Source organism: Nostoc sp., from assembly GCF_036916985.1.
Classification (GTDB): domain Bacteria; phylum Cyanobacteriota; class Cyanobacteriia; order Cyanobacteriales; family Nostocaceae; genus Nostoc.
On sequence record NZ_JBALFD010000022.1, the window covers coordinates 173,015 to 230,685 of the forward strand.

Consider the following 57,671-nt stretch of genomic DNA (forward strand, 5'->3'; position numbering starts at 1 on the left):
TCATCTTTGCTAAAGGTGCGGCAGCGGTAGTGTTCTTGAGCCCAGTCAAGAATGCGTTGCCAAGTCAGAAAAGGCCGTGATGCCTCAGAAAAGGAGGATGGAGATTGCATAGGTAACAAAGAGCGTTCGGCTGAAGACAAAGACGTAAATAAAAGGGTGCAAGGAGTGTCTTTGTGTTGACGAGGCAGGCTTAACGCCTAACAGCGCCAGCCAATCCAAAGAATAGAAAGCAAATTACTCTCTACTCTTTTGTTATACTTCCTACTGTACAATGATGGTAGTAAAGTTTACTTACTATTCATCGATTATTCATTAAATTTTATCCTCTTCTCATTTTTCTTCATCTAAATTAAATTTATACCGCAAGACAGATGACAGAAATGTGACAAATATATTTTACATATTTATTTAAGTAATATTACGTGCTTTATAGATTACCAGTTAGCAAATACACGTCAATAAAACAGCTATTATACAGTTATTTGATAAAATCAATAAGCATTGATACTTACAAAGCAGAAAATGAGTACATAAAAGATGAAAAAATTCCTCTACATAAAGGTAGAGATGAGAATAGAGTTTTATACACTTCAAGTGTGTCCTTGCGACTATCAAAATCTCAGAATCGAAAAGCGATGGAGCTTGCTAATGCGATCGCCTCTGATTTATCAAGGATTTATGAGGACGTTTTTAGCATCCAAGTAGTTCCGCCTGGTTGGATACATTTTGAATTAACTCACTCAACTTTGGCGACTTGGTTACAAAGTCTCGTAGTGGGGAGTTTGGGGGAAGCAATGGAGCAGGGGAGCAGGGAGCAGGGAGCAGGGGGAGAAATCAATTCAAAATTCAAAATTCAAAATTCAAAATTAAAGAACTTCTGCCGACGCTCGCGGACTCGCTACCGCTACGCTATCCTGCCTCCTCTTTCCCAATCCCTAATCCCCAATTCACTGTTTGCTGTTCAATATGCCCATGCACGCTGTTGTTCGCTAGTGCTTCTGGCTCACCGAGAGGGATTGATTAAACTTAGAGAACCAGTTCCAAATACTAGTCCAGATTTTTGGGATGTTATCTCTCCTAACCCCATACCTTGGCTTAATTGTGACGGAACATTACGGCTAAATCACCCAGATGAGCGTCGTCTAATTGACGAATTAATACAAGTAGTAGACAACATAGAGTGCCCTGATGTTGGCGGTTCTGTGAAATGGGAAAAAGTAGCGCTGAATTTGAGCCAAGCTTTTGAAAAGTTTTGGTCTAATTGCCGGATTTGGGGTGAGGTGAAAATTACGTCACCAGAGCTAACCCAAGCCAGACTCGGATTGCTCATGGCTACTCAGTCAGTATTAAGATATGTTCTAGAGGAAAACCTGGGGATTGTTGCGCCCTTGGAGTTATAAATCGGTAATGCTGCTTAGGTAAAAATAAAAACTTTAATATAGCTATTGACTCAATGCACCACCTCGGCTACATTAGCAGGAGTGTGAGGAGCGAACCAGCTAGGGCACCGAGACGAAACACGGCCAGTCGTCGGTGTCCTTTCTGATTTATATGGATTAGGTTAAAAAAAGTACCTTCACTACAGCAAAAACTTTTCAATTGCTACTGCTGCCCCATCTTCTTCTACGCTAGGAGCTACCCACTGTGCGATCGCTTGCACTGCTGCCGGTGCGTTACCCATAGCAATACCAAGTCCAACATATTCCAGCATTTCCACATCATTGAAGTTATCGCCAATGGCCATAACGTTGGCTAACTCTAATCCCAACAACTCTTCGGCTAGGTAACGTACAGCAGTTCCCTTGTTTACAGAAGCGTTAGTTGCTTCAAAAAAGGTAGCTACAGATGTTGTCAAGTAAAGTTCAGCAGGTGTGTACTGACGGCGTAAATTTCCTAATAGCTTGTCGATTAGGTCAGTGTCATCGGATAAAGCAAGAATTTTTGTCGGTTCATTCGTTAAGGCTTGGCGTAAATCACCTACGGGAATTGGGATCACACCAGAACGTTCTGCATAAATTTGGGTTTCTTTGGTTAATTCACGGACGTATAGCTGATCGTTGATATAAAAGTGGACAGATAGGAGCGATCGCAACTCAGGTTGTTCAAAATAGTCGATTAGCTGGTGGGCGATTTCCCTGGAAACAGCCCAATGGCGATGAATTTTTTGAGCGATCGGGTCTTGAATCCAGGCTCCTTGATAGGCCATTAATGGTAAGGTAGAGCCGATGTCTTGGTGAAAACGCAAGGCTGAACGATACATTCTACCTGTGGCGATCGCCACTTGAATTCCTCGTGCTTGCGCTGCCACAATAGCTTGCTTTACACTTGCACTGATAGTGTTAGAGTGCCCTGCGATCGTGCCATCTATATCCAAAACTAGTAGTTTAATGTCTTTTGCAGCAGCCTGGTGATCGGTAGATGCCAAATGAGTGGCAGATGCTTTCTGCATAATTTCCTAGATTTTAAGTTCCAGTAAGAGGTTAACAGGGTCTAACGACCAGTGGGGAGTAATAACAAAAATTGGGTTCTCTACTCAACCTAATTTTTATAACATAAGGATGCTGAATCACAAGATTTTAGATTACTATATAGGACTCATATTTGATTTTTGAACAAAACTCAGTACACCTTTATTCCTTCTTCCCAGTCCCCAGTCCCTTACCTCTACGAGTAATTCAGAAATCAAATCAGATTGCTATAGTATTTTTTAAATATTGTTCAAAATTGCTCAAAATTCTGGATACTAATCATAACAAAAAACCCCAATTATCGAAAAAATCGGGGTTTTTAATTTAAATTAGAGAGCCTGACGGATAGATAGGATGGAAAAAACTGCTTATTCAAGAAAGTCTATGAATTTTAACCTTTGATCCAACTTTTTTTGCGTTGTGACAATAGACAAAGCCCAGCAATTAAACCAACTCCTAGTGTGGCAGAAGGTTCAGGTATTGATTTAACATCATCGTAGTCATAAGTTACTTTGATATTTGCTTTGGCAAGTGTTTGAACATAAGATGCTATGTTGCCCGAACCTGAAACTACTGAGTTGGCTGTAGCTGAGAACAAAAAGTCTATGTTGCTATTACCAATGAAAGACTGCAATAATTGGGTATCAGTGAAAGACTGAGTACCAGATTTTGTGGCAGTTAGTCCAGAAACAGTCTTTCCAGATGTACCACCAAAATCAATGGTGTTGTCAAATTGACCAACTTCGTAACTGAAGCTATTTTGTGGATTGAGCGCAAATAGAGACTGATTATTTAATTTTAAGGCGAGTTGACTGGCAAGATTTACTGTCACCGGACTTGAAGTATTACCTGTGTTTTCAAAACCTGCATTTCCAAGTATATCGCCAGTAAATCCTATCGTTACACCCTTGAGAGTGCCTAAAGACGAGTTAAACTGTTGGATGCTCAAAGGTGCATCAACAATATTTGTCAATTTATAATCAAGGGAACTAGTGTACGAGAGAGAGGCTGCATTAGCTACTCCAGAAGTTGCAGCTATTCCTGCCAAAGTTGTCGCAGCTGCCAGAGTGTTCAATAATTTTGTTTTCATGATGAAAGATTTTTTCTAAAACGAATCATTACAGGATTACTTACTTTCTAACTCTGAAACTTTACTTCTAGGCTTGATAAATACACGTAACTTTATGTAAAGCTTTTATATTCAAGTCCCTTCGGAAAGTATAGTTCATGAACGGTAGATATAAAGTTTTATTAAAGAAGAGAGGCTTTGATAGTGGTAGTCTTATATCGAAATACGAAGTTAGTGTTTGTGGTTCCTGAGAAGTAAGCTAGGTCTATCTAATTAAACATAAAGCGCTCAGGGGTATAGATCGCCGATTCCTGCTGAAAAGTTGAGGAATTGGTTACTATGTTGATACTCACGTACTTAATTAGGGTAGTATCCCTAGTAAAAGTTGCTTCTACTGGGCTTCCGTACTAAAACTGGATATACTTATGATTTTTAATATATAAAATTACACACAGAGTTATTTATAAAGTAATTTGTGCTGAATAAAGTACGCTATTATCGCCAAAGCCAAGCTGAACTAGCATCTAAAATTGCTAACGATGTGACAAAGCTTCTGGCTAAAATAGGGCTATGTCTGAAACTTTCACTTCTGTAACAACAACACGCCCCACGTTCATCCTCGTCGATGGACACTCGCTGGCCTATCGTTCATACTTTGCTTTCGCCAAAGGGCGAGATGGAGGACTGCGTACTAAAGCAGGTATTCCCACCAGTATATGTTTTGGTTTTGTGAAGTGCCTGCTGGAGGTCATGGCAACACAACAGCCTCAAGCAATGGCGATCGCTTTTGATTTGGCTGAGGCAACTTTTCGCCACGAAGCTGACGAGACTTATAAAGCCGATCGCCCGGAAACGCCAGAAGACTTCATTCCCGACTTAGAAAACCTCCATGAGTTGCTGAATGGCTTCAATCTCCCCTTTTTCACCGCCCCAGGTTTTGAGGCTGATGATATTTTGGGAACCTTAGCACAGCGAGTAACTGCGGCGGGCTATAGGGTGAAGATTCTCACTGGCGATCGCGATTTATTTCAACTGATCGATTCTGACAAAGAAATCACTGTTCTAAATTTTAGTCCAGATGCCCTAAAGCGCTCTACAAATAGCATCACGGAATTTGAAGCAGAACAAGTCAAAGAGAAGATGGGCGTTTTACCTTCACAAATTATTGATTTCAAGACTCTTTGTGGTGATAAATCAGATAATATTCCTGGTGTTAAAGGAATTGGTGAAAAAACAGCAGTGCAACTGCTGAATACATACGGTTCACTTGAAAATGTTTATGCTGCGTTAGATGAAATTAAAGGTGCAACTCAGAAAAAACTGGCCGCAGGTAAAGAAGATGCCGAGAAGTCTCGCTACTTGGCAACTATAGTTTTAGATGTTCCTATAGAATTTAATTTAGAAGATTGCCAATTAAAAGGGTTTGATACAAGCGTCTTATCACCAATTTTAGAAAAATTAGAATTCAAGTCTTTTCTAGGTAGGATAAACGACCTTCAGCAGCGTTTTGGTGGCAAAGTTGAAGAAAAACAAGAAGTAAAAATAGACGTAAGTAATACTAACTCTGCTAACTCAGAATTCAGCACTGATGAAGATAATGATTTGTGGTTTTTCAGTGCTAGTGACACGGCAGCAGTCCCACAACAATCTACTTCCCCGATTACACCGCGCATCATCAATACTGAAACCAAATTAACTGAGTTAGTGAAACTTTTGCAAAAATTCACTAATCCAGAAACACCCGTTGCTTGGGATACTGAAACTACCGCTTTAGAACCAAGAGATGCTGATTTAGTAGGAATTGGTTGCTGTTGGGGAACACAACCAGATGAAGTAGCCTATATTCCTGTGGGGCACAAAACTGGGGAAAATTTGCCTAAAGATTTGGTGTTAGAAGCATTACGCCCAATTCTCGAAAGTGCCGATTATCCCAAAGCTTTACAAAATGCCAAATTTGACCGCTTAGTTCTCAGGTGTCAAGGAATTAATTTGACGGGTGTAGTGTTTGATCCCATGCTGGCAAGTTACATTCTAAATCCCGATTCAAGTCATAATTTGATGGATTTGTCGCAGCGATATTTGGGATTGACGGCTAAAAGTTATTTAGATTTAGTTCCTAAAGGCAAAACCATCGCTGATATAGATATTCCCGCCGTAGCTGACTACTGTGGGATGGATGCTTATTCTACCTTTGGTTTAGTGGCGAAATTGCGTGAGGAGCTGGAAAATTATCCAGCTTTGTCTAAGCTGTTAGCAGAAGTCGAACAGCCACTAGAAGCAGTTTTAGCCGAAATGGAATACACAGGCGTTCGGATTAATTCAGCTTATTTACAAGAACTTTCGCAGCATTTAGAAACAGAGTTAGCCAGGTTAAAAGAGGAAGCAACTGAAATAGCTGGGGAAAATTTTAACTTGGGTTCTCCTAAACAATTGAGTCAAATCTTATTTGAAAAATTGGGCTTAAGTACTAGACATTCTCGTAAAATTCAAACAGGATTCTCTACAGACGCAGCAACTCTGGAAAGACTTCAAGAAGATGATAACACTGGGTTTGTTGAGGCGATTATTGAGTATCGCACCCTATCTAAATTAAAGTCTACTTATGTTGATGCATTACCTGCATTGGTGCGTCCAGATACCCAGCGAGTGCATACTGATTTTAATCAAGCAACAACATCAACGGGTAGGTTATCTTCTTCTAATCCGAATTTGCAAAATATCCCCATTCGTACAGCTTTTAGTCGCCAAATTCGCAAGGCATTTTTGCCTGAAGCTGGTTGGTTAATGGTGGCTGCTGATTACTCACAAATTGAATTGCGAATTTTGGCTCATTTGAGTCAAGAGCCGATATTAGTGCAAGCATATCAGCAAAATGAAGATGTTCACACTGTTACCGCGCGGTTAGTATTTGAAAAAGAAAATATCACCTCAGAAGAACGAGGGATGGCAAAAACTATCAATTTTGGCGTGATTTATGGAATGGGTTCTCTCAGGTTTTCGCGCTCAACTGGGATAGATAAGACTATTGCCAATGAGTTCATTAAGCGGTTTAATGAACGATATCCGAAAGTTTTTGCATATTTGGAGCGAGTGAAAAAAGAAGCGATCGCTCTTGGTTATGTAGAAACTATTTTCGGTCGCCGTCGTTATTTTGACTTTACTAATAACAGTTTACGCAAATTAAAAGGCAGCAACCCAGAAGATATCGATTTGAGTAAATTGAAGAATTTGGGTGCTTACGATGCAGGTTTATTACGCTCTGCGGCTAATGCACCAATTCAAGGTTCTAATGCTGATATTATCAAAATTGCAATGGTGAGATTGCATGAGGTTTTGAAAAACTATCAGGCGCGTTTGTTATTGCAAGTTCACGATGAATTAGTATTTGAAATTCCCCCTGATGAGTGGGGAGAATTACAAGTGCAAATTAAGTCGGTGATGGAAAACGCAGTTCAGTTGAGTGTACCATTGCTGGTGGAGGCGCGTGTTGGTGAAAATTGGATGGAGACGAAGTAAGTTTGATTGGGTATTAGGACAATTACATTGAGATGGGCGTACATTTGTTTTAGCAGTTACAACAGACCTAATCGATATCAATCTTATACCATTCCAGGACTTACGCAAAATCATGAAAAAACGAACCGCAAAGGACGCAAAGGACGCAAAGAAACAAGAGTTTCAGAGAGTTTTTGCGGGGAGCATCCCAATTTTTCAAAAATTCACGGGACTGACGCACAAACCCTTTATAACTGTCTTCTCTTTGCGTTCTTTGCGTTCTTTGCGGTTCGTTTCTCCATTTTCTTGTTCCTATCCTAATCCAGCACAACAGGAAATTTAAAAATCTGGGATGCTCCCGTTTTTGCGTAAGTCCTACATTCTTACCTCAGAAGGAATTTTAATATGTATCGTCGTTGGCTCTTATCTGCTTTAGCAATTTTGTTGAGTATAGTTTTAGTTGCTTGCACCACTGCAAATACTCAGCAACCACAAACCAAAGTGGAAAATAGCACTGAGGCGACTAATACGAACTCTCAACAATTATCAAAAGGCTCGGCAAAAAGAGTTGTTGCTCTTTCTTCTCTTTCTGCTGATATTATCTCTCGACTCGAACCAACAAAAATTGTTGGAATTACTGGTAGTAGATTATTTAAGAATGACTCAAGATTCAAGAATATTCCCCGCGTTAGTGAAGGTCAAAGTCCGCCAAATTTAGAGAAAGTGGTAGCACTCAAACCAGATTTAGTTATTGGTGCGGAAGGTTTTTCTAACATTCCAATTCAAAAACTTCAGCAGCTAGGAATTGCGACTTTGCTCACTAAGGTGAATAGCTGGGAATCTCTAGAAGAACTTACTAAAAAACTGGCTGGGTTAATTAATGCCGATCCTCAGCCTTTGTTAAACCGTTATAAAACTTTTTTGCCAGATAAGCCAACTCAGAGTCCTTCTACTCTAGCGCTGGTTAGTCGTCAACCAATTTTAGCGCCAAATAAAAACAGTTGGGCAGGGGATTTGTTGGCGAAGTTTCAGGCGAAAAATATAGCCGCAGATTTACAAGGCAAAAGCCCAGTTGGCGGCTATGTGACGCTTTCGGCTGAGAAAGTTTTAGAAGCAAATCCAGAGGTGATAATTTTAGTTAATCCTCCACAAGGAAATTCGGAAGCAGCGCTTTTAGATTCTTTGAAAAAGGAAGCTTTTTGGCAGCAACTACAAGCAACTAAAAATAACCGAGTTTATGTGTTTGATTATTTTGGTCTGGTGAATCCAGGTAGTATAGATGCAATTGAAAAGGCTTGTCAGCAGCTTAAGCAAGCGTTGTTTGCATAACAGGGTACTTAGTACAGCTTTGCATAAGTTCGTAACTTTATTTAAACGCAGAGGAACACAGAGGTAAACGCATAGGCACTTCGCCTTCCCGCAGGGTAGGTACGCAGAGTTTTGCCAAAGTTAATTCGCTATGAATTAATGAAATGTTGTACTAGCTATTTACAGTGTTGTTGAAGAAGAGATACAGCTAATTCAAAACTATTAGGTTGAGTTTGCACTGCATAGGCTTCTCTTTCTAAATCTTGCCGTTTGACATCAGTATAGCGTCTAAAAAATGGTCGAGCGTAATTGATTGGTTGAATTTTTAAACCTAAAGTTTTTATTTTTCCTTTTCCGGCGCATACCTGTGCTGCATGAACAGTTTCATGGATTAGTGTTTGAGTCCCAATATGTAACTCAAATACTACGGGATTAATCCAGATTTTTTTGTCAGCTTCTCTTAGTAACCCATAAGCTCCTCGCTTTGGTGGCAGTGCAATGATTACCTGAAACCCTTTCTTTTCTAATTGATTTTTTAAATCTACAAATTTTGACTCTAGATTGGGTATTTGAGAAAGCAGTAGTAAGGAATTTAATATGAAAATTTTGCTCACTGCTTTTTTTAATTACTTCAAAACATTTCTATTCAATTCTAATGGCATGATGAAAGGAGAAATGCTTTCGTAAGCTTTAGCTGCTTGCAATACCAGTAAATCTCTATATTTTGCAGCAACAATTTGTATCCCAACAGGTAAACCATTTGTAGTGAAGCCACAAGGTACAGATGCAGCAGGTTGTTGTGTGAGATTAAAAGGATAGGTAAAAGGTGCCCAATCGCGTTGCGGATTGTCAATAGATGATTGGGGTCTGTTTTGTCCAACCGGAAAAGCAACTGTAGCTAAGGTGGGAGTAATCAGTAAATCATAGTTTTCATGAAAGCGTTGCATTTGTCGTCCCAATGCTTCACGAGCATCTTGGGCGCTAAGATATTCTGCTACTGTGATGCGATCGCCTTCTTTGCCAATTGAGAGCAAACCTTCTTCAATGACAGCTTGTTGTTCTGGACTAAAGCCGCGCACTAACTTGGCTGCACCAGTTTGCCAGAAGGTTTGAAAAATACTGCGGGGATTTGCAAAACCAGGATCGACTTCTTCAACAACAGCACCAAGTTTGGCAAAAATATCAACTGCGGCTTTAACTAAGGCAGCTACTTCTGGATCGACATCAGCGTAGCCAAAGTTAGGACTGTAAGCAATCCGCAGTCCCGCAACACCTTGATCTAAATCAACAGTGTAGTCCTGTTTGTCATTTGATAAAGCATACCAATCCCGCACATCAGGATGGGCAATAACATTCATCATGACTGCGGCATCAGTGACAGTGCGAACTAGAACGCCAATATGAAACAAATTTCCTGTATGGGCTGATGGATAGCCAGCAACACGCCCAAAAGTGGGTTTTAAACCAAAGACTCCGGTTAAGGCTGCTGGCGATCTTGACGAGCCGCCGCCATCTGTACCGAGATGGAGTGTTCCCATTCCCAATGCAGCAGCAACAGCTGCCCCACCACTACTACCTCCAGGAGTCAAATCTGTATTCCAAGGATTGCGAGTAATCCCAGTCAGGGGGCTGTCGGTTACACCCTTCCAACCAAACTCTGAGGTTGTGGTTTTTCCTAGTAGTACTGCTCCTTGTTCGCGCAAACGAGCCACCGCAGGGGCATCTTCTGACCAAGGTTGATTGGAAGTAATCGCTTTACTGCCTCGTCGGGTTGGCAAACCCTTAGTTAAGAGTAAATCTTTGACGGTAAAGGGTATACCATCCACCAAGCCAAGGGGATTTCCATTCAGCCAACGCACTTCGGAAGCCTCTGCTTCAGCAAGAGCAGTTTTTTCATCAACGATCGCAAATGCATTAACTTGGCTATTGTAAGTATTAATCCGCTCTAGGGCAGCTTTGGTTACTTCTGTTGGTGACAACTGGCGATCGCGATATAGCGACAAAAGCTTAGAAGCGGAGAAATCAGCAATCTCTGACATATTTAGGATTGAAAAATGATGTTGTGATCAATTCTTGGTTAAATAAATCCGGCATAACTATCAACTTACCGTAGTTTGTCTCACAACTCAATCTTCAAATCAGTGGTGGATGATAAGGGACTTTCAAATAAAAAATACCCTATCGTTTTGACGGCAGGGGGCAGGGAGCAGGGAGCAGGGGGAAAGAAAATCGTTTTGATTTGGTTAAACTGGATAATTTATTTCTTGGAAGTTCCTAAGCGATCGCTAAAGCTATTCCCAGTCTGATACTGGGAATGAGACAAAAATCTTAATCTTTTGCAGAACTAATTGGTTTTTGACCAAAGGGGATATTCTTTTTAACTTCAGGAGAAGCACCTCCAAGGCTGCGGAAATACAGTCCTCCAATGGTGAGTAAAAACGTCACATATCCCACTGCTTGCACAAGATAGAGATTGTCTCTATAGCCAAATAAAGATTTGAGAATAATGCCAGGAAACTGTTCGTCAGGCAAGATTGTCGAAGTATTGGAAACGATTGGCCCCAAAATACAGGAGTGGACTTTTGTAAAACGTTCGTAATAAAAACAAAGGTTTTCTGTGGCACGACTGCTCAAGGCAAGGTTCGCTACAGCTTCGTCAAAGTGTTTCAAGGCTGAGACTACCAACCCAGCGACAATCAACACTAATAAAACGCCCATTACCTGAAAAAACTGGCGGATGTTAATTTTGACACCCCATTTAAATAGCAGCACTCCAATGGCAGATGCCGCTACTAAACCACCAATAGCGCCCAAGGCTGGCATTAATCCCTGTTGAAAATTAGCGGCAACAAACAGAACAGTTTCAAAGCCTTCGCGAACAACGGCAATTAAAATTAAGGTAAAAACACCCCAGCCAGCATTTGAGTTTTGTGTCAGCGCTTCTGTTACTGCTCCCTCAACTGTCGCTTTCATAAATCTGGCTTGTTTAGTCATCCAGATTAGCATCCAACTGAGCATTGCGATCGCTAATACACTAAACACACCTTCTAGTGCTGGCTCAACTACAGTGGTGTATTGAGGATTCGCGGCTCCCAGTATTTGAATTAACCAACTGAATAGCACACCTATTAAGGCACTGACGACAATACCAACGCCGACACCAGCATATACCCAAGAGTTGAGTCGGGATTGTTTCGCTTTTTTCAGCAAAGCTAGCACAATGCCAACAACAAGGGCAGCTTCCACCCCTTCTCGGAGTGTTATGACAAAAGTAGGTAGAGCAGTACTAAAATTCATCTTTTATCCTTTGTTTTTTGCCCTTTGTCATTAGTCAGTTGTCCTTAGTCTTTTGGATTTGTTTTTGACTAATGACCAATGACCAATGACTAATGACTAATGACTAATGACTATTAACTAAAATCACGTAGCATCTTTTTCAGTTCGAGATTATGCATCTCTTCTTGTCCAATCATACCGCGAGCGAATTCTTCCAGGTAAATGCTGGCATTGGTGACAGTCTCGAGCAATTTTTTATACAGTTCCAATGCCTTTTTTTCATGGGATAAGCTTTCTTCCAAGATATCCTTGACTTTATGCTGATAGGTTTCTTCCATTGGGGCGATTTTCAGGGAGGGATGCCCATCTAAACCGGTGAGAATTTCTCCCACTTGTTCGGCATGAAGTAAAGACTCACTTGCTTGTGCTTTGAAAAAAGCCACGATTGGAATGCGGTTAGGGCCAGTCACCATTAAAGAATAATGTGTATAGCGCACTACTCCTGCTAGTTCAAATTCCATGATGGCGTTCAGCAGGTCAATGGTCTTTTTATAGTCAAGTTCTTGCATCAGTTGTTAGTTCAAGTAATGAAGGGAGTGTAATTAGTTAGGAGTTAGGAGTTAGGAGTTGGAAGTTAGGAGTTAGTAGTTTGGGATTCATAACTCATAATTCATAACTCTTAATTCATAACTTTTCACTCTTAACTCCTAACTATTTTAAACTCCTGAACCTATACTTACCATTAAATTAAAGTGTTATCCCTGTGCTTGGGTATTAGATTTATCAACCACTTTTTGAGAGTTTTCCTCAATGGTTTTCACCAGTTTGGTAACATCATTAGGAATTTTAACTGCTTTTGCTGGTGGGATGGCGGCAGGCCAAACTTTTATTAGTTCAGCAAAACTAGTATCGATCGCTTTGTGTGCTTCGGGATCTGCTTGAGCTACTTGACTAGAAATTCCTTTGTATAATTCATTGGCATAAAATACAAAACCACGAGAGTCTTGATACTCAATTGGCGCTGTGATTTTACCATTTGCGATCGCAGCGCGATATTCTGAGTTGGCTGAATCTAGTAGTTCGTTAATTACCTGTAGTGTAAATCCTGGTTTTGAGCGTTGGGCTTCTGCCAAAGCTGCGATCGCTCCGTCAACTGCTTGTACTGAAGAGGTAAAATTAGTTTTAACTTTGCTATCTTTGGGACTAGATTTTACTAAATCTTGCAAACTCACCAATGTTGTCTTAAATTCTTTGACTTTGCGCTCATTAAGTTGATCTTCTACATCAACATAAATTTCTTCAACTGGATGTCCAATATGAGGTTCTGCTTGTTTTGGCTGATTCTGTTCTAGCAGTTCTCGTGCTACCAAAAGATGCCCTTTCATTAAGCCTAATTTCGACATATAGTCAACATCTTTTGCCTCACCTGTGAGTACCACTTCTTGAACACCAATCTGGTCTTTAATTTGGTCGAACTGCTCTTGAGTAATTACTTTTTTAGTAACTAAATCTTCTGGGCTACCATAAGGACGATTTGCCTGAATTTTGTTTGATAAAGCCGGAATACCTAGTTTGCCTTCAAGCTTATCCAATTCTGACAATATAGCAGTGTTAATGTTAATTTTCTCTTTACTACTGTGACCACTATGACTGTTATTGCTTACTGCCTCTGTAGCCGCAGGACTAACAACTGGTGCTGATGGATTTTCTGCGGTTGGCGTACTACTACAGGAACTCAAGGTAACTATTAAAGTTGCTGCTGCTGCTAAATAGATATAACGAAGTTTGATCATCTTTGCTCCTCGCACAACTAAAAAAGGTATTAATTGAAACATTTCAAACTATTACTAAAAAGTAGTTTGTTTGACAGATTGTCATAGATTTTACTGTTGCATATAATGATATTTTTTATCAACTAGTTACCTAAAATTTTTATGAATTAATTACAAGTTACTAAATAATCTTGTCAAGAATGTTTAACAGGATTTTGAGAGTTATTTTCAGTAAGTACTTCAAATTGACCCATGCAGCCGTTTTCTGCGATCGCATCCTGATGGGGATGGAACATATATTTACCTGGATAGCGGAAAGCAAATTCTAAAATGTGCCTTTCTGCGACACCCATCGTAATCACATCTGCTTTCTCGCTAGGAGTCATAGTCATGCCATAGCGATAGACATCAAAGAAGTTGGCGTGAAGATGAAAGGTAACAGCCGGATCGTATTCAATGATGTTGAGAACATACAGCCGAATCAACTGATCTTTGTAAATGCCAATGGGATGATGCATGTAATAGTGGGGCAGACCGTTGAAGGCGTAATAATCATTATGGCTATCATCATTCACGTCATATCCACCCATCACTAATACGATTTCATCAGCTGGGGGACGGGGAGTCGGTGGATCGATGATAAACATTCCGTACAGTCCCTTGGCAATATGACGGGTGACTGGTTCAATATGGCAGTGGTATAAATGAACCCCATAAGGTTCAGCATCAAATTCGTAGATTGTCGCACTACCATTGCTAATTGGCCGAACACCATCCATTTCCGCCGGATGAACGCCATGAAAATGCAAAGAGTGAGAATGTCCCGCGTTGTTGAGAAATAGTACCCGGATGCGATCGCCTTGTTTTGCCCGTAGCGTTGGCCCTGGTATGCGACCGTTTAAATCCCAGATGTTATAAGAGACAGCACTATTGAGTTTTATGATGGAAGTACCAGCAGTTAATTGAAATTCCCGGATAGTCCGCCCATTTTCTTGCTTCACCGTCCCATAATCAAAATCCCTCAACATCTTCATCGGATTAGTAGCGTCATCTGGTGCTTCTATATTGAGTGGTGGCACTTTGACGGTTGACTTACTTTGTAGATTTAGCATCTGCCAAAGTCCAGCTGCGCCAGTCACTCCAGCACCCGCTAGACCCAGCTGCAATAATTGACGGCGGCTCCAAGGTTTGCCGTTACCCAGAGCGAAGTTGTTGGGCATGACATTGTAGTTACGGTTAGCGCTAAAAAAGAATTGCAAAAGATTTGCAATTGTTTTTAAATATTAAAGGAATTAATAATTATTGTCAATAATTTTATAGTGCTTCCCAATTGCTAGTGTAAGTTATTAAATTTAGAGCAAGCGAGAATCATTCCCTAGAAACTCTAGTAAAATTCTCTTAAGTATTTATACGCTTATTTGTGTATAAATTATATTGACAATAAGCTAACTGTTTGATGCCGATTCCTGATATGCTTATTGCTTGAGTAGTACTTAGAATACAAACAATGTGTATAGTAGCACCTTAGAAGATATGGACGCAAGCAAGAAACTGTCGCTAGTCTGTAGCGTATTTAATTAGCTTAGAGATAACATAAATTGCGTTTCTTCAAGTCATTTTCGATGCTTGGCAACATGAGCATTTTTAATTTTTATCTGTTACCTTCGTGTTATTAGCATTGAAAATGCCGTTACTCTAAACCATGTGTCATTCTTTTGTTATTTGTATGGATTTTGTGTGTAGAATTCTGCATCGTGATGAGCCGATGTTCAAAGAATAGTATAGTATTCACTAAAGCCAAATTACACAATACATTTAATACACACTTGTCAAATACAAAGTTGATCGTATATCTTTTTCCAATCAAGGGGTGTCATACCCTTTGATTGATGGATTAGCCAAATTTATTATAGGATGTCAAAAATGACTACTTTTTCTCATATTTCAATATTGCAGAAGACCGCAGGTATTACCTTATCCAAGCCTGTGCAGGTAACGCTCTATATGCTGCTATCTTCTTTAGTTATCTGGACTGTGTTGTTCTCCACCTATCCTGCGGTTCATAACACAGCACACTCAACACGTCACCATACATTAGGCGTTGCATGTCACTAAATTAGTATAATCGCAAGATTTTTTAGGTGCATGAAGCTTTGCTAGGTAACATAATAAAGTTACAACGCTAAAATAACGCGGATTGTGCGTCATTGTTTTTGATTGGAAATGACTTTTAGGTTTTGTAGAGATGCTTTTTTCCATCTCTACATCACCTTAAATTAATTTGAGATGATGTCTGATTTATGATTAATTATTACACTTATTTTTTTTTACTTAGTAATAATAATCTGAAATAAATTTCATCTACTGCTATTAATATTTCAGTCGCATAAAGTACGTGAGCTTAATATTTACCATAAGTTATTATGAAAAAATATCGACTTTTTGGAGTTATCAGCGCTGTTTGTATCACTTTGTCAATTCTTTATTCTTTTGTGGGAAATTCTCAAATTCCTACATCCAGAGTGCTACTTTCGACCAACCCGCCTTTAGAACGTATTCTGCCTTTTGAAGCAGAGGCAGAAAAACCACAATCTCCTGTTAAGCTGACGCTACAAGCTGTTGATGCTGCGGGTAAATCTTTAACAAATGCCAAAATTAGTTTACAAATTCTGACACCGCCGCCTAATCCTTGGTTAACAACAGATTTTCCCATTGTCGAGGGAACAAAATTGTTACAAATGAATGCTAATGCACTTGATGGTAAGCTAGAAATTCAGCAGATGTTACCCATACGTGGTAATTATCAACTGTTAGTTAAAGTGTCACCTTTGGTAGCAAATACTTTTGCTGCTTATGAACAAACTTTAAATCTGCATGTCCGAGAAAATCCAGTTAAATATAAATATTTTGTTGTGATCGCAGCTATATTACTGTCACTGGGATTGTTGGGTGGTTGGGTTATTGGCGGACAAGAAGAACTCCAACAAGGAGAAATTGCACCCCAGTCAGTCCGGCTTTTATTAAGTGCATTGACTGTAGTGGCTATAGTAACCCTATTATTTATCAATATTAGTGCAGAAGTTGCTGAAGCTCATGGCAGTGAACATCACCCAAGTAGCACCGAAGTAATCGCACCATCATCTCAAAAATCTCAGGGATTAGAAATTAACCTTGAAGGAGATAAAAATGCAACTGTCGGAAAACTTGCAAATTTAGCGCTACAGGTGAAAGATACCGCAAGCGGACAACCAATCATAGATGTAGCATTACAGGTGAAAGCGATCGCCACAGAACATAATTTAACAGTCTTTGATTACAAAGGTATTCCCGACGATCAAGGTAAGTTAATATGGCAAGAACAATTTTTTGATGGTTCACCCCACAAAATCGAGGTGGAAGTAACTCCTATAACAGGATTTAACCGTCAATTTACACCAGTGAAGGTAGCGCAAGAAGTCGAAGTTGAAGCGATCGCACCACCAATTTATATCCGATTGATTGGTTTATTCTACTTTACAGCCTTTGTCGGCATTGGTATGGCGATTGGACTGCTAATACAAAATCGACGAAAACCACAAACAAGAGCAAATTAGTTGTATTCACTGCTTGACTGTATTAATCGGTCAAAATAGTGTGGTTTTTTGACCACACTGTTTTTTTGTATTTAGCAATTTTAACCACTTTCGTATGTTTTAAGCTCGTTTCTGCGATCGCTAAAGCAGATGGCGGGTGTATACTATATTTCCTCATGCAGGCAAGATATACGTGAGGGATTACCAACGAATAATATTACCACTACGGAGTGGACATCTTGTCCGGCCTTGGTTATTATGGGCGGCGAGACGCTCATCCCACAATAAAAATTGGATGTTTATAATTTTACCTCTCATTTCTTTAATTGCTATTTTTTTGTTAATTAATAAAAATTCTCGTGATTGGCGAAAATCGCTGATAGTAGCCTTTACTTACTGGGGAGTTTTGCTCACTGTCATCACAGAAATTTTGAGTTTCCTTAAATTAATTACTTTTGGTGGGATATTAGTAACTTGGGGATTAATATGTATAATATTGATTTCTATATATTTGCGGTTAAATTCTCAAAAAACTGAGATTTTAGAGCCAAATAACTCTTTTCAAGTAAATGAAAATCTTAAAATCCCATCAGTTATAAAATTTTTGTTATCTGGCGTGGGTTTTGTTGTAGCGACAATTGGATTAATTGCAATTATCGCACCACCCAATAACTGGGATTCTATGGACTATCACATGAGTCGTGTTGCTCATTGGATAGAAAATCATAGTGTTGCTCATTATCCAACAAGTTATACTCCACAGCTATATCAAAACCCTTGGTCAGAATTTGTAATTTTGCATTTTCAAATTCTCACTGGTGGTGACTACTTTGCTAACTTAGTTCAATGGTTTAGTATGATTGGCAGTATTATTGGAGTGTCATTAATTGCCAAAAAACTCGGAGCAGATTTACAAGGTCAGGTTTTCTCTGCGGTTGTAACTGCAACAATTCCTATGGGAATATTGCAAGCGTCTGGTACTCAAAATGATTATGTAATTGCCTATTGGGTAGTTTGTCTTGCTTACTATTTGCTATCAACTATTGAAGCTAAAAACAGCAATGTGTGGATAAATTCATTCAATATTGGTAGTAGCATCGGATTAGCTATTTTGAGTAAGGCAACTGCTTATTTTTATGTCTTTCCCTTCTTAGTTTGGTTTGGTTTATACCAAATTAAACGTTTGCGTTGGCAAGTATGGAAGCCTGCTTTGATGGTAGCAAGTATATCTTTATTACTTAATATTAGTCACTATTTACGCAATTATCATTTATTTGGTTCACCCCTTGGTGAACCAGGTGAATATAAAAATGAATTACACGGTATTAATATACTTTTTTCTAATGTTATCAGAAATCTGGCTTTGCATATAGGCACACCGATTGGTTTATGGAATGGAATAGCAAATAAACTAATTAAAATCATACATACATTAATCAGTGTAGATATTAACGACCCCCGAATAACTTTTTCCAAAACATTCTTTGTACCAGGAGGTTGGTCAACAATTGGGATATATGGTAATGAAAACGATGCTGGTAATTTTGTACATTTAGCATTGTTAATTACATGTATAATTATTTTAATTACCCGAAAATCTATTCGTAAAGACAGTTATCTAGTTGCTTATTTTATTGCTACCATATCTACATTTTTTATATTTTGCTACTTGGTCAAATGGCAAGCTTGGAATAGTCGTCTTCATTTAACTTTCTTCGTATTAATTTCTCCATTTTTAGGTATTATTTTATCTAAGCTAAAAAAGCAAAAGATAGCAATTTTACTAGTAACATTTTTGCTAATATCATCTTTGCCTTGGCTATTTTTTAATCGATATAGACCTATCATTAATAGCAACAATATATTCCAAACCACCAGAACTGAGCAGTACTTCAGTAATAGACCATACCTCAAAGGTACTTACACAGGAGCCGTTGAGTTTTTAAATTCAAAAAAATGCTCTAATATTGGGCTATTAATGGGAAATGACCCTTGGGAATACCCTTTGTGGGTACTTTTACAGCAAAATAATCAAGAAGTAGTTAAAATTCAACACGTTAATGTCACTAATATTTCGGCAAGTTTAGAAAAACAGGATTCCTATAAAGATTTTCAGCCTTGTGGGATTATTGCAATGGAAACTAAAAAAAGTAAACAAAATAAATCTCTAGAGGTTAATTTTAAAGGTAAAACTTATACTCGGTCTTGGGATTCTCCAGAACTTGGTGTATTTATTAAACAGAATTCAGGAGTCAGGAGTCAGAATTCAGAATCTGACTTTTCACGGCATCTAGAAAACCTCACTTCTATTTCTCTCTCCTAAAAGGAGAGAGACTTTGAATTTTCCCCTTCCCGCGACGAGTTGGGGGTTAGGGGGTTAGGTTTTTGGTGGACTTTTCCACATAACGTGAAAAGTCAGAATTCAGAATGAATTATGTGCAACTGGCGGATAGCGCAGCGTAAAGCCTTCTCTACGAGAGGCTGCGCCAACGCTTAAAGCGAGTATTTTCTAGTCGCATCTTGATTCTGACTTCTGAATTCTTCTTCAATAAGTAAAATTTTATTTCCCAGATTATAAAATTAAGATTTGCTGAGAAATTAATCAAATAATGCTGACAAAAACTGTTGTTGAAAAAATTCTAGAACGTGCCTTGATGGGGTATGACTTATCTCCCGAAGAGGGAGTAGTGTTATTACAACAAACTGACCCAGAGGCGATCGCAGCAATACGTACTACATCCGACACACTCCGCCATACTCAAGCAGGCGATACTGTCACCTACATAATTAATCGTAATATCAACTTTACTAATATTTGTGAGCAGCACTGTAGTTTTTGTGCTTTCCGTCGAGATGATGGTGATGTCAGTGCATACTGGTTAGATTCAGCGCAAATTTTGGAAAAAGCGACAGATGCAGTGCTACGCGGTGCGACGGAAATCTGTATGCAGGGTGGGTTAAATCCACAAGCGCAAATCAATGGTAAATCTTTGCCCTACTATCTCAAGGTAGTGGAAACCATCAAACAGGAATTTCCCCAGATACATCTGCACGCTTTCTCTCCCCAAGAAGTGCAATTTATCGCCAGACTAGACGGACTCGAATACGCTGATGTGATTATTGCTTTGCGCGATGCCGGAGTTAATTCAATGCCGGGAACAGCAGCAGAAGTATTAGACGATGAGGTTAGGCGGATACTGTGTCCAGAGAAGATTGATACAGCCACTTGGCTAGAAATTGTCAGCACTGCTCACAAATTAGGACTGCATACCACTAGTACTATGTTATCTGGGCATATTGAAACCCACGAACAGCAAATCGGGCATTTAGAAAAATTGCGATCGCTCCAAAAAACCGCCATCAATCAGGGATATCCAGCAAGGATCACAGAGTTTATTCTATTACCCTTCGTTGGACAAGAAGCGCCCAAATCCTTACGTCGGCGTGTCGGACGCGATCAACCAGTTTTAACCGATGCATTGCTATTAGGGGCTGTAGCACGAATTTACTTAGGTAATTGGATTCCCAACCATCAACAGAGTTGGGTAAAACTAGGGCTTGCAGGTGCGACAGAAGCCTTAGTTTGGGGTTGCAACGATATCGGCGGCACATTGATGGAAGAACATATCACCACAATGGCGGGTGCTTTGGGTGGTACATGCATGGAAGTGGAAAGTTTGGAAACTGCGATCGCTTCTTTAGGACGACCTTATCAACAACGAGATACCCTGTATCAAAAAATTAGGAATTAGGAAAAAATTTCTCTTCAATCTCCTTACTCTGTGTTCTCTGCGCCTCTGTGGTTAAATAAATTACTTTTAAACCGCAGAGTCACAGAGATATCAGAGAGAAAAAATAGATTTTACGAGTCAGCTTCAGGGATTTCCAACTAAAAAAATATTCCATCGTTGTGTGTGCAGAGGAGGCAGAGGAAGCAGAGGAGAAAGAATCTGCCACTATGAAAATGGGATAATTTATTTTCTGGAAGTCCCTCAATACTTTTCGGTTAAGACAAGAGACACGATGAATCGCCATCCTTGCAATAATCAGTCTTTTGTAGAGACGGCGATTTATCGCGTCTTTATAATCTATAATTTTCTCAAAAAATCTTAACCAAACCGTATTGGAGTAAGCTTGATTGGCATCACATATTTTTATTATTAATATGAACATTAATAAAATCAGATTAAGCTCAAATTAAGAATATGTGATAAAAAATTTAATCTTAACCTTGTAGGTAAGATAATCCTTGCTCAGTGTTAGCAAGCTCTAATAATTTAAAGGTAATGAAATTTAAGTATGCTCCGACAAATTTCTAACTTATGGTTGCGTCATATACATCCTCGTTTGGCTCCCTTAATTGCCACAATTGGTATTGTTGGACTTGCTAGTTGTCTGCTCATCCTTTTTGTTTTAGCAAAACTGGCTGAAGAGGTTTTGGAGCGAGAAGCGTTTGCATTTGATACTAATTTTCTGTTATGGCTACATCAATTCGCCAATCCAAATTTAGATAATTTAATGCTGTTTATTACAAATCTTGGCAATCCTAGTACAGTGGTTATAATTGCAAGCATTAATGTCTTGTTACTTTGGTGGCGACGTTACCAAGAAGAAGCGAAAGTTTTTGTACTTGCCTGTTTGGGAGGGTTAATTTTAAATACAGGGCTAAAGTTGTTTTTTTCTAAACATCGCCCAGAACTATGGCATCAGTTGATTTCTGAAAAATCCTTTAGTTTTCCTAGCGGTCATGCACTAGGTTCTATGGTACTTTATGGTTTTATTGCTCACGAATTGGCAAATCACTATCCTCATTTTGCCAAAGTTATTTATAGTTTGACAGTTATTCTAATTGCTGCTATTGGTATCAGCCGCTTATATTTAGGAGTTCATTGGCCCACAGACATAATTGCAGGTTATGGAGTCGGTTTTTTATGGCTGATGATATGTATTACGATACTTAAATTGCAAAGATTGAGGTAGAAAAAGTTACTTAATTAAATCCGATCAACTTCTAATTCCATAAGTTCGCAAAGAAGACAGCGCGATGATAATTGTCCAATTAGATTTTTTAATAATTTGACTTTTTTGCCCAAGATGCTTGTAAATGAGCGCTTTTTATGCAATAAAACAGCCCTCTGCTTAGTCCCATATTCCCCACTCCTCACTGAATTGATCCCCAAGTTACCAATCCAAGATAGGATGGACGTTGATTTACGTATTCTTTTACTTAATGCATATGAAACGCTATTGGTCGCGTTTGCTTGCGCTGGTTTTGGTTGTATCTATCGGCTTAATGGGTTGTTCTGGTAGTCCAGATAGTTTGACTGGGGATTATCGTCAAGACACCTTGGCTGTGGTGAATATTATGAGACAAGCTTTGGATCTTTCACAAGATTCGCCAGATAAAGCAGCAGTTCAAGCAGAAGCGCGTCAAAAAATTAATGACTTTTCCGCTCGCTACCAGCGGGTCAACTCTGTTTCTGGTCTTGGTTCCTTTACAACCATACGAACAGCCCTCAATTCCCTAGCTGGACACTACAGTTCTTACCCAAATCGTCCTGTACCCGAAAAACTCAAAAATCGTCTAGAGAAGGAGTTACAGCAGGTAGAGACGGCGCTGAAACGTGGTGGTTAGCTATTAACTATTGCTTATTCCATCATCAATAGTCAGGAGTCAAAAATTTTGACTCTTGGCTATTTTGTCGAATTTATATAAACCTGAGCTTTAAATTTTTAACTATATTAACGTGAGTCTCTGTTGGAGGCGCACGTTAATATAAGCCAATGGATTGGTATCAAAGTATATTGCCAGATTTAATTCACTGCGAATTAATGAAATACTGTATTTATGTAAAAAATATTACTATTTTTTTTAGATTTTCACTAACTAAGTAGAAGCAGAATCTACCTAATAATAGACTAAACTTGCCTTGTATTCAGGTATTCTATACCGCCATTTATACGTTTATGTGTTTATAAAAGAATACGGCAACAGAAATATGTTCTTGGGAGTCTTAAAAAAATAGGTTTCAGAACCCTTGCGAGTTAAGTGTGTAATTATATACACATTTTCAATAGTTTTCTGATTTGGGATTGATTTGAAGTTTGAATTTGTTCATCTACTGGTAGGTATGTCTAACCGTCCCTTGAACTTTATAAGATCAACATTATTTTGGCGGCGCTTATTCGCTGTTGTTTTCACTAGTAGTTCGTTACTCCCCAACTTTGAGAGCGAACCAGCAAGGGCGCAAGTGAGTCAGTATTGTCAGTTATCATCAGCGGTGGCGCAAGAAAAAGAAAGCTTACGTTTGTCAGCCCTTAAAGGCAATGAAAATGCTCAAACGCGCTACCAAAATATGCTAAAAGAGCAGGCACAGGAATTACAGGAGTGCCGGACTCGGACTTGGCCGCAAGTTCAAGCTATTTGGTTGCGCTTGTATCCTTGTGACATTCAGCCAGGAACAATCGATCAGATTATGGATCGGATTGTTAATCGTGGCTATAATCAAGTTTATTTAGAAGTCTTTTACGACGGACAGGTATTATTACCAGCAAGAACTAATCCGACAGTTTGGCCTGCCGTGATTCGCACCCCTGGGGCAGAAAACACTGATATACTCGCCACAGCAATTAAAAAAGGTAGGCAACGTGGTTTGAAGGTCTACGCCTGGATGTTTACCACAAATTTCGGCTATACTTACGCCCAGCGTCCAGATAGAGAAAGTGCGATCGCTCGTAATGGCAAAGGTCAAACGAGTTTATATGTCGTAGATAACGGCTCTCAAGTATTTATCGATCCCTACAACCTGCAAGCAAAACGCGACTACTATCAATTGGTACAAGAAATTTTGCGTCGTCGTCCAGATGGCTTGTTATTAGACTACGTGCGTTATCCCCGACAAGCTGGAAGTGATTCCATCGCCACTAAAGTTTCAGATTTATGGCTATTTACTCCCGCAACCCAAGAAGCTTTATTTAAACGGGCACAAAATTACAAAGGATTGGACTTAATTCGCCGCTTTTTGAGCAAGGGATTTGTCACTGGTGGAGATATAGCGGAAATCGATAAACTTTATCCCCAGGAAGGAGAACCCCTTTGGCAAGGACGCCCTCTCCCACCAGCAGAAAAATCAATCCTGCCTGCAACCGATAGACAGCCGCTTTTACAATGGGAGTTGTGGCAGCTTGCCGTTGCCCACGCCATGCAAGGAATTCTAGATTTTGTCACCATTGCTAGTTACCCAGCAAAGCAACAAGGTATTTCCACAGGAGTGGTGTTTTTCCCAGACGGCAATCAAACTGTAGGACAAGGGTATGATTCCCGCTTGCAACCTTGGGATCGGTTCCCCACTACATTAGAGTGGCATCCAATGGCTTATGGAAATTGCGGTGATGTTAGTTGTATTGTGTCGCAAGTGCAGCGGGTTTTGAGTATGGCAAAACCAGGTACACAGATTATCCCGGCTTTAGCTGGTAAATGGGGAGAATCTGTAAGCAATCGTCCATCCCTAGAAGTACAAATGCAGGCACTCCGACAGTTTGCCCCCCAACTCAAGGGAGTGAGCCATTTTGCTTATTCTTGGCAATATCCTGAGAGTGATAGCGATCGCAAATTCTGCCGAGTTAAGTATAGTGTGCCGTGAGTCGTTGGAATGCCGACGGTGCTGGATTATCTGCGAGGTGCTGGCGGATCACCTCGGCACACGCACCTGGGCTTAACAACGAGGTATCAACTTCCAGGTCATAGAATGCCAGGGATGTGGACTTCACGTTGCCATAACTGAACCGGATGTGGTATCGGGGAGTCGCCTGTACTTCCCACGTTCCACCCCGTTTTTTGTCGTCGTTCCATAATAATCTCGATGGGACAGCGAACACCTACAAACAAAACCGGCAATCCGTTCAAACGTCGGGCACTATCAGCCAGAATACCCCGCTCCATTGCGTAGCCATCATGGTGTCCGACATCAACCACGACATTCAGACCCAAACGGCTATGGGCGGCGATGGACTCATACATAGCGCTGTACAGAATGGGAACCACCGGTTCAATGTCCTGGCGTTCTCCCCCTGGCCGCAGACCGATCCCAGGCAGGTATCGTGCGGGAGTCATTTGCATAAACCTATCAACACCCAAGTTCATCCATAGACCATCAAATGTCTCCTGGATAACTGCGACAATGCTTGATTTACCCGATCGCGGGACACCATTCAGGATGATAATCTGTCCTAGTTCCTGTGCCTGCCCCATGATCACTCCTCGCGTTCTTGATATATTAAGCTAGCAGTTCCAGTTCACGATTCAATCCCATTCGCAAACTTAACTTAAAGCCAAGTCCTCTGGTGTATTACAGTTAAACAGCATTTCGGCTTCTGCTAAAGGCAAAACTTCTACCGGATATTGCCGCAACCACTGTTGAAACGATCGCCCCCCTTGGTTGATAAACTCTAAAAGTTGTGGCAAACAGTGGCGGCGATAAAAACCACACAGGGGTTCCCAACCTTTGGGATGATGAGCTAAAGCTGCGATCGCATTATCTCCTACATCATCAAGTCTAGTTACCCATTCTTGCAACACATCAACCCGCAATCTCGGTAAATCGCAAGCTAGCAACAGCACCCATTCTGTTTGGACTTGCGCTAATCCTTGAGCAAATCCTACTATTGGCCCCTGGGCTAGAGATTCTCTAAACATAGGCACTTCTCGGATAAACTGACAACCAGGCAAAAGCAAATCTTGATAGCGTTCTGGCCAGGGAGTGACTATATAAATAGTATCTGCACAACCTTTGGCGATCGCACAAACTCGCTGTAACAACGGCACTCCTTGAATGGGAATCAAGGCTTTATCTTGACCCATGCGAGAACTCTTCCCGCCGGCTAATACAATGGCGGTTAATTTGCTAGATGAGTTAATAGTCATTCGCAAAAAAAATAGAGGGTAGAAAAGCAGTCAAACTAAATTAACCCCTGACGCTGAAAGTAGAATAAATTTATCTTCTACTTAAACCCCATCATGGCTATCCAAGAACTCGAACAACAACTGCTTCAGCTTTCCCCCAACGATAAACTGTACATCATCCAACTCCTTGCCCAAAGCCTGACCACACACAACAACATCCACCCAGATCAACCAAGCAAACTCTCAGAGTTTTTCCGTCAATCCCCCCTGGCTGAACTCACCGAAGAACTTGACCTTAGTCGAGATCGCACTCTTCCCCGCGATGCCTTCACCCCATGACCTACCTCCTTGATACTTGCGTGATTTCCGAACTTGTTGCCAAACAACCACATCAACAAGTTTTAGATTGGCTAGATGCCCAAGTGCCAGAAACACTTTACCTCAGCGTCATTACAATTGGCGAAATCGCTAAAGGCATCAGCAAAATTACTGCACCTAAGCGCAAAGAATCTCTAACAATTTGGCTGAATGAAACTCTACCCAATCGCTTTCAACAAAGAATCTTAACTATAGATGTCTCAACAATGGTGTTGTGGGGAAATTTAGTTGGACAACTAGAACAGAATGGGCGATCTCTACCTCTCATGGATTCTCTGATTGCAGCAATCGCAATTCATAACTCTTTATCACTTGTCACCCGTAACGAAAAAGATTTTGCTGGGATAGGGCTTGTAATGGTTAATCCTTGGTCTGTTTAGGCATCATCACTATACGGGATCAAATGAACAACCGCGCAGAAAGTTACGATCGCGACTGAATGACCTGCTGGTAAAATTCTAGTTGGGAGAAATAAAACTATTTCACGCCCTCACCTGACTTTCCTGTACTTGCTGCCATAAATGCTCTACACTTTCTGCTGGTGCAAGGCACTTCAAACCTTGGCAAACTAATCCAACGCTTCCCTCTGGTAAATCAGATGTGATGGCAAACACAGCCACCGACAGAAACTTGGGGATCAGCGAGTTTATTTGCTCAGTTGTACTGCGAATCAAGGTAGAATTACGATACCAATCCAAAGCTGTAAACAAGCTGGGGCAAGCTTGGGGAGCGCGATGCATTACGCTCTTAAAAGCTTTTAAACCAAGTTCCGCTAAATCTAAATAATCCAGATTATCGGTGAGTAGGGTGAGACGGACAAGGTTAGCGATCGCAATTCCATTGGCTGATGGTGTCGCATTATCTGCGTAACTACGTTCTCTGACAATTAAATCTTGACTAAAGTCGCGTGATGTGTTACTATAACCACCTAATTCTACACTCCAGAGAAATTCGTTGAATTGATCTTGGATAGCGATCGCTTTTTCTAACCAAAGAGAGTGGTGAGTGCTGAGTGGTGAGTGCTGAGTTTGTGAAGATTGATTTTCATTTTTTGCCAAAGAAGCTTGGTGTAAATCTAGCAGAGCTTTAATAAACAAAGCGTAATCTTCTGACTGAGCTAAAACACTTGGTTCTCCTTGATAGTTGAGTCGCTGAAAACGCCCATCTACAAACTGATTTTCCAAGATAAAATTCGCCGCTCGTGCTGCTAATTCCAAATATAACGGTTGTTGAAAAACCCCACTAGCCCTAGCCAGTCCAGAAATCATCAAGCTATTCCAGGCGACAATCATCTTCGTATCCGTCACCGAAGGAATGCGACCTAGCCAATTAGTGGTTTTTGCTTCCTGGTTGTTACGAGCCGGGGGGAAAGTTTCTAGCGACTCAGAACTAACGCCATAGCGAACAATAAACAGCTTACTCAGCAAAGTTTCTAGCGTTGCGCTTAGTTTGCCAGAATTCCTTCTTTGCAAAACATTACGTCCTTCAAAGTTGCCGTTAGGGGTAACAGTAAATTGCTGTTGTAATTCCGTTAATTCTTCAGGTGTTAACAGTTGTTGTAATTCGCTGTAACTCCAAACATAAAAAGCTCCTTCTTCTGGTTCTACTGCCGTGGTTTGGGTGAAGCTATCGGCATCTTGAGAAGCATAGAAGTAACCTTCAGGCGCAGTCATTTCCCGCTTTAGCCATTGTACAGTACCAGCGATCGCCCTTTCAAAGGCTGGTTCTTGTACTCCGGCACTCCACAAAGAAGCCAGATACTCGACAATCTGTCCATTGTCGTAGAGCATCTTTTCAAAATGCGGTACTGTCCAAGTTGGGTCAACAGTATAGCGATGAAAACCACCGCCTACATGGTCATAAATACCACCCAGCGCTAAGTCTAGTCCTCGCTGGGTACAAACTTGCTTGCCATCATAGCGAGATTCAAAATTAAATCGAGTTCCCCGCAGTGCTAATTCTGTGTAGGGAATCATCGGAAAGCTATTGCCAGATTGACTAGGAGTAATTATGCCTGTACTGGTTTCCCAACCTTGACGGAGTAATTCATGGTCTTCAAGCTCATCTGTTGTACCGTCTTGCAACACCGCAGACGTGAGCAGAGACTCAACAATCAAGGCTTTGCGTTGCTGTAAATCTGCTTTTTCTGTATCGTAATAACGGCGAAGCGCTTGCAACACCTGCAAAAATCCCGGACGACCATAGCGTGGGTCTACAGGGAAATAAGTACCAGCGTAAAACGGCACTAAATCTTCTGGAGAAAGAAAAATATTTAAAGGCCAACCACCTTGACCGCTCATCATTTGCAAAGCCTGCATATAGATGCTATCGAGGTCAGGTCTTTCTTCCCTGTCTACTTTGATGGGAAGATAATTGGCATTCATGTAGTCAGCGATCGCAATATCAGAAAAAGCCTCGCCTTCCATGACAGTACACCAGTGGCAACTAGAATAGCCAATGGAGAGAAAAATCGGTTTATTTTGCGCCCTTGCAGTTGCAAGTGCTTCGTCACACCAAGGCCACCAATCAATGGGGTTTTCGGCGTGTTTACGGAGATAGAGGCTCTTAGCTTCAGCAAGGCGATTAGTCATGATCAAACGCAAATAGTTGCCTTCTTTGCTCAGTCTACCCTGTTCCCAAGAGTGTTAGCCTAGACGGCTATGTACATAAGCAAGAAACCCCTGAGTTAGAAGGTAGCACTGGTTTTGATATCGCCTAAGTAAGTTTATGTAAAAAATTACAGGTTTGTAGTCAGCCAGCGCTGACTACAAGGCAATAATCATTTATATAACTGGGTTTATTTACGCCGACTTACTTACACCTGGGCAACTTATGAAACATTCTTATTGAAAAGATCGCAACAGCAAGCTAACAATATTTGGTGGCGTTTCTTGCATAGGTGATGCTGTCTTTGTCTGAATTAAAGTATTTGGGCTAAGTCCTACTATCAGATGGAGCAAGAAGGTGATGATGGCGGCTTGTATAAGTTTTTCCAGCATGGCACGTCTCTCTCTGAGTGGATAGCATTTTAATTAGGACTAGTTATTCTAAATACACCTCGTACTATCGACTTACCGAATCTAACAAAAATAACTTGATAATTGCCGAGGGAAATCCTAAAAAAATGTTTAAAATGTTACCGAAAATTAACATAATTCCCTAAGCAAGTCGGGTAGGAATGGCGCTTCGGGACTGGGGACTGGGGACTGGGGACTAGGAAGAGTTTTCTTCTCTAGGAGACGCTACGCGAACAAAACTTGTTTGGGGTCTGAATCACCTTACAAGTTTTCCCAGTCCCTAATCCCCAGTCCCTTTTTAAATCGGGATATTCTCTTAGACAGCTTTTACTGCTAAAAAGTGCCCTTAAAGGTTGAATCTATTGCAAAATGTGATTTTACTCCTTTGTTGGATAAGACAGAATGGGAAAGATTTACTTTTATCTACCTGGGAATAGTAGAGATAAACCCCAGTTTCGTGCTGTCACCGATAAAATGTATTTAAAGTAGCCACAAACACGCTTCCATGATTCCTATCGTTATTGAACAATCGGGTCGAGGTGAACGCGCCTTTGACATCTACTCACGGCTGTTACGTGAGCGCATCATCTTTTTGGGACAACAAGTTGATAACAACATTGCTAACTTGATTGTTGCCCAACTGCTGTATTTGGATGCTGAAGACCCGGAGAAAGACATATATATGTATATCAATTCTCCCGGTGGTTCGGTGACGGCTGGTATGGGCATTTTTGACACTATGAAACATATTCGCCCTGATGTCTGTACAATTTGTACCGGATTGGCGGCGAGTATGGGCGCTTTTCTCCTCAGCGCGGGTGCTAAGGGTAAGCGGATGAGTCTACCCCATTCTCGGATTATGATTCATCAACCTCTAGGCGGCGCTCAAGGACAGGCGACTGATATTGAAATTCAGGCGCGGGAAATTTTGTACCACAAGAAGCGGCTAAACGACTATTTAGCTGACCATACAGGTCAACCAATTGAGCGGATTGCTGAAGATACTGAACGTGACTTTTTCATGTCGCCAGAGGAAGCTAGGGAATACGGTTTGATTGACCAAGTTATTGACCGTCACGCCGCCGGTAGCCGTCCAGCCGTTGCTGCTGTTAATTAATAGTTACGATTGGTAAATGGTGGTTTACCACTTTTAATTTTCTTAAACCCTAAAAATAACCCCTTTTCATAACTGAAGAGGGGTTATTTGATTTAAAAACCTGATTTAGAAGTTCAAAACTCGATTTAGATGTTCAAAACTTGATTTAAAAGTTGGAAATCAAAATCCTGCTCTTGGGTCTGGCTGAGATTGGAGATATTGGAGAAATTCATGCAATTCCTCATCGGTCAGCAAAAAACGCGATCGCTTCTCATAAGTTTTAATCAGATGCTCCGGTCCCTGTTCTGTTGTCCACCCTAAACGCTGCATTTCACAATCTGTTTTATCCAATATCTGAGATAAATCCTCAGAAGATATTCTAGTAATTACCTTGTCTGATTCTTCTGAGTATGTAGAGAAATCCTGGAACTCTTCATATTCCGCGTCAAAATCCGTGGAGGATTCTATTGTAGGTAGAGATACAAGGTATTGGAAGAAGTCTAGTAATTCTACTTCTGTCAGTAAAGTACGCGATCGCTTCCCATAAGTTTTTTTGAGATGTTCCCATACCTCCTCTTCTGTCCACCATAACCGTTTGATTTCAAAATTAGTTTTGGCAATCAGAACTTCGTGTAATGTTGGTGTCGGTTGAGATACAAGGTATTGCAGGAATTCATGCAATTGCTCATCGGTTAGCAAAAAACGCGATCGCTTACCGTAGGTTTCAATCAGATGCTCCCGTCCTTGGTCTGTTGTCCAGCCTAATCGCTGCATTTCAACATCTGTTTGAAAAATTACTTCAGTAAAATTCACAAGTTCCATAGCTTCGTTACTGTTTCAAGAGCCTACGTCATTAGTCCTTACTAATGACTAATGACTAATCAAAACCCCGCTATTGGGTCTGGCTGAGATTGTAAATATTTGAGGAATCCGTGTAATTCTTCTTCAGTGAGCAAAGTACGCCCGCGCTTACCGTAGGTTTCAATCAGATGCTCCCGTCCCTGTTCTGGTGTCCAGCCTAAACGCTGAAGTTCGACATCTGTTTTCGCAATTACATCCGATAAATCCACAGGTTCAGCTTTCTTGTTTCTCTTTCCTTTCCCTGAAGGGGTGGCGACATTTTCTTGAGGGCTGTAACTCCGGGGTGTAAATGGTGTGACATTATTGGCAGAAATGGCTGGAAAGGTTTGATTTTCTAACTGGTTATCAAAGGTTATTTCCAAGCTTTCAATTGGAGGATCAAATTCTAGCTCCCGATTGCCAGTCACAGGAAAGTTTTGACTTAAATCCTGGCTATAGGTATCGTCACTTATGGGCGCAGCATTGCTGTACCCATACTGTTCGTTACTGCTTGTTACTACTTCTGGTTTGATATTCAGTGCTTTCGAGGGCGGTGTAGATATTTCTTTGTCGCTGACTGCTGACCACTGATTACTAACAAACTCCTCATCCTTTACGGAGGAATAGGCAGCAAGCTCATTTAATCCTACTTTGGTATTCAAAGAAGGGTTTGGCTGCGCTGGTGGGGAAACTGGATTTGAGGTAAATGCCACTGATTCCTGTGGCGCATTTGTAATACCCAAAACTATCAACGCCCTGGTTCTGGCTTGGTCTTCTGCTGCTTCTACTGTTTCGGCTGCTGCCATACCCGTAGCACGGGTTACGCCTTCAATTTGCACGCTTGCCCGAACAATATATTTTCCTTGAAAAATTTGCACTAATTCAGAAATCAAACTGCCCTGGGGATACAAGCTCTGGAATTGAGCCAACATAATACTGCTACCAATCTAAAGGGGAATGGGGACTAGGGACTAGGGACTAGGGGTTTTCCAAGGGAGCAATGTGATTTTGTGAGGTTGGGAGGCAGGGGAAGCAGGGGGAGAGAAAGAAATAAGTGTATTTAGGAGTATTCCAGTCGTAAAAAATACTAAAATTTTCTCTTCACTCCCCCTGCTTCCCCTGCTCCCTCTGCCTTCCCTGCTCTTTTCACGATGATCTCACTTTTTCGCGTTGCTCTTCTTGCTTTGCCTTGTGTCCTAATTGTAGCAGTAGGTGTTTTTTGACGAAACTTTTGGCTAGTGCTAACTTGTCTGGGTAGTCTTGCTTGCAATGCTATACTAATTACCCAACTCGATATCTAGAACTATTTTCTGGAAGTGCGCTCTAAATCTACAATAATGGAGATAAGGTTCACCCTCGCTGCTTATTAAGCTGCTCACCTAATTGTTACCGATTCTACATGTGGGAAAATTGGGTTCACCGGCAGTTCCTCCTAGTTAAACATCAGAGTCTAATGGCGTAAAATTACCTTCACTCTAGACAATCAAACACTTGTAGTTTCCACGCCAATTGATCCACTTGGTGAGGTAGCCCGGTCTTGTTGTCCCAACAAAGAGGGATTACCGAACCCGGAGGGGGAGACCCCAGACGCTCGCAGACTCGCTATCGCTTTTAGCGTCTCCCCTTCTCCCAAAGGGAGAAAACCGCAGTGGCTCACCTGCATAGCGCTTTTGGGCAGTATGGATTCTCTAAACCCAGCTTCTCAAAAACCCGTCGCGTAACCTAGCGGGGCTAAATTCTAATCAGGCGTGCAATCTTAAGTTTGGTTTAAGTGAAGGGACTTGAATGCAGGGAAATTCTGAGAGCATCTTGCAGTGAGAAGTTCGTAGACACCCAGAGTTGTCCGTGGGTCGGCTTCCTTTGCTCGGAACTGTGGGAGTATTTTCCCGCTTTTGCTGGGTCAGGCTTCCTTTCCTTAGAACTTAGGAAGTCTTGCTTCAGGGCAATTAGTTTCCAACTTGTTTCTGTAAGCCGTGAGGGTATACAGGAAAGAACCAGATTAAACAACAAATGATGTTTTGACCAAAGGTCGGTTCACTGCATGGAATTTTCAATCGCTACACTCCTTGCCAATTTCACCGATGATAAATTGGTAGCTCGGAAGGTTTTAGAAAAGAAGCTTGGCTGTGAAGATGAAAAAAGTTTACAAAAACTTCACATTGCCTTAGATGTTCTCGAAAAAATCGGTATTTTAGTTAAGGAACGGGGCAAGTACCGCCGTGTCTCAGAAGACGGCGTAATCGAGGCAAAACTCCGTTGTTCTAGTAAGGGCTTTTGCTTTGCTATTCAAGATGTGGAAGGTGCTGAGGATATTTACATCCGCGAAAGTCATCTGAGTAATGCTTGGAATGGCGATCGCGTTTTGGTGAGAGTTCTCAAAGAAGGCAGTCGCCGTCGCTCTCCTGAAGGGGAAGTAAAGCTGATTCTCGAACGTTCCAACCACACGTTACTGGCACGAATTAAGCAGGTGGAAACTGGTTTCCGGGCAGTGCCTTTAGACGATCGATTGCTATTTGAACTCAAGATTCAACCTAACGAGGCAAAGTTAGAAGAAGCGATCGATCACCTGGTTCATGTGGAAGTTTTGCGTTATCCGTTGGCACAATATCCTCCCCTCGGTCGAGTCGTGCAAATCCTCGGTAGCGATGCCGAAGCTGCTGCTGATATAGATTTAGTTACGTGCAAACACGACCTTTCCCGGACTTTTCCAGATAATGTCGTTGAAGCAGCCGCCAGGTTGCCCAAAAAGCTGCTGAAAGCAGACCTGAAAAATCGGCTAGATTTACGTAATTTGTTTACTCTCACCATTGAAGGGGTAAATGGCGGCGACACCAAATTTATCGAAAACGCTTTTAGTTTAGAAAAAAACTTAGCCGGAAATTGGCTTTTAGGCGTTCATATCACTGATGTTTCTCACTATGTCCAACCTGATGAACCCCTAGATCGAGAAGCACTCAAACGCGGTAAATCAGTTTATTTGGGAGAATTGGTTTTGCCAATCTTGCCCCCAACGGTGGCAGAACGCTGTTCTCTAGTACCTGGGAGCGATCGCTTAACCATCTCTTTTTTAATTACCATTGATCCCAAATCGGGAGAAGTGTTGGAGTGGGAAATTCAACCCAGTGTCATCAATGTAGAGACTGCACTAAGTACTGAACAAGCTCAAGCAATTCTTACAGGTGAATCTCAAGATAAATCTCCCCAGGTTTCCCAAATCTTGCAAGACCTCCAAGCCTTGCAAACAGCCGTGAAACAAGTGCGGTTAACTCGTGGTAGTCTCCAGTTGAATCTGCCGCCTAGCCAAAACGCCTATTATGATGAGGGAATTTTAGGCGCTGTGGTGGTGAATGATTTACCAGTGCGATCGCTACTCACGGAGTTGGTACTGTTAGTTAACCAACTATTCGCAACTCACTTAAATGCCCTTGGGGTTCCCGCTATCTGGCGAGTTCAAGGTACACCCGATGTTGAAGATGTCCAAGAAATGCTGAAATTGGCAGTCAATTTAGGCGTTGACCTCACACTAGATCCAGAAGTCGATATCCAACCCTTAGATTATCAACATTTGACCACAGCTTTTGCCGAATCTCCCTCTGAGCAAGTTCTTACTTACTTATTACAAGATACCCTGAAGCCGTCTGCATACAGCACCACCAAAGGATCTCACTTTGGTCTGGCACTACCGCAATATGTCCACTTTAGCGCTCCCTTGCGGCGTTACCCAGATTTGCTGATGCAGAGAGTGTATTACACCCTACTCGAAAACGGGCGCGATCGCCGCAATACCCGTGTGAGAGAACGCGTTAACCTCCGCCACTCTTCCAGCCACGAGGAAATTAACTGGAACGTTTTACCCCCAGAGTTGCAACAAGAACTGCAAAGCGATTTAACTAGGGTAATTGTCCAAATCAACGACCGCGAAAAGGAAGTCCAAGAAGCTGAAGCTGATTTAGCTGGACTGCAAAAAGCCCAACTGATGAAGCAACGCATCGGTCAGGTATTTCAAGGCGTAATTACCGGGGTGCAATCCTACGGTTTCTTTGTGGAAATTGAAGTACCAGCCGCCGAGGTCGAATCCAGCAGTAATCCGGGTGTGCCTTTGCGGGTAGAAGGATTGGTACACGTCAGTTCCCTCAAAGATGATTGGTATGAATATCGCGCCAGACAACAAGCACTGTTTGGTCGCAAAAATCGCGCTTCTTATCGATTAGGCGATCGCGTCGCCGTCCAAGTTAAAAGTGTCGATTACTACCGTCAGCAAATTGATTTGGTAACAGTCGGCAGCGATGGTGTAGCCAAAAATCTAACTGCCAATGATTCCAATGACGAGCTTTCAGACCTCTACTTACCAAATGACATTGAGCCTGATGACCTAGACCCTTACTCTGATGATGAGTAAAATTAACTACGTTTTAAGTGTCAAATAACACCAAGCCTTTAATTTTAGGCGTATCGGGCGCATCTGGTCTGATTTACGCTGTTCGCGCGATCAAATTTTTGCTAGAAGCTGAGTATAGTATTGAATTGGTCGCCTCTAAATCAACTTACATGGTTTGGCAGTCAGAACAGGAAATTCGGATGCCACCAGAACCAACCGGGCAAGAACAATTCTGGCGAGAGCAAGCTGGTGTTGCACTTGCGGGTAAACTACGCTGTCATCCTTGGAGCGATGTTGGAGCCGGGATTGCCAGTGGTTCCTTTGCCACTCTGGGGATGATGATTATTCCATGCAGCATGAGTACAGTGGCAAAGCTAGCAGTTGGCTTGAGTTCCGATTTACTAGAACGGGCAGCGGATGTCCAACTCAAAGAAGGGCGAAAGCTGGTCATTGTCCCGCGTGAAACCCCTTTTAGCCTCATCCATCTACGTAACTTAACTTCTTTAGCAGAAGTTGGAGTTAGAGTTGTCCCCGCTATTCCCGCCTGGTATCACAATCCCCAAACCATCGAGGATTTAGTTGATTTTGTAGTTGCCCGTGCTTTAGATCAACTAGATATTGACTGCATCCCAATTCAGCGGTGGCAAGGTCGTCGCTAACGTCCTGAATGGATTTATTGTAAATTTCACAATAGTCCTAAAAAGGTAATGATAGAGATGGCTGATAGTGTCAGTAGTCAATGAAGAGTGCTGAGTGCTAAGTGCTGAGTTGAAAGACCGTCCAATTTCTTGCGGGTTATCAACCTCCTCCTTAGAAAAGAAGATCCCCCACAAGGGGCCTTGCTCAAACCCAAGTACATAAGTACTGAGTAATTCTTGATTTACTCGCTTGCCGAGGCACTCACTACTCAGCACTGAGTAGGGTAAACAGTAATTAGCGAAGAATAATCAGACTGATAACTGACTACTGACTACTGACAACTGACCACTGATAATTGACAACTGACAAAATTGCTATGGCTGTAATTCGCTTAATTCTATTGGTGGCAGTACTGGGAGGACTAACGCTGTTGTTAGTCCAAAATTTCTCACCTGCCCTATCGCTAGTATTTTTGGGCGCGCGAACTCAACCATTACCACTAGCGATATGGATTTTGTTCAGTACTACCACTGGTGCTTTCACATCGATATTGATTGCTACCTTGTTTAAATTATCCAATTATTTTCCAGGAGGACAACGCCAAACCCCTAACAGAGCAACCGCCGCTTCAACTCGTCCCAAGGCAACCCGGAGAGAAGAACCGACATCTCGTCCTGCCAGTCCTCCACCACCAGCTAGTAAAAAAGAAGAGCCTAGCAGTGAGGTATTTGATGATTGGGAGACAAATAGCAGTGGAGATGATTGGAACTTTGATGAAAATTCACAAGAAGCCCCTAATCCTCAAGCTCAACAGCCTAGAGATTCAACAACTTACGAACGTCAATCAGAAGCCAAAAGCACTTCTCGGTCTGGTTCAGTTTACTCCTACAGCTACCGCGAGCCAAAAAATACGGCTGCGGGAAAAACTGAATCAATTTACGATGCTGATTATCGAGTCATCATCCCCCCTTATCAGCCGCCGGCTACCAATCAAGCGGATGATGATGATGATTGGGAATTTTTTGAAGATGATGATGATTTTGAGGATGATCGTAAACGCCCCCGTCGGTGAGATGTCGCAGGCTACATCTCTACTTAATGCCACACCGCTCTCTAGACTCCTGCTTGACCTTACCAGTCATGGCAGCTTCCTGCAAAGTCATGAAAGCATTAAAATCTTCCAGGTCATATCGGGTAGTCAACAGTTGTCGTAGTTGATCTTCAGCTTCCACCGTCAAATAGCCAGTTGCTAAAGCTCTTTCTACAACGTCACGAATTCGAGTCATGGTTGACACCTCATTCATACTATATTTATTCATTCAGGCTTATTGGGGTGAAATATGCAGTAGTCTTTGTGTCGAAACTTCAATTTTGTAAGGTTTTTTTGAGCGATCGCAGCAAATAAGTCATTATTTACACCTTTATCAAAAACATTTAATTGGGCGGAGCTTGTTATAACTGAACTTTTAGAGAAACGATACTGTCCTTTTAGAAACACAGTATTGTGTATACTTAAAATTATCCACCAGAGTAAAAACCCTGATTATTTAGATAGACAGATATTGTTTGGATAAAGTTTCAAACAAGCTACGTTAATTTTTTTGTTAAGTATCGTGATCGATATGCAGTAACTACCAAGTTCTATCAGGAAATTTACTACATTCTTTACAAAATCATTATTTATTACTTATGGGAATTTCACAGAAGAATGGTTAATTTATTGCCTAAGTTACTTTAAACACATTATTAGCAGTAATCACAGCAGTTAATTCAGATTAAATAAAGGATGAATTTGTATTATTTAAAAATAATTGAAAGTTATAAAAGTTATACGTAAGTTTGATATCCGCAAAAGAAAAAGCCTTGACATCCGTTGAAAAGAAATTTCTAAGAGGTTTAGTTTAACGTGAGTTCGACAAGTCTTATTTTACCTCTCCCCCAGCCCCTCTCCGACACGGAGAGGGGAGCAAAAAGCTGAATTTTTCGTTGCTCCTCCCTCTCCGAAACGGAAAGGGAGGTTGGGAGGGAGAGGTTCATCGAACTCACGTTAGTTTAAGGTTGTATTCCTGCGGAAATTGCTAATGTCGCCGTTCAAAATCGCAGTAGCAATACTGTGTAGAGTTTATATTTTGAATGGATTATATAAATACATAGAATAAATACTGAGTAACTAAACCAGATACTTAATGAAGGTGAAAAACTGGACTCAGGCATTGCTTGAATACGCACGTATGAGTCGTTAAGTCTATAATTTGAAACTGTGACTCAAAACTCATAATTGGAGCAAATCGACTGGTGAGCAGCTTATTACAAGGAGTCAACCTGTACTTAATTGGAATAATGGGCGTTGGTAAGACGACGGTAGGGCGCTTACTAGCAAAGGAATTGGGTTATGGATTTGTGGATACCGATGATGTTATTGCCCAAGCGACAGGTAAATCTATAAATCAATTATTTGCACAAGTTGGTGAAGCAGAGTTTCGCCAGTTAGAAAGCGACGTACTTTCAAAAGTTTGTGCTTTTACAAAGTTGACTATAGCAACTGGTGGGGGAATTGTTCTGCGGCGAGAAAACTGGGGTTACTTGCACCACGGTTTGATAGTCTGGCTAGATGCACCAGTGGAGATAATTTACAACCGTTTAGCTGAGGATACCACAAGACCACTGCTACAAGACGCTGATCCTCAAGGTAAATTGCGATCGCTCCTCGAACAACGAACACCACTTTATTCTCAAGCCGATTTGCACATCATCGAGCGAGAGGGAGATACACCTGAAGACGTTGCCAAGCGAGTACTTGAGGGAATTCCTCACATACTGAAAGGATCTGTTTCTCATTAATGGGGAATGAAGAATATCAAATCTGAAAAGAGTATTTTTACTAACTGTGTCTGCAAAAGATATTTTTCATGAATCAGTTAAAAAAGCTTTGCAAAAAGAACAATGGATCGTTACGAGCGATCCATTAAAATTTAAATTTGGGGAAGTCAACTTCCAAATTGATTTAGGCGCAGAGAAAATAATTGCCGCAGAAAAAGGAAATGAAAAAATAGCAATTGAAATCAAAAGCTTTTTAAACCCCTCGGCAATAACAGATTTTTACTCCGCTTTGGGACAATTCCTGAGTTACCGTCTAGCATTAACAGGATACGAACCAGAGCGAGTATTATACTTAGCAGTTCCATTGGATACGTACAAAACATTTTTCCAACTGGAGTTTACTAAAACTGCGATAAGACAGTATCAGGTGCTATTAATTGTTTACAATCCAGTCGATGAGGTGATTGTAGAGTGGATAAATTAGCAAAATATCAAGAGTACGTTAAAACATTGTTGACGAACTATGCCAGCGATGATATCTCGGATAACGATGTCGAAGTCCAACTCATTTTAGACACAGAACGCAATCATTATCAATGGATGAATGTCGGTTGGCAAGGATTTAATCGTATTTATCGATGCATAATACATTTTGATATTAAAGATGGCAAAATCTGGCTACAACAGAATTTAACCGATCGCAATCCGGCAGAGGAATTAGTGATGATGGGAGTACCACGAGAGGATATTGTCTTGGGTTTGCAAGCTCCATACAAGCGTCAGTATACAGATTTTGGCGTAGCGCTTGAAAATGAGCATCTCGCGTAACGAGAATTAAATTATACTGAATTGCAACAGATGCAATCCAAATATCATTTTCGGGTAATGGACGACCTTTGAGGCGCAATCTATTCTTAACTTCACCATATTGACGGGCAGTTTCTACATCACATTCAATGACCGTATTTATGGCAATGAACTCCTCAATACGTTCTAAATTTCCTTGTGATCGCCCTGATTTTCTTGCACCGTAGAATAATTCACCAATAGCAACATTGGGAATAAAAATTTCTTCTGCATTTACCAGATGATTATTCACTGCGATATCATTTGCAAATAAAGCAATAATAATATTAGTGTCAAGCAGGTATCTACCACTCATCTAAATCTACCTGTTCGCAACCTTGTTCAATTGCTTCGCGCATCAACTGAATATCATTTTGCGGTATCGTACCTGCAAAATTTAATAATTGTCTACCTGGAACACCATGAATTTGCGAACCTACTAAAGTTCGGGCAAACTCCAGCACTCGATATTGCAAGTCTTCAGGCATCACTTTTAATTCTTCAATTAGCCGCTCGATAATCGGTGTATCCATATATATCCTGATAATTTTCGATTTTGGTTGCTAGTCCTTCTTTTATAGATTTTTACATTTCTGAGATGAACTAAACAGCTATGGCTGCTCAGTACAAACATACTCGACTTTGGCATCAGAGATTGTGAGGAGTTACAAAGTCTTCTACACTGACTGAAATAGGTTTTAACTCTTAACGGCGGCTCCTCATGACGGTCAACGATTCTGAATACATCAGGCAAACTGAAGCCACTCGTGTGCGTGTACTAAGCGAAGCACTACCTTATATTCAACAATTCGCCGGTCGCACTGTTGTTGTCAAATATGGCGGCGCAGCGATGAAAGATAGCACACTCAAAGACAAAGTTATCCGCGACATTGTATTCTTATCCTGCGTGGGCTTGCGTCCGATTGTAGTCCACGGCGGTGGCCCAGAAATTAACAGTTGGTTAGATAAGCTGGGCATCGAACCACAATTTAAAAATGGTCTGCGAGTCACTGATGCCGCCACAATGGATGTGGTGGAAATGGTTTTAGTTGGTCGAGTTAACAAAGAAATTGTCGCGCTAATTAACCAAGCTGGTGGATTGGCTGTCGGACTTTGCGGTAAAGACGGTAATCTATTTACAGCCCGTCCCCAAGGTCAAGAAGGCATCGGTTTTGTGGGGGAAGTCAGTAATGTGAATATCAAGATTTTGGACACCCTTGCTAGCAATGGCTACATTCCAGTGGTGTCCAGCGTTGCGGCAGACGAGACAGGGCAAGCTTATAACATTAATGCTGATACTGTCGCTGGAGAAATTGCCGCAGCATTAGGTGCAGAAAAGTTAATTTTACTGACCGACACCAGTGGAATTTTAAAAGATTACAAAGACCAATCTACTTTGATTCCAAAAGTAGATATCCGCGAAGCCCGCGAGTTGATTGCTAGTGGTATAGTCAGCGGTGGGATGATTCCGAAAGTGAGTTGTTGTGTGCGATCGCTTGCTCAAGGAGTCCGTGCCGCACACATTATAGATGGTCGCATTCCTCACGCCCTATTACTAGAAATCTTTACCGATGTTGGGATTGGGACAATGATTCTCGGTTCGCAGTTTACCTCTTAGGAGTGCTGAGTGCTGAGTGCTGAGTGCTGAGTGCTGAGTGAAGAGTGAAGAGTGAAGAGTGAGGAGTTGTTTATCCCCTCATCTTCCCATTTCCCTGCTTTACCGAGGATTGGTAATAATAACCCGCGTGGGTGCGGAGCAACTTGTCGTCAGACATCGCCCACCGCTAAATGGTGTACTACGCCATGAATTATTGATAATTACCGGATTAACTAAGGTTGAATCTCGAATTGCTGGATTTATAGGCGTGGAATTTGTCACGTTCTGCTTTGTTGCTGGGTCTACAGGCGCAGGTGTGGGAATCGGACTACCATAAATAAGGGAACCAACAGCAGGCGATCGCCTGACTCCATAACCGCCATCAATCACGATCGCACGCTGGGCAAAAGCTGGAGCAATAGTTACACCTATCACTGCTAAAGTCATACCTGCTAAGAGCCAATTCAGTTGCGAATGCTTGATTTTCAACATAATTTTGCTCACCTGCATTAAGATACCGGAATTTTTAATCAGAAAATAGTCGCAGCTACTTAGTTAAAATTTTAGAAGTTTATCCACTTTCAGATTGCCAGCTTTTGAAAAGATTCCAAAAAGATTGCTGACATTGGCAAAATTAAAATAGTGCTGATTTTTTATAGAAAACGTGAGTACAGAAAGTTTAGAAATTGCTCAAAGCCGCTACCAGACTGGAAAATTTGCCTTTGAAAATGGGCAATACCGCGAAGCCATAGAAAATTTAGAAAAGGCCAGTGCCCTGTTAGCTCGTAATTCTCGCCTTGGGGGCGAAGTAGAAATTCATCTGGTGACAGCTTATGAAGCGGCAGGACGCACAGATGATGCGATCGCTCTTTGCGAAAGACTCAAACGCCATCCCCATTTTGAAATCGGCAAACAAGCGCGGCAGATGCTTTACATCTTAAAAGCACCAAAGCTGAAAAGACCCAGCGAATGGATGACCCAAATTCCCGATTTAGGCGCATTACCAGATAATGAACTCAAAATTTCTATCGCTGCTAAACCGACTAAATCTTCTGTGCAGCAAAAGCCTAAACCTACGGAGCCAGAATTTGTTGACCTTAGTCAGGTCAATACCAGAGATAATCGCTTTATCTGGGTGGCGCTAATTGCTATCGGTTTAACCATCTCGTACTTGCTTTGGTTGAATTTTTCAGGAACCCCTGGCTGATAACAATTTTAGATTTTGGATTTTAGATTTTAGATTCTTTTGGTTCATGTCTCACCCACAAGGGGTAAGGGATGAACCAAAAGCCAAAATTTAAAATCTTCCAGCTTTATCCGTTTATCGGTGGGGTCAATCCAAAATCCAAGTTGCGCTGGAAGCGCACCAAAGGTGCGACCTAAAATCCAAAATATGTTGACTTTTGGGGAGATTTATGGTATCAAATTCTTCAATTTTTGGAAAGATTTTCTTGTGGCTAATCAGACCATTCCGTTTTATATTTACACTGAATGGTCGAAATCGGATGAACCGCGTCTTTCCCATGCGAAATCCTATTCTATGGCTAGTGCTGTTAACATCACTGTTACTGACTGGTTGTGTTAAGTACGATGTAGGGCTTAACTTTGATAATTCAAATAGTGGTGAACTAATACAGCATATTAAGTTGGGAGAACGGCTAACCAGTTTTAGCGGCGATTCTGTATATGAATGGTTAAATAGCATAGAGCGTCGCGCCCGTCAACTAGAAGGAAAAACACAGCGAGTTTCACAAGAAGAAATCATCGTCACAATTCCTTTTAGTAGTGGTAGGGAATTGCAAGAGAAGTTCAACGAATTTTTTAATCCCCGTGCAAATCAACCCCCTGAGTCTGTGCAGAGCGAATCTGACTCAGAACTGCCGAAAATTGAATCAAACGTCCTCTTGGAGGAGAACAATTTTTTACTTTTAGTTAGAAATCGGTTAATTTATGATTTAGATTTGCGATCGCTCTCTCTAATTGCCAGTAAAGGTAATGTTCTAGCTAATGCTGGTTCAATTCTCGACTTAGAATTTAGCTTGAAGACTCCTTGGGGAGCCAAGAATATTCAACTAACTGAAACTGCAATTGAGCCAGAAAAAAATGGTAATCAATTAGTGTGGAAACTCCAACCTGGTGAGCTAAACCATATAGAAGCTGTTTTCTGGCTTCCTAGTCCCCTTGGTATTGGTGGGTTATTAATTATCCTGTTTGTATCGGGAGGATTGTACTTGAGATACAATTTCATGCCAGATCCCAGAATTCAGTTTCCTCCCAAAGCAGCAGCAATTCAAGAACAGTAGACTATTCATCTGTTGAATATTGTCAGTTAAGCCGATGCATTATCCATCGGCTTTTTTACACTTTATCCAGCTTTTTGTAAAAATGAGTCATAGCGAATTAGCCAAAGAAATTGTTCGTGTTTCCTATTTGAAAGGCGAGTTTCGGTTACGTTCTGGTCAGGTATCTTCCCATTACTTTGATAAATACCAGTTTGAATCTAATCCTTTGTTACTAAAGCGGTTAGCTAAAGAAATGGTAAAAAAAATTCCACCAGGCACAGAAATTCTAGCAGGGTTGGAATTAGGGGGAGTTCCTTTAGCGACAGCAATTTCATTAGAAGTTGAATTACCAGTTGTCTTTGTTCGGAAGACAAAAAAAGAATATGGAACTGAAAAAGTAGCAGAAGGAATTAATATTCAAGGAAAAAAGTTGTGTATTATTGAAGATGTTATTACAACAGGTGGTCAGGTTATAAATAGTACCGAAGCACTGCGTAATGAGGGTGCGATCGTGGATTCCGTAATTTGCGTAATCTGGCGCGGAAGTACACAAGATAACAGTCTCGAAAAAGCTGGCATTCAAAAACTTGCTCTGTTTGATATGGAAGAACTTTCGGTATGGATGTAACTGTCTTAGGGAACCTTGTAGAGACGGCGATTTATCGCGTCTAGAAAACCCAAAATTGTTGCCAGTAGCCCTTAACCCAAGCGTATTGCCTTAGAGAATGAATGGGGAATAAGAACAACCCGTAGCTTTGTACTTCATGCAAAAAACAACTGCTGTGAGTATTTCGCTGCCAAATAAAATCAAAATTTAGGAGTTATAAAAGGACTATGAAATCTAGCTTAGAGACTGGATTTCGTAGTCCTTTTGCTGCACCATTTTAATAAATGTGCAACTACCTTAATCTCTCACCGATGCTAACCCCAGCTAAAAACAGTCAAATCAGTAAATCAACTAAAAGTTCTGGGGTGGTAGTGGTTTTCCTTGGCTCTTAGGAACATTAACTACATTTAAAGCTTTCGCAATTGCAATAACGTCATTATCTAAACGTTGAGCTTTATCATTACCAGGACAGCTAATGTCTTGCGACTGCTGATCGGCTAACTTAATGGTAGTAGTTGTACCAAAGGAAACAGATTTTGGACAACCTTGTTTAACTGACAAATTAGATAAAGGTTCAGCAATTTTCACGTCGCGAAAAAACTCTCTTGTCAATTTTTTGGATAATTTACCTCGATTAGAACCTTTGCCATCAACATAATTAACTTCTCCAGTTGGTGATACATAAATGCGATACCCAATCGTATTGGTAGAGCCACTATTGACGATAATCGCAACGTTATTGGGTACAAGTGCCATTGCTAATTGAGACGAACCAAGTACAAAGGATACACCTACTAGCCCTAGTAATTTTTTAGAAAAAATCCGATTCATCATATAAAAAGCCTCCTCATTTATGAGTCTTGGTTATCAAAATTTTATGACCAATATTTATCTGAATAAGTTTCTTTCATTTCCTAATTTTAAGCAGATTTTAAGTAAAAATCTCTAGTCATGCTTTTGTTATAAGTTTGTCATAAGTGCGTCAAATTAATATGAAATAATTACCAGGATTTATTTTTTACTTTGCCAGTAAACCAAGGCGATAACAGCAGGTTTTAAAGTCAAGATACTTCAATCCCTCTATCTCTTGGTAATTCAGCACTCATGAACACCGGAAGGCTCAGTTGGGTAAAAAGCCAGTAACCACACTAACTACGAGGAATATTCCCATCGCTAAACGATACCAAACAAATGCCCAAGTACTGTATTTCTCTAAATAATGCAGTAAACTATAAATCGCGGCAAAAGCAGAAATACTAGCTGTAGTTAAACCAATAATTAAAGTTATCCAACCATTGACATCAAGTCCAGCTTTGAAAAGCGTATGCAGTTCTAACGCTCCTGCTAGAATCACGGCAGGTAAGCCCAGTAAAAATGAGAATCTAGCAGCAGTTTCTCGCTCCATTCCTAAGAATAATCCAGCAGTTAAGGTAGAACCAGAACGGGAAACTCCTGGAATTAAAGCTAATGCTTGAGAAATTCCTACCCAAATCCCGTCACTTAATGATAGTTGATTAAAAACGCGATCGCGTTTCCCAAATCTTTCTGCAATTCCAAGCAACAAGGACATCACAATTGATGATATTCCTACAACTATCAGGGCACGGAAAGGAGAATTACAGCCATTGAGACTTTTTTTGAGTAAAAGACCTGCAACAGCAATGGGAATTGTACCAATTAATAATCCAATTGCTAAACGAAAATATTGGTTGCTGTAATCTTGTTCAGAAATCGCCCTAACCGTTGCACCTGTTAATTTTTTCAAATCTTGCCAAAAATAACTAATGACAGCCGCGATACTTGCTAACTGCATCGCTGCACTAAAAGCACTTCCCGGATCTTTCCATCCTAGTAATCCTGGAATAATTCGTAAATGTGCTGTGCTACTAATGGGTAATAATTCAGTAATTCCTTGTACAATTCCTAAAAAAACTATTTTTAACCAACTCAATTCTAGAAAACCTAAATCGACATCGCTAGAACAAGAGGTAGCCGATAAAAATAAAGAAAATATCATAGCTTGATCGAGGGATATTGTACTCTTGAGGATAGTAAGTAGTGAATATGTAAAAATTACATCTAAAAAAACTTCTACTAATTGCTGTTTAAATAGATATTCAGCTAAGATACATCCTTCTGAAATTAAACACGTTACATTGACTTTAGTATGACAAACCTATGACGAAAGTATGACTAATTTTTCAGATTAGTATTTGCCATTAGCGTATATTTGACAACTAGGCAATTTCCAATTCAAATCTCAAGTCAAAATTCTTAAATGCTATTAGATACTTTTTCTTAGTTGCAACCAATCTTTACCGATCTGGATGCTGATATCAGAGTCGAGATTGCCAGTACTTTCCACTCGGACTTCACCTAATTCTAAAGTGTTGCGAATTGATTGAGCGCTCTCACGATCTCCCTGCTGGGCAATAATCCGAGTTACCTCTAGAGGCTCACCCAAGCTTTTAGTAATATAAATATTGCTATAGCCAGCTTCTTGCAAGATTTTGATTAATGGATGCAGATTCGTATGATTGCTACCAGTGCTGTCTTGAATTGCAACTCGTAAACTAGCTGGATGTTGGGCTACTTGTGGTTTTGCTGCTGAGTCCAAATCAAAATACTGAGCCATCATGGCAGAAATATGGCTGCTGTTTGGTATCCAGTAGCTAGCATCATATTCCTTCTTTTCGCTAAAACGACCAGGTACCATTAACATCTGCATATTAGAACGAGTGGTTTGCACCATAAAACCCAACAGCGCCACTAACTCCTCCACCGTTAAGTTGGAATCAATATGTTCTTTAACTATGTCAAGAATTTTAGGCAGTTGAGTGAGTGTGGTGGGATTGAGGGTTTGGTCAGTTAAGGCACTAATCACCATTTGCTGGCGTTGAATGCGACCAATATCTCCCAACTCATCATGGCGAAAGCGCAAAAGTTGCAGCGCTTGATCTCCGTTGAGATGTTGTTTGCCTGCTTTCAAATTGATGTAAAGATGCTGGGAATCATCTCGGTATTTCATATTCTTCGGTACGTAGACTGTTACACCACCCAAGGCATCGACTAACTTGCTGACTCCCAAAACGTTAATTCTGATATACCGATCAATTTCTACTCCACCCAAGAGATTACTGACCGTGGTACTAGTTAAAGCCGGGCCACCATAAACATTAGCAGCATTAATTTTGGTCAAACCATGTCCAGACACCTCTATGCGGGTATCTCTAGGAATGGAAAGCATAATTAATTTTTTCTTTTCTGGCTCAAATCGCAGTAAAAGCATGACATCAGATAGACCATCAAAGGAATTTAGTTCTGGCTGATATCTCAAATGTAGGCTTTCAGGGGGTGGGTTCTTAATGTCTGGGGGCAGCACACTCATCCCTAAAACTAAAATGTTCACAGGGCGACTTAATGCAGAAAATTGTAGTCCACTCCCAGTGATGCCCTCTCTATCAAACACTGCTTGTTGTTGTTTGTTTAGCTGAGTTTTTTGCAAAGGCTTGCTGCTGAAAGAAGCTGCTAACAGCATTCCGGCGATCGCTGATATCATTGCCACACCACTCATCCCTACGCAAAACCACAGCCAGCGTTCGGATGTAAGTTTTTTGGTATATTTGTTACCCCTTTTGAAGGCTTTCGCCGAACGATTTTTTCCTGTTGGCATTCTTTTAAGATTTACTCCTCACGCTAGACAATTTGTGTTTCTCATTCGGGTTTAAATCAGAGAAGCTAATCTACAATAGCTCACTCTCAAATGATCTTTTAGCCAAAATCTTCTCTGATTTTGGAGTAATAGCAACTAACACTTTTAATAAAATATCTATAAAATAACTTATGTCAATGACATTTTTGTGACTAATATATGGCACTTGTATGACGCTTAATAAAAAGTAATTAATCTGTTGAAATTATGTAAATAAAAGTATTTATCACTTTTGTAATAAATCTTTCTCTCATTTCTGGAATCCGTTTATATTGGATTGGAGAAAATATTATTAATCTGATCGCAAACACCGATTCTTATATGCCAGTTACATCTACTGATAATCCTCATGCCTTGCTCTATGGTTTAGCCAATGGGTCAGTCAAAGCGCTCGAAGATGATGAAGCGATCGCAGCAAACAAGACCTTGGCACTGCAATTACAGTCTAGACTTCAAGATTTTTGGCTCTTAAGTTCACCTGATGGAGCTTGGGGGCCTAAATCCGCTAGGGCGCTAAATGCTTACAAACATTTTCAAAATCTCAGTGAGCCAGGGATAAATTCCCATATTGCTGCTAGCTTGCTCAATACCAATCCGACTGACTTAATACCAGGATTTAAACTCAACGGTGACTGGCCAAGTCGAACCGTGATGTGGTTGAGCTTACATAATCAACATATTAGTATTAACGGTAATGATGGAGAAATCAACATCGTTTATTTCCGGGGATTAGACCGTAATGGCCAGTGGAATGGTAATGCACCATTTGTCTGGAATGACCGACGTTGTGTATTAGTAATCAAAGACCAAGTTCCCAGTTTTGTGGGTAATTGGTTAGGCACTTGTGACCCAGGAGAATATTACTGGGAGAATCCGATGAATGACAAAGGTTGTGCAGATATTCAGGCATGGCAATACCAAGCTTGGAGTGTCGGTCATCACCACGGTAGCACCGGAGACCAATTGGCTCTAGTACAAACTGGAGATATTATAGTGTTGCGTGGCCCTGAGCGCTTACCTGATAAGGGTAATAACTTTAGCGTCGATCAACACACTACTAATAATCCAGATGGGAATAGCCCTGGTGAGCCAGTCAAAGGTTGGTCTGCTGGATGCATGGTGGGAGCTAGTGCCAATGAACATTACGACGAGTTTATGTCTTTGGTGAAAGCAGACCCACGGGAAAAGAATGCCCCTGGAAAATATCAGCACTGGACAACAGTGATTAATGGCAATGAATTTCTAGATATTTTTCCTGGGTGAACTACCCACACTGACTTGGAGTAACAAGTACGAACTGTTTGCCATGCTTGGATTTGCATTTAGGAAATCCAGCACGTTTCTCAAAAAATTCCTCACCTATTCCCTATTCCCGCTTTTCGCCGCCATACCAGCGTTCGGCAAGTGCATTGAGTTGATTAAGAATTTCAATGAGTTCCTGACCACGTTCTGTCAGTCCGTAAGTGACTTGGGGCGGAACAGTTGGTTCATAATGGCGATAAATAATCTCTGCTGTCTCTAGCATCCTCAGTCTTTCTGTTAGAACTTTGGTGGAAATACCCTCGACTAAGTGCTTCAATGCACCAAAGCGATTAGGCCCACTATTACATAACACCCACAGTATATACATTGTCCAGGGGCCTGATAGTAAGGACATCAGAATACTAATTGGGCAAGCATCAGGATTTTTAGAGACAGACATCGATAAGTTAGCTAAAATTTTCTACAGTTACTTTATGGTAACTACTTTACATTAGTAACTAGTTACTTTTAGTATCTGATGTAATGCTTTGAAATTTAGACTCAAAAACAGTCAAAGCATAAATCCTAGCTAATCAGGAGATATTTGGTGGTAAACATTCTACATATTGATTCCAGCCCCCGTGCTGAACGATCGCACTCCAGAGAACTATCTAAGGAATTTGTCAGTGCTTGGAAAGCCGCGCATCCTGAAGATGCGATCGCCTACCGAGATTTAGGGCATCACCCAGTTCCTCACGTTGATGAAGCTTGGATTGCAGCGTCGTTCTCACCACCAGAAACCCATACCCCAGAATTAACAGAGGCCATCAGAAATTCTGATGAGTTAGTAGATGAGTTTTTGGCAGCTGATCGCTACGTCTTTGGAGTGCCAATGTATAACTTCAATATACCTTCCACCTTCAAGGCTTACATTGACCAAATCGTTCGCCCTAACCGGACTTTTGCTATAGATGCTCAAGGCTTGAGAGGGTTAGTCGAGGGTAAAAAGGCGGTTATCATTACCGCTCGCGGCAGCGACTTTAGTGCGACATCTCCTTATGCCGCTTATGACTTCCAAGAACCCTACCTACGGGCGATTTTCGGCTTTATTGGGATTACAGACATTCAATTTATTAACGCTAATAGTCTAAACGAAGGTGATGCCCGTACCAAATCTCTATCAGAAGCACGGGCAGCAATTCAAGATGCGATCGCCCATTGGTAAGAGGTATAGAGGCACATGGGAACAAGGGGAAAATTCCTCTTTAGAAAGCTCCCCCTGCCCCCTTCATGGCGACAACCGCTCAATTTTCCAAGTGCCATTATCTAAACGGCTATAAAGCAAGCGATCGTGCAGACGGCTAGGGCGTCCTTGCCAAAACTCGATTTCTGTGGGGATCACTCGTAAGCCTCCCCAATGAGGCGGTCGAGGAATCTCCTGATTTTCATATTTGCTGTAGAATTCTTGCAAGCGTCGCTCCAGGATTTCTCGGCTTGCGATCACCTCACTTTGATTAGATACCCACGCACCCAGGCGACTCTTGGCAGGGCGACTTTCAAAATACTGGTCAGACTCAGTTTCGGAAACTTTCTCCACATACCCCGAAATTCTGACTTGACGTTCCAGTTCTGCCCACCAAAAGACTAAAGCCGCCTGGGGATTTTCTGCTAGTTGTTGTCCTTTGTGACTGTTGTAGTTGGTAAAGAAAGCGAAGCCGCGTTCATCAAAATCCTTAAGTAACACCATTCTGGCTGAAGGCTTACCATCTGGTGTAACAGTGGCAATGGTCATAGCATTGGGTTCGGGGAGTTCTGCTGCTAGTGCCTGATCGAACCATTTTTTAAATTGGATAAAAGGATTGAGGTCTACTTCGAGTTCGCTTAAACCTTCCAAGGTGTAGTCTTTGCGAAGGTCAGCTACGATTTTGTCCATTTTGATTTGTTTCCTTGCTATCAGATACGCTTATACATATCTTTGTTAAAAATATCTATGATGATTAGATAATAATCAGTGCCATCAAGAATTTTACAAGTTCTCTCAAGGAATACCTAAAATAGGTTGCATAAGATGCGCCGTTCAGCCTCCCTTCAACGCCTGTTAATTTATGGTCTGAGTGGCCCGATTATCGCTCTCAATGTCTGGCTACTGTCCGTACTTTTTCGCTATTTCCAGCATCCCATTACCGTCTTGAGTATTGCGGCGATTCTGGCTTTTCTCCTAAATTACCCGGTTAAGTTCTTTGAACGCGCTCGGATTACTCGCACTCAGGCGGTGATCATCGTTTTACTTGCAACCTTAACCCTGCTTGGGATTCTAGGCGTTACCTTAGTGCCGTTGATCATTGACCAAACCATCCAACTGTTAAATAAGATTCCTGATTGGTTAAGGTCTAGTCAAGCAAACTTAGAGCAATTTGAGTTGATCGCAAAGCAACGACGTTTGCCAATTGATCTCAAGATTGTGAGTAGTCAAATCAATGCCAATATTCAGAATTTGGTGCAACAGCTAGCTTCTGGTGCAGTGGGATTTGCTGGAACACTGCTCTCAGGATTACTTGACATAGTGTTAGTCATTGTGCTTGCATTTTATATGCTTTTATATGGCGATCGCGTCTGGTATGGTCTAGTCAATCTTTTGCCCTCTAATATTGCAGATCCCCTGACCGCATCTTTGCGCCTAAATTTTCAGAACTTCTTTCTCAGCCAGTTGTTGCTAGGACTATTCATGGTGCTAACCCTAACGCCAATTTTCTTAGTGATGAAGGTACCTTTTGCTCTGTTATTTGCCATATTAATTGGTATTTCAGAACTTATTCCCTTCATTGGGGCATCTTTAGGTATTGGTTTGGTGACGATTTTAGTACTGTTGCAAAATTGGTGGTTGGCAGTTCAAGTTGCGATCGCGGCGATTTTGATGCAGCAGCTTAAAGATAACCTGTTAGCTCCCAGGTTACTCGGCAACTTTATCGGGCTAAATCCTATTTGGATTTTTGTGGCTATTTTGATGGGATTTGAGATTGCTGGGTTGTTGGGGACGCTGGTTGCTGTTCCCATTGCTGGAACCATTAAAGGTACTTTTGATGCGATCAAGAGCGGCAAGCCGAGTGATTTTGTCTCAAATTTCACTATTGCCAACGATCCACCGCCTGATTAAGTCGTAAGGGCACAGCAATGCTCATTGGTGTCAACTTAACGTGAAAGCAAGTCTAGAACTAGCTTTTAGATTCCCTCGTTCCCAGTCGGAGACTGGGAATGCTCGTCGTTGAGGCTCCGCCTCTCTTTACTGGCGGCAGAGCCGCTTTTGAGTTGCATTTCCAGCCTCCGGCTGGAAACGAGGTTTTAAAGGAGTTTCAGCTTAAGTTGACACTAATGAGCATTGCTGTGCCCTTACCGTCTGGTCTCTTTACCCGAAAATAGCTGTAATCCACGTTCCTTAGCTTATCGTTTTTCCTATTCCTCAATTAGATGACGATCGCGATCGCAAAACCGTCATATCCTTTGCTGCCTACAGTCTGGATTGCCGTAGCATTGACACGCGGCTCGGAGGCAAGTAGTTCATTGAAGCGGCGCACTCCCTGGACGCTAGGATCGCTGCTAGCAGCATCAATCACGGCTCCGTTACGCACAACATTATCAGCGATGATTAGGCTGCCACGACGGGAAAGTTTGAGCGCCCAGGCAAAATATTCGGGATTGTTTGGCTTGTCAGCGTCAATGAAAATTAAATCAAATGGCCCCTGATTCTCAGCGGCAATCTGTGGCAGCGTAGAAAGTGCCTGTCCGAGCCGGAGGTCAACCAGTTTAGACAAACCAGCGTGGCCGATATTGGCACGGGCGACTTCGGCGTGCTTTGGGTCAGCCTCCAGCGTGATTAGGCGGCCGTCGCTGGGTAACGCCCGCGCCAACCAGATTGTACTGTAGCCGCCCAGCGTACCAATCTCCAGAATGCTTCGCGCCCCTTGAATTTGTGCCAATAGTAGCAGCAGCTTGCCTTGGTTCGGTGAAACGTTTTGTGGCGGCAGTCCGGCGGCGGCGCTAGTCTGGAGGGCTGTATCTAGTGCGGGGTCTGACGGTACAAGCAAATCGGTAAAGTAACGATCTACCGCAGTCCACTGCTCTTGAGTCATAGATTCTCGCTTTTTACCCCATCTTTAAAATACTCAAGATTATTTGTCAGAGCTTGCTTCATCGGAAAGGATAGTAATGATTTCATGCAACGGGCGATCGCGATTAGACTCCTCTGGTGTTTCTTTGCCCAAGGAGGTTTCTTTTACCAAACGGTAAACGTCGGCTGCTCCGTAAAAAATGCGCTCTGTTAGACCCAACTCTTTAAAGGTTTCTGCAATCTCTTCCATTTCTCCTATCCAACGATGGGCTTTTGGTGTCATCGATGGAATGGAACGGGTTAATATGCTAGCAAGTTCTGGTTGGCTATTAGATACCTCATCCCGTAGTTCTTTATCTAAGCCTAAACGATGGGCTGCAATTAGTAATTCTGTGCTGATTGCTGTAAGTCCTTTTGTCAGGGCGGCGTAGGACATTTTCAACCCGGAAGCCTGACCAATTTCATCACCAATCACCCGCACATCTAAGCCATGATCCCGCAGTTGTAGGAGTTGATTTGCTTGTTTTCCTGAAGTGTAAATGCGGGTGCGATTGGGAACTCGCGGTGGTGGGCCAATAATTGATCCATCTACGAATGTTCCCCCAACTGATTCAATGAGTTGGCCGATACTGATGACTTTCTGGGGGGCGATCGCATTACAGTCAACATAGAGAATAGGCTTACCAACATTGCTAATCGCCTCAGCTACTTGCTGCGCTGCTTGGGTAGCTGCTGCGGGTACTAGAACTGACAACACTACATCAGATTCAATTACCAGTTGCGTCAGAGAACCCACATCTTGAATGTTGGCTGCCGCTGCTAGTTGCCGAGTTCGTTCACTGCGATCGCTTAGGGCTGCAATAGTTTTCAATCCATGTTGATTGAGAACAGCTGCGATCGCCTGTCCCATATCACCCGGACTTAAAATACCAATGGTTTGGATAGGCATGGAAAGTTTTATATTTATTTTGCGGCTGACAAGTTAATTCAGATAATTGATTCGTCAACAAACTACACTAAGTTGATTCAGATGCCGTATTTTAATCAAACCACGGATCAGCTTTACAAGCAACCCATCTGCTGAGATATAGGCCAATACAGTTCAGTTAAACTTCTCTTCTTTCTCTTTCTTTGCTTTGCGTCCTTTCCGTCCTTTGCGGTTCGTTTAAAACCTAATAGGGATTTGATGAATTGCAATTGCTGAAGGTGCAACATGACCTTTGTCGTATCCTGGTTTCAATCCCTAATAGGGATTTTGATGAATTGCAATTTAATATTGATTCACTGTTGAGAGAGTACGCAATTGTTTCAATCCCTAATAGAGATTTTGATGAATTGCAATTTCTTTTTCATAAAAGAGTTGCAGAAGGTTATAAGGTTTCAATCCCTAATAGGGATTTTGATGAATTGCAATATATTAACGATTGCATAAATAGAGAAATCCCTTACGTTTCAATCCCTAATAGGGATTTTGATGAATTGCAATTTCGGCGATCGGGTTTTGAGTGTTGTTCAAGAGTTGTTTCAATCCCTAATAGGGATTTTAATGAATTGCAATCCTAGTAGTTTACCAAGGATGCCAGATACGCTTTGTTTCAATCCCTAATAGGGATTTTAATGAATTGCAATAGCGGCAGGCTGAAAGCCAAGCTATATTTAGTTTTCAAGGTGCGGTTGCGCGAATTTAGAGCAATCATAGCATTAGAGAGTTTCTTTGGGAAGAGTTTCGGGAAAGATTGAAGACTGACACCCAGTTTTTGTAAGCTTTTCAGACATCGCGCGGATGATGATCGAGTCATTAATGGAGTCAAATGCTTGCTGGTGTTGAGATAGAAGCACTTTTTTGAGACTGTGGAATTTGTACACCTACCCTCCCGCGCATTTTACATACAGGAAACCTCTGAGATGATGCGATCGCTAAAAATAACCTAATACAGCACGGCGCAAATAAACCACCCATTCCAAATGAATAAAACGTAAGCGTTTCATTCATTTTTAATTTTTAATTTTTAATTCCGCCTTGCGGTAGGTGATGGGGGGCACGATCGCTGCTTTCAAAGCCAGAAATCCCAGTTTTCATATACTTATAGCCTCCCACATCACACGCAACAATAGTAATACTACTCTTGAGACTCCTCAGAGACGGATTCTGATTCGGTTTCAAGTTCTTCTGTTTGGACTTTGGGGGCTGGAGGTTTAACGGGTTTTGGACCACGCGCTAAGGCAGGATTTCCCTGATGCCTGTTTTCATCCCCTAATGATTTTTTCCCTTTATCAGCCGAGCGATTACGGCTCGGTTTTGAGTTTTTGGGGTTGGATTCAATCGGAGTTACAGAATCCGTACTCTCGGAATTTTTGTCAGTGCTTTCTTGAGACTGACGTTCCGATTTTTTGATTGGGCGTTCTACCATTGTTGATTTTTGTAAATTTATCTGTATAGTACATCGGTTTGGTGGCTATCAAACTGTTGAGTAGCATTTTTTAAAGATTTTATCCTTAGAATTCCTGAGTAGCTCTGGAGAGTTATTTTGCTAGAAAAGCAGCCAACAAACTCAATCATTAACTCACCAAATATAAAAATGGGTGCGTTAACGATAGCTGAACGCACCCAACAACTATTTAACAAAATCAGGTCGTGCCTGTTGCCTTGATTTAAACTTTTCTTCTAAAACTGCCCAATTTTCTTGCTCGATTAAGTTAGTCAACTCATCGAGATGATGGCGATATTGTTGGAGCGATCGCAGCAATGCTTGACGATTATATCGCGCCATCATCACGCCCAACTCTGGATTCCCGCCCCCGACACGACTGGTATCCCGAAAACCGGAACTAGCTAACTTTTGGGCTAATTGCAAAACATCGGGGTCACTTTCACTTAAACAAGCAGCAATCAACGAGGAACTGATCATTACAGGTAAATGGGAAATCCAACTCACAGCGCGATCGTGTTGCTCAGGTTGACAATAGTAGATATTTGCTCCTAGCGATCGCACAATTTCTTCCACAACTGTAATTGCACTAATTGGTGTTGTAGTCGTTGGTGTTAAGACATAAGGTTTATCGACAAATAAATGCCGTTGTGCAGCTTCGATGCCATTGTCTGTTCTTCCCGCCATTGGATGACCGCCGATAAAATTATCCCAAAGGGGAGAAATTTCTTTGACTATCTGTGCTTTCGCCGAACCCACATCAGTTATGACTGTAGCGACAGACAAATGAGCGATTAACTGTTCAAATTGGGGCACAATAAGGGCTAGAGGTGTACAAATAAATACAACTTCTGCGGCTGCTAAGAGACTCAAATCAACAGATGCTTCATCAACACTGCCGATACTAACTGCCTTTTCACAGGTGGCTTCACGGCGACTGACTCCTAAGATATGATGTCCTTGCGATCGCAAATCAAAACCCAAAGATCCACCAATCAGTCCCAATCCTAAAATTCCAATATTCATTTTTGATTTTGACATTCCGTTTTTAAGACTTTACCAACTATTAAAGTTGGCATCCAAGGGGTAGCATCAATGACTGTAGAGGAATTACTGGAAAAATATGCAGCAGGAGTCTTAAACTTTAGTGGTGTTGACCTCCCAGAAGCTAACTTGAGTGGGGTCAAACTCAGTGGTGTGAATCTTAGCGATGCTAATTTGAGTATAGTTAACCTGAGTGGCGCGAATCTGAGTGAAGCTAACTTGAGCAATGCCAAGCTAAATGTGGCTAGACTCAGTGGCGCGAATTTATGCAGCGCTATTTTGAACAATGCCAGTCTCAACGTCGCTAATTTGATTCGAGCGGATCTGAGTCGCGCTCAACTAAGAGGAGCCTCATTAATCCGCGCTGAGTTAATTCGCGCTGATCTCAGTCGCGCTGATCTATTGGAAGCCGATCTCACCAGTGCCGATTTGCGAGAGGCGACACTCCGCCAAGCGAATCTCCGTCACGCTAACTTGAGTGAGACTGTCTTGAAAGGTGCTTCCTTGACGGGAGCTAATTTGGAGATGGCTAACTTAAATGCCAGTGATCTCAGTCGTTCCGATCTCAGCGGTGCAAATTTGCGAGAAGCCGAGCTCAGACAAGCCAATCTTAGCCATACTAACTTGAGCGGGGCAGACTTGAGCGGCGCAAATCTCCGATGGGCAGACTTGAGCGGCACAAATCTCCGGTGGGCAGATTTGAGCGGCGCAAAATTAAGCGGCGCAGACTTGAGCGGCGCAGATTTAAGCAATGCCAACTTAACGAATACGAGTTTA

56 protein-coding genes and 1 pseudogene (2 of these 57 running past the window's edge) are annotated in these 57,671 nt (G+C 41.4%); 28 read left to right on the plus strand and 29 right to left on the minus strand.

Going from position 1 to position 57,671, the window contains the following annotated elements; translation table 11 throughout:
* A protein-coding gene (locus V7L07_RS09035) for a Crp/Fnr family transcriptional regulator (RefSeq protein ID WP_069068606.1) crosses the window boundary here: on the minus strand, positions 1–110 show its beginning. Its footprint begins 610 nt before the window's first position; 110 of the gene's 720 nt are visible here — the first part of the coding sequence; it begins with the start codon at positions 108–110; its stop codon lies beyond the left edge, outside the window.
* A gap of 525 nt (positions 111–635) precedes the next feature.
* Between V7L07_RS09035 and V7L07_RS09040 the strand changes: the two genes are divergently transcribed.
* Positions 636–1,400 (plus strand): DALR anticodon-binding domain-containing protein, encoded by a 765-nt coding sequence (locus tag V7L07_RS09040; RefSeq protein ID WP_335056997.1) that lies wholly within the window; start codon positions 636–638, stop codon positions 1,398–1,400.
* A 179-nt stretch (positions 1,401–1,579) separates the two neighbouring features.
* Here the strand turns inward: V7L07_RS09040 and V7L07_RS09045 are convergent, their stop codons facing one another.
* Both V7L07_RS09045 and V7L07_RS09050 read right to left on the minus strand, forming a co-directional pair.
* Positions 1,580–2,449: a Cof-type HAD-IIB family hydrolase gene (locus V7L07_RS09045; protein WP_335056999.1), complete on the minus strand. Its 870-nt coding sequence runs from the start codon at positions 2,447–2,449 to the stop codon at positions 1,580–1,582.
* Between the two features lie 410 nt (positions 2,450–2,859).
* Positions 2,860–3,558 (minus strand): PEP-CTERM sorting domain-containing protein, encoded by a 699-nt coding sequence (locus tag V7L07_RS09050; RefSeq protein WP_335057001.1) that lies wholly within the window; start codon positions 3,556–3,558, stop codon positions 2,860–2,862.
* Between the two features lie 549 nt (positions 3,559–4,107).
* Between V7L07_RS09050 and polA the strand changes: the two genes are divergently transcribed.
* Together polA and V7L07_RS09060 are read left to right on the plus strand one after the other, a co-directional pair.
* The gene (gene polA / locus V7L07_RS09055; protein ID WP_335057003.1) at positions 4,108–7,053 is read left to right on the plus strand and encodes a DNA polymerase I; all 2,946 of its coding nucleotides are present in this window, start codon (positions 4,108–4,110) and stop codon (positions 7,051–7,053) included.
* A gap of 384 nt (positions 7,054–7,437) precedes the next feature.
* Positions 7,438–8,361: an ABC transporter substrate-binding protein gene (locus V7L07_RS09060; protein ID WP_335057005.1), complete on the plus strand. Its 924-nt coding sequence runs from the start codon at positions 7,438–7,440 to the stop codon at positions 8,359–8,361.
* Between the two features lie 155 nt (positions 8,362–8,516).
* Here V7L07_RS09060 and V7L07_RS09065 read toward each other — a convergent pair whose 3' ends face one another.
* The 6 genes from V7L07_RS09065 to V7L07_RS09090 all read right to left on the minus strand — a co-directional run bounded on the left by V7L07_RS09065 (position 8,517) and on the right by V7L07_RS09090 (position 14,608).
* Entirely contained in the window at positions 8,517–8,954 is a 438-nt protein-coding gene (locus V7L07_RS09065) for a hypothetical protein (RefSeq protein WP_335057007.1), read from the minus strand.
* A 12-nt stretch (positions 8,955–8,966) separates the two neighbouring features.
* On the minus strand, positions 8,967–10,379 hold the full coding sequence (locus tag V7L07_RS09070; RefSeq protein ID WP_335057009.1) for an amidase: 1,413 nt from the start codon (positions 10,377–10,379) through the stop codon (positions 8,967–8,969).
* Between the two features lie 289 nt (positions 10,380–10,668).
* Positions 10,669–11,637 carry an FTR1 family iron permease gene (locus V7L07_RS09075; protein WP_335057011.1) on the minus strand — a complete coding sequence of 323 codons (969 nt, stop codon included), beginning with the start codon at positions 11,635–11,637 and terminating at the stop codon, positions 10,669–10,671.
* Positions 11,638–11,750: 113 nt separating this feature from the next.
* The gene (locus V7L07_RS09080; protein WP_179064066.1) at positions 11,751–12,185 is read right to left on the minus strand and encodes a ferritin-like domain-containing protein; all 435 of its coding nucleotides are present in this window, start codon (positions 12,183–12,185) and stop codon (positions 11,751–11,753) included.
* Between the two features lie 186 nt (positions 12,186–12,371).
* Positions 12,372–13,409 carry a ComEA family DNA-binding protein gene (locus V7L07_RS09085; protein WP_335057013.1) on the minus strand — a complete coding sequence of 346 codons (1,038 nt, stop codon included), beginning with the start codon at positions 13,407–13,409 and terminating at the stop codon, positions 12,372–12,374.
* A gap of 173 nt (positions 13,410–13,582) precedes the next feature.
* Positions 13,583–14,608: a multicopper oxidase domain-containing protein gene (locus V7L07_RS09090; protein ID WP_335057015.1), complete on the minus strand. Its 1,026-nt coding sequence runs from the start codon at positions 14,606–14,608 to the stop codon at positions 13,583–13,585.
* 703 nt (positions 14,609–15,311) lie between these two features.
* Here V7L07_RS09090 and V7L07_RS09095 point away from each other — a divergent pair.
* The 7 genes from V7L07_RS09095 to V7L07_RS09125 all read left to right on the plus strand — a co-directional run bounded on the left by V7L07_RS09095 (position 15,312) and on the right by V7L07_RS09125 (position 24,603).
* Positions 15,312–15,503 carry a CbtB domain-containing protein gene (locus tag V7L07_RS09095; protein WP_179064069.1) on the plus strand — a complete coding sequence of 64 codons (192 nt, stop codon included), beginning with the start codon at positions 15,312–15,314 and terminating at the stop codon, positions 15,501–15,503.
* A gap of 308 nt (positions 15,504–15,811) precedes the next feature.
* On the plus strand, positions 15,812–16,981 hold the full coding sequence (locus tag V7L07_RS09100) for a hypothetical protein (protein ID WP_335057017.1): 1,170 nt from the start codon (positions 15,812–15,814) through the stop codon (positions 16,979–16,981).
* A gap of 274 nt (positions 16,982–17,255) precedes the next feature.
* The gene (locus V7L07_RS09105) at positions 17,256–19,283 is read left to right on the plus strand and encodes a hypothetical protein (RefSeq protein WP_335057019.1); all 2,028 of its coding nucleotides are present in this window, start codon (positions 17,256–17,258) and stop codon (positions 19,281–19,283) included.
* A gap of 286 nt (positions 19,284–19,569) precedes the next feature.
* On the plus strand, positions 19,570–20,712 hold the full coding sequence (gene cofH / locus V7L07_RS09110; protein ID WP_335057021.1) for a 7,8-didemethyl-8-hydroxy-5-deazariboflavin synthase subunit CofH: 1,143 nt from the start codon (positions 19,570–19,572) through the stop codon (positions 20,710–20,712).
* Between the two features lie 547 nt (positions 20,713–21,259).
* On the plus strand, positions 21,260–21,940 hold the full coding sequence (locus V7L07_RS09115; RefSeq protein ID WP_335057023.1) for a phosphatase PAP2 family protein: 681 nt from the start codon (positions 21,260–21,262) through the stop codon (positions 21,938–21,940).
* Between the two features lie 250 nt (positions 21,941–22,190).
* A complete protein-coding gene (gene psb27, locus V7L07_RS09120; protein ID WP_179065027.1) occupies positions 22,191–22,595 on the plus strand; it encodes a photosystem II protein Psb27 in 405 nt (134 codons plus the stop codon).
* Positions 22,596–23,091: 496 nt separating this feature from the next.
* The gene (locus V7L07_RS09125; protein ID WP_335057025.1) at positions 23,092–24,603 is read left to right on the plus strand and encodes a family 10 glycosylhydrolase; all 1,512 of its coding nucleotides are present in this window, start codon (positions 23,092–23,094) and stop codon (positions 24,601–24,603) included.
* Between the two features lie 98 nt (positions 24,604–24,701).
* Here the strand turns inward: V7L07_RS09125 and V7L07_RS09130 are convergent, their stop codons facing one another.
* Both V7L07_RS09130 and V7L07_RS09135 read right to left on the minus strand, forming a co-directional pair.
* Positions 24,702–25,211: a chloramphenicol phosphotransferase CPT family protein gene (locus V7L07_RS09130; protein WP_335057027.1), complete on the minus strand. Its 510-nt coding sequence runs from the start codon at positions 25,209–25,211 to the stop codon at positions 24,702–24,704.
* Between the two features lie 69 nt (positions 25,212–25,280).
* The gene (locus tag V7L07_RS09135) at positions 25,281–25,883 is read right to left on the minus strand and encodes a molybdenum cofactor guanylyltransferase (protein ID WP_335057029.1); all 603 of its coding nucleotides are present in this window, start codon (positions 25,881–25,883) and stop codon (positions 25,281–25,283) included.
* 93 nt (positions 25,884–25,976) lie between these two features.
* On the opposite strand from V7L07_RS09135, the gene V7L07_RS09140 reads away from it, so the two are divergent.
* Together V7L07_RS09140 and V7L07_RS09145 are read left to right on the plus strand one after the other, a co-directional pair.
* A complete protein-coding gene (locus V7L07_RS09140; protein ID WP_335056698.1) occupies positions 25,977–26,201 on the plus strand; it encodes a hypothetical protein in 225 nt (74 codons plus the stop codon).
* The gene (locus V7L07_RS09145) at positions 26,198–26,620 is read left to right on the plus strand and encodes a type II toxin-antitoxin system VapC family toxin (protein WP_335057031.1); all 423 of its coding nucleotides are present in this window, start codon (positions 26,198–26,200) and stop codon (positions 26,618–26,620) included. Before V7L07_RS09140 ends, V7L07_RS09145 begins: the two co-directional genes overlap by 4 nt.
* A gap of 102 nt (positions 26,621–26,722) precedes the next feature.
* Here V7L07_RS09145 and V7L07_RS09150 read toward each other — a convergent pair whose 3' ends face one another.
* Together V7L07_RS09150 and V7L07_RS09155 are read right to left on the minus strand one after the other, a co-directional pair.
* Positions 26,723–28,831 carry a thioredoxin domain-containing protein gene (locus tag V7L07_RS09150; RefSeq protein WP_335057033.1) on the minus strand — a complete coding sequence of 703 codons (2,109 nt, stop codon included), beginning with the start codon at positions 28,829–28,831 and terminating at the stop codon, positions 26,723–26,725.
* A 252-nt stretch (positions 28,832–29,083) separates the two neighbouring features.
* Positions 29,084–29,239, minus strand: a complete 156-nt coding sequence (locus tag V7L07_RS09155) for a hypothetical protein (protein ID WP_334779059.1) — start codon at positions 29,237–29,239, stop codon at positions 29,084–29,086.
* A gap of 523 nt (positions 29,240–29,762) precedes the next feature.
* On the opposite strand from V7L07_RS09155, the gene clpP reads away from it, so the two are divergent.
* Complete coding sequence (gene clpP / locus V7L07_RS09160; protein ID WP_012412443.1) at positions 29,763–30,374, plus strand: ATP-dependent Clp endopeptidase proteolytic subunit ClpP; 612 nt, start codon at positions 29,763–29,765, stop codon at positions 30,372–30,374.
* A gap of 159 nt (positions 30,375–30,533) precedes the next feature.
* Here clpP and V7L07_RS33435 read toward each other — a convergent pair whose 3' ends face one another.
* A complete protein-coding gene (locus V7L07_RS33435; protein ID WP_442936030.1) occupies positions 30,534–31,175 on the minus strand; it encodes a hypothetical protein in 642 nt (213 codons plus the stop codon).
* 59 nt (positions 31,176–31,234) lie between these two features.
* On the minus strand, positions 31,235–32,125 hold the full coding sequence (locus tag V7L07_RS09170; protein ID WP_335057036.1) for a hypothetical protein: 891 nt from the start codon (positions 32,123–32,125) through the stop codon (positions 31,235–31,237).
* A 1,109-nt stretch (positions 32,126–33,234) separates the two neighbouring features.
* Here V7L07_RS09170 and V7L07_RS09175 point away from each other — a divergent pair.
* From V7L07_RS09175 to V7L07_RS09185, 3 genes are all read left to right on the plus strand, one after another.
* Complete coding sequence (locus tag V7L07_RS09175; RefSeq protein WP_335057038.1) at positions 33,235–35,592, plus strand: ribonuclease R family protein; 2,358 nt, start codon at positions 33,235–33,237, stop codon at positions 35,590–35,592.
* Positions 35,593–35,609: 17 nt separating this feature from the next.
* Positions 35,610–36,230, plus strand: a complete 621-nt coding sequence (locus V7L07_RS09180) for a flavin prenyltransferase UbiX (RefSeq protein WP_179065018.1) — start codon at positions 35,610–35,612, stop codon at positions 36,228–36,230.
* Positions 36,231–36,586: 356 nt separating this feature from the next.
* The gene (locus V7L07_RS09185) at positions 36,587–37,282 is read left to right on the plus strand and encodes a LapA family protein (protein ID WP_335057040.1); all 696 of its coding nucleotides are present in this window, start codon (positions 36,587–36,589) and stop codon (positions 37,280–37,282) included.
* A gap of 19 nt (positions 37,283–37,301) precedes the next feature.
* Here V7L07_RS09185 and V7L07_RS09190 read toward each other — a convergent pair whose 3' ends face one another.
* Positions 37,302–37,496, minus strand: a complete 195-nt coding sequence (locus V7L07_RS09190; protein ID WP_289797223.1) for a hypothetical protein — start codon at positions 37,494–37,496, stop codon at positions 37,302–37,304.
* Between the two features lie 1,009 nt (positions 37,497–38,505).
* On the opposite strand from V7L07_RS09190, the gene V7L07_RS09195 reads away from it, so the two are divergent.
* Genes V7L07_RS09195 through V7L07_RS09205 form a run of 3 tightly spaced genes read left to right on the plus strand, consistent with a single transcriptional unit; the run spans position 38,506 to position 39,858 of the window.
* Positions 38,506–39,051 carry a shikimate kinase gene (locus tag V7L07_RS09195; protein ID WP_335057042.1) on the plus strand — a complete coding sequence of 182 codons (546 nt, stop codon included), beginning with the start codon at positions 38,506–38,508 and terminating at the stop codon, positions 39,049–39,051.
* A 46-nt stretch (positions 39,052–39,097) separates the two neighbouring features.
* Entirely contained in the window at positions 39,098–39,514 is a 417-nt protein-coding gene (locus tag V7L07_RS09200; protein ID WP_335057044.1) for a XisH family protein, read from the plus strand.
* Entirely contained in the window at positions 39,502–39,858 is a 357-nt protein-coding gene (locus V7L07_RS09205; RefSeq protein ID WP_335057046.1) for a XisI protein, read from the plus strand. The genes V7L07_RS09200 and V7L07_RS09205 overlap by 13 nt, the downstream gene beginning before the upstream one ends.
* Positions 39,859–39,889: 31 nt before the next feature.
* Here the strand turns inward: V7L07_RS09205 and V7L07_RS09210 are convergent.
* Positions 39,890–40,192 (minus strand): annotated as a pseudogene (locus tag V7L07_RS09210) (PIN domain-containing protein); the annotation flags it as partial.
* On the minus strand, positions 40,182–40,409 hold the full coding sequence (locus tag V7L07_RS09215; protein WP_335057048.1) for a hypothetical protein: 228 nt from the start codon (positions 40,407–40,409) through the stop codon (positions 40,182–40,184). The pseudogene V7L07_RS09210 and the gene V7L07_RS09215, both read right to left, overlap by 11 nt.
* A gap of 188 nt (positions 40,410–40,597) precedes the next feature.
* Between V7L07_RS09215 and argB the strand changes: the two genes are divergently transcribed.
* Complete coding sequence (gene argB / locus V7L07_RS09220) at positions 40,598–41,494, plus strand: acetylglutamate kinase (protein WP_335057050.1); 897 nt, start codon at positions 40,598–40,600, stop codon at positions 41,492–41,494.
* Between the two features lie 99 nt (positions 41,495–41,593).
* Here the strand turns inward: argB and V7L07_RS09225 are convergent, their stop codons facing one another.
* Entirely contained in the window at positions 41,594–41,965 is a 372-nt protein-coding gene (locus V7L07_RS09225; protein WP_335057052.1) for a hypothetical protein, read from the minus strand.
* Between the two features lie 172 nt (positions 41,966–42,137).
* Between V7L07_RS09225 and V7L07_RS09230 the strand changes: the two genes are divergently transcribed.
* From V7L07_RS09230 to pyrE, 3 genes are all read left to right on the plus strand, one after another.
* Positions 42,138–42,680 (plus strand): tetratricopeptide repeat protein, encoded by a 543-nt coding sequence (locus V7L07_RS09230; RefSeq protein ID WP_335057054.1) that lies wholly within the window; start codon positions 42,138–42,140, stop codon positions 42,678–42,680.
* Between the two features lie 208 nt (positions 42,681–42,888).
* Positions 42,889–43,776 (plus strand): DUF3153 domain-containing protein, encoded by an 888-nt coding sequence (locus tag V7L07_RS09235; RefSeq protein ID WP_335057056.1) that lies wholly within the window; start codon positions 42,889–42,891, stop codon positions 43,774–43,776.
* A gap of 82 nt (positions 43,777–43,858) precedes the next feature.
* A complete protein-coding gene (pyrE, locus tag V7L07_RS09240) occupies positions 43,859–44,383 on the plus strand; it encodes an orotate phosphoribosyltransferase (protein ID WP_335057058.1) in 525 nt (174 codons plus the stop codon).
* A gap of 330 nt (positions 44,384–44,713) precedes the next feature.
* Here the strand turns inward: pyrE and V7L07_RS09245 are convergent, their stop codons facing one another.
* From V7L07_RS09245 to V7L07_RS09255, 3 genes are all read right to left on the minus strand, one after another.
* Positions 44,714–45,196, minus strand: coding sequence for a hypothetical protein (locus V7L07_RS09245; protein ID WP_335057060.1), 483 nt, complete (start codon positions 45,194–45,196; stop codon positions 44,714–44,716).
* Positions 45,197–45,482: 286 nt separating this feature from the next.
* Positions 45,483–46,379: an undecaprenyl-diphosphate phosphatase gene (locus V7L07_RS09250; protein WP_335057062.1), complete on the minus strand. Its 897-nt coding sequence runs from the start codon at positions 46,377–46,379 to the stop codon at positions 45,483–45,485.
* A 267-nt stretch (positions 46,380–46,646) separates the two neighbouring features.
* A complete protein-coding gene (locus V7L07_RS09255; protein ID WP_335057064.1) occupies positions 46,647–48,035 on the minus strand; it encodes an LCP family protein in 1,389 nt (462 codons plus the stop codon).
* A 360-nt stretch (positions 48,036–48,395) separates the two neighbouring features.
* On the opposite strand from V7L07_RS09255, the gene V7L07_RS09260 reads away from it, so the two are divergent.
* Positions 48,396–49,337 (plus strand): hypothetical protein, encoded by a 942-nt coding sequence (locus V7L07_RS09260; protein ID WP_335057066.1) that lies wholly within the window; start codon positions 48,396–48,398, stop codon positions 49,335–49,337.
* Between the two features lie 103 nt (positions 49,338–49,440).
* Here V7L07_RS09260 and V7L07_RS09265 read toward each other — a convergent pair whose 3' ends face one another.
* Complete coding sequence (locus tag V7L07_RS09265) at positions 49,441–49,776, minus strand: winged helix-turn-helix transcriptional regulator (protein ID WP_179065001.1); 336 nt, start codon at positions 49,774–49,776, stop codon at positions 49,441–49,443.
* A 147-nt stretch (positions 49,777–49,923) separates the two neighbouring features.
* On the opposite strand from V7L07_RS09265, the gene V7L07_RS09270 reads away from it, so the two are divergent.
* Positions 49,924–50,541 (plus strand): FMN-dependent NADH-azoreductase, encoded by a 618-nt coding sequence (locus tag V7L07_RS09270; RefSeq protein ID WP_335057069.1) that lies wholly within the window; start codon positions 49,924–49,926, stop codon positions 50,539–50,541.
* A 63-nt stretch (positions 50,542–50,604) separates the two neighbouring features.
* Here the strand turns inward: V7L07_RS09270 and pdxH are convergent, their stop codons facing one another.
* Positions 50,605–51,249 (minus strand): pyridoxamine 5'-phosphate oxidase, encoded by a 645-nt coding sequence (gene pdxH / locus V7L07_RS09275; protein WP_335057071.1) that lies wholly within the window; start codon positions 51,247–51,249, stop codon positions 50,605–50,607.
* Between the two features lie 135 nt (positions 51,250–51,384).
* Here pdxH and V7L07_RS09280 point away from each other — a divergent pair, with 135 nt between their 5' ends.
* A complete protein-coding gene (locus tag V7L07_RS09280; RefSeq protein WP_335057072.1) occupies positions 51,385–52,470 on the plus strand; it encodes an AI-2E family transporter in 1,086 nt (361 codons plus the stop codon).
* 307 nt (positions 52,471–52,777) lie between these two features.
* Here the strand turns inward: V7L07_RS09280 and V7L07_RS09285 are convergent, their stop codons facing one another.
* Entirely contained in the window at positions 52,778–53,443 is a 666-nt protein-coding gene (locus V7L07_RS09285; RefSeq protein WP_335057074.1) for an O-methyltransferase, read from the minus strand.
* 39 nt (positions 53,444–53,482) lie between these two features.
* A complete protein-coding gene (locus tag V7L07_RS09290; protein WP_335057076.1) occupies positions 53,483–54,370 on the minus strand; it encodes an NAD(P)-dependent oxidoreductase in 888 nt (295 codons plus the stop codon).
* Between the two features lie 257 nt (positions 54,371–54,627).
* On the opposite strand from V7L07_RS09290, the gene V7L07_RS33440 reads away from it, so the two are divergent.
* Positions 54,628–54,984 (plus strand): hypothetical protein, encoded by a 357-nt coding sequence (locus tag V7L07_RS33440; RefSeq protein WP_442936031.1) that lies wholly within the window; start codon positions 54,628–54,630, stop codon positions 54,982–54,984.
* Between the two features lie 244 nt (positions 54,985–55,228).
* On the opposite strand, the gene V7L07_RS09295 is transcribed toward V7L07_RS33440, so the two are convergent.
* The 3 genes from V7L07_RS09295 to V7L07_RS09305 form a co-directional block, all read right to left on the minus strand.
* Positions 55,229–55,414, minus strand: a complete 186-nt coding sequence (locus tag V7L07_RS09295; RefSeq protein ID WP_335057078.1) for a hypothetical protein — start codon at positions 55,412–55,414, stop codon at positions 55,229–55,231.
* Between the two features lie 127 nt (positions 55,415–55,541).
* Positions 55,542–55,832 carry a hypothetical protein gene (locus V7L07_RS09300; RefSeq protein ID WP_335057080.1) on the minus strand — a complete coding sequence of 97 codons (291 nt, stop codon included), beginning with the start codon at positions 55,830–55,832 and terminating at the stop codon, positions 55,542–55,544.
* Positions 55,833–56,036: 204 nt separating this feature from the next.
* A complete protein-coding gene (locus V7L07_RS09305; RefSeq protein ID WP_335057107.1) occupies positions 56,037–56,876 on the minus strand; it encodes a prephenate/arogenate dehydrogenase in 840 nt (279 codons plus the stop codon).
* 69 nt (positions 56,877–56,945) lie between these two features.
* On the opposite strand from V7L07_RS09305, the gene V7L07_RS09310 reads away from it, so the two are divergent.
* A protein-coding gene (locus tag V7L07_RS09310; RefSeq protein ID WP_335057082.1) for a pentapeptide repeat-containing protein crosses the window boundary here: on the plus strand, positions 56,946–57,671 show its start. It continues 840 nt past the right edge of the window; 726 of the gene's 1,566 nt are visible here — the first part of the coding sequence; it begins with the start codon at positions 56,946–56,948; its stop codon lies beyond the right edge, outside the window.

Excerpts from the sequence above, each read along its gene's own strand:
- V7L07_RS09080 (WP_179064066.1), bottom strand. The coding sequence starts at position 12,185 with ATGCAAGAACTTGACTATAAAAAGACCATTGACCTGCTGAACGCCATC.
- V7L07_RS09185 (WP_335057040.1), top strand. The coding sequence starts at position 36,587 with ATGGCTGTAATTCGCTTAATTCTATTGGTGGCAGTACTGGGAGGACTA.
- V7L07_RS09095 (WP_179064069.1), top strand. The coding sequence starts at position 15,312 with ATGACTACTTTTTCTCATATTTCAATATTGCAGAAGACCGCAGGTATT.
- V7L07_RS09070 (WP_335057009.1), bottom strand. The coding sequence starts at position 10,379 with ATGTCAGAGATTGCTGATTTCTCCGCTTCTAAGCTTTTGTCGCTATAT.
- cofH (WP_335057021.1), top strand. The coding sequence starts at position 19,570 with ATGCTGACAAAAACTGTTGTTGAAAAAATTCTAGAACGTGCCTTGATG.
- V7L07_RS09100 (WP_335057017.1), top strand. The coding sequence starts at position 15,812 with ATGAAAAAATATCGACTTTTTGGAGTTATCAGCGCTGTTTGTATCACT.
- pdxH (WP_335057071.1), bottom strand. The coding sequence starts at position 51,249 with ATGGACAAAATCGTAGCTGACCTTCGCAAAGACTACACCTTGGAAGGT.
- V7L07_RS09115 (WP_335057023.1), top strand. The coding sequence starts at position 21,260 with ATGCTCCGACAAATTTCTAACTTATGGTTGCGTCATATACATCCTCGT.
- polA (WP_335057003.1), top strand. The coding sequence starts at position 4,108 with ATGTCTGAAACTTTCACTTCTGTAACAACAACACGCCCCACGTTCATC.
- V7L07_RS09190 (WP_289797223.1), bottom strand. The coding sequence starts at position 37,496 with ATGACTCGAATTCGTGACGTTGTAGAAAGAGCTTTAGCAACTGGCTAT.
- V7L07_RS09040 (WP_335056997.1), top strand. The coding sequence starts at position 636 with ATGGAGCTTGCTAATGCGATCGCCTCTGATTTATCAAGGATTTATGAG.
- V7L07_RS09225 (WP_335057052.1), bottom strand. The coding sequence starts at position 41,965 with ATGTTGAAAATCAAGCATTCGCAACTGAATTGGCTCTTAGCAGGTATG.
- V7L07_RS09090 (WP_335057015.1), bottom strand. The coding sequence starts at position 14,608 with ATGCCCAACAACTTCGCTCTGGGTAACGGCAAACCTTGGAGCCGCCGT.
- V7L07_RS09045 (WP_335056999.1), bottom strand. The coding sequence starts at position 2,449 with ATGCAGAAAGCATCTGCCACTCATTTGGCATCTACCGATCACCAGGCT.
- V7L07_RS09060 (WP_335057005.1), top strand. The coding sequence starts at position 7,438 with ATGTATCGTCGTTGGCTCTTATCTGCTTTAGCAATTTTGTTGAGTATA.
- V7L07_RS09300 (WP_335057080.1), bottom strand. The coding sequence starts at position 55,832 with ATGGTAGAACGCCCAATCAAAAAATCGGAACGTCAGTCTCAAGAAAGC.
- V7L07_RS09295 (WP_335057078.1), bottom strand. The coding sequence starts at position 55,414 with ATGAATGAAACGCTTACGTTTTATTCATTTGGAATGGGTGGTTTATTT.
- V7L07_RS09145 (WP_335057031.1), top strand. The coding sequence starts at position 26,198 with ATGACCTACCTCCTTGATACTTGCGTGATTTCCGAACTTGTTGCCAAA.
- V7L07_RS09155 (WP_334779059.1), bottom strand. The coding sequence starts at position 29,239 with ATGCTGGAAAAACTTATACAAGCCGCCATCATCACCTTCTTGCTCCAT.
- V7L07_RS09255 (WP_335057064.1), bottom strand. The coding sequence starts at position 48,035 with ATGCCAACAGGAAAAAATCGTTCGGCGAAAGCCTTCAAAAGGGGTAAC.
- V7L07_RS09245 (WP_335057060.1), bottom strand. The coding sequence starts at position 45,196 with ATGATGAATCGGATTTTTTCTAAAAAATTACTAGGGCTAGTAGGTGTA.
- V7L07_RS09125 (WP_335057025.1), top strand. The coding sequence starts at position 23,092 with ATGTCTAACCGTCCCTTGAACTTTATAAGATCAACATTATTTTGGCGG.
- argB (WP_335057050.1), top strand. The coding sequence starts at position 40,598 with ATGACGGTCAACGATTCTGAATACATCAGGCAAACTGAAGCCACTCGT.
- V7L07_RS09075 (WP_335057011.1), bottom strand. The coding sequence starts at position 11,637 with ATGAATTTTAGTACTGCTCTACCTACTTTTGTCATAACACTCCGAGAA.
- V7L07_RS33435 (WP_442936030.1), bottom strand. The coding sequence starts at position 31,175 with ATGGAACTTGTGAATTTTACTGAAGTAATTTTTCAAACAGATGTTGAA.
- V7L07_RS09265 (WP_179065001.1), bottom strand. The coding sequence starts at position 49,776 with ATGTCTGTCTCTAAAAATCCTGATGCTTGCCCAATTAGTATTCTGATG.
- V7L07_RS09305 (WP_335057107.1), bottom strand. The coding sequence starts at position 56,876 with ATGAATATTGGAATTTTAGGATTGGGACTGATTGGTGGATCTTTGGGT.
- pyrE (WP_335057058.1), top strand. The coding sequence starts at position 43,859 with ATGAGTCATAGCGAATTAGCCAAAGAAATTGTTCGTGTTTCCTATTTG.
- V7L07_RS09235 (WP_335057056.1), top strand. The coding sequence starts at position 42,889 with ATGGTATCAAATTCTTCAATTTTTGGAAAGATTTTCTTGTGGCTAATC.
- V7L07_RS09130 (WP_335057027.1), bottom strand. The coding sequence starts at position 25,211 with ATGGGGCAGGCACAGGAACTAGGACAGATTATCATCCTGAATGGTGTC.
- V7L07_RS09215 (WP_335057048.1), bottom strand. The coding sequence starts at position 40,409 with ATGGATACACCGATTATCGAGCGGCTAATTGAAGAATTAAAAGTGATG.
- V7L07_RS09150 (WP_335057033.1), bottom strand. The coding sequence starts at position 28,831 with ATGACTAATCGCCTTGCTGAAGCTAAGAGCCTCTATCTCCGTAAACAC.
- V7L07_RS09280 (WP_335057072.1), top strand. The coding sequence starts at position 51,385 with ATGCGCCGTTCAGCCTCCCTTCAACGCCTGTTAATTTATGGTCTGAGT.
- V7L07_RS09170 (WP_335057036.1), bottom strand. The coding sequence starts at position 32,125 with ATGTTGGCTCAATTCCAGAGCTTGTATCCCCAGGGCAGTTTGATTTCT.
- V7L07_RS09140 (WP_335056698.1), top strand. The coding sequence starts at position 25,977 with ATGGCTATCCAAGAACTCGAACAACAACTGCTTCAGCTTTCCCCCAAC.
- V7L07_RS09135 (WP_335057029.1), bottom strand. The coding sequence starts at position 25,883 with ATGACTATTAACTCATCTAGCAAATTAACCGCCATTGTATTAGCCGGC.
- V7L07_RS09260 (WP_335057066.1), top strand. The coding sequence starts at position 48,396 with ATGCCAGTTACATCTACTGATAATCCTCATGCCTTGCTCTATGGTTTA.
- V7L07_RS09250 (WP_335057062.1), bottom strand. The coding sequence starts at position 46,379 with ATGATATTTTCTTTATTTTTATCGGCTACCTCTTGTTCTAGCGATGTC.
- clpP (WP_012412443.1), top strand. The coding sequence starts at position 29,763 with ATGATTCCTATCGTTATTGAACAATCGGGTCGAGGTGAACGCGCCTTT.
- V7L07_RS09085 (WP_335057013.1), bottom strand. The coding sequence starts at position 13,409 with ATGATCAAACTTCGTTATATCTATTTAGCAGCAGCAGCAACTTTAATA.
- V7L07_RS09105 (WP_335057019.1), top strand. The coding sequence starts at position 17,256 with ATGTTTATAATTTTACCTCTCATTTCTTTAATTGCTATTTTTTTGTTA.
- V7L07_RS09050 (WP_335057001.1), bottom strand. The coding sequence starts at position 3,558 with ATGAAAACAAAATTATTGAACACTCTGGCAGCTGCGACAACTTTGGCA.
- V7L07_RS09290 (WP_335057076.1), bottom strand. The coding sequence starts at position 54,370 with ATGCCTATCCAAACCATTGGTATTTTAAGTCCGGGTGATATGGGACAG.
- V7L07_RS09285 (WP_335057074.1), bottom strand. The coding sequence starts at position 53,443 with ATGACTCAAGAGCAGTGGACTGCGGTAGATCGTTACTTTACCGATTTG.
- psb27 (WP_179065027.1), top strand. The coding sequence starts at position 22,191 with ATGCATATGAAACGCTATTGGTCGCGTTTGCTTGCGCTGGTTTTGGTT.
- V7L07_RS09175 (WP_335057038.1), top strand. The coding sequence starts at position 33,235 with ATGGAATTTTCAATCGCTACACTCCTTGCCAATTTCACCGATGATAAA.